The sequence below is a fragment of the Brotaphodocola sp. genome, from assembly GCF_983179755.1.
Genome location: NZ_CFAHBC010000003.1, coordinates 1 through 57,671, shown reverse-complemented (window position 1 = coordinate 57,671; position 57,671 = coordinate 1). Strand labels below are relative to the sequence as shown.

Here is a 57,671-nt window from a genome sequence, read left to right as displayed (position 1 = left end):
GTCGGCTCGATCATGACGGCATCCTGATCGGAAAGAGAATCCGGCAGGAGATAGCAGTCGGATTCCGGGACAGTGATGAATTCCCGATAACCACCGTCAATGTGAACGCCTCTGACTTTCAGATTGTCGCAGACATTTCCACGTTTTCTCATGCAGGGATAGCAGTGACCGCAACTGGTTACCTGATTGATGATTACACGGTCACCGACTTTCAGATGAGTGACCCCTGCACCGATCTCTGCAACGACACCGACCATCTCGTGTCCGATAATTCGAGGATAGGTAGCAGCTGCGTTCGTTCCATGGTAGATACCGACATCCGAACCGCAGATACCGGCAGCGGTCATTCTCACCAGAATGTTGTTTTTGCCGGAGAGAACCGGCTTTTCAACATCGATTACTTCTAATTGGTTTGGTTTTACAATCTGGACAGCTTTCATAATGGGAACACTCCTTTTCTTTTTTTGTTTGACCATGTTTTTGAGTTTTGAATTTTTCTTGTTTGTTTCTTGGTGAGATATCAGATCAAAATCTTGACGATTTCTTGACTTGATATCTGACACACAACTTACATACAAGTATGGTAGTCAAATAAAAGATAAAAGTCAATATCCAGCGAGAAGAAAAATAAAAATTAGATAAAATGCACAAAAATAAGTAAAGTAAACTGTAAAAAAATACATATTGAAAAAACATCAAGAATGAACTACCATACTAGCATACAGCCAAACACAGCAAGACAAGAAGACAAGAACCTGTTATGAAACATGGAACGATGAAACAGGAGAATAATGAGAACGATGTTTCGGAGGTTGTGAAATCATTTAGGAGGGTGAAAAGAATGAAATTTGCGAAGACGGCAAAGAGGGGAACAACACTGTTTCTTATGTTGCTGGCAACAGGAATGGCGACGGGATGCGCCTCATCGGGACAGGAAAGCGGAAAGAGCAAGTTGGTAAAGATTGCGGTCTGTGTGTCAGATCAGACACCTGCGGCAAAAGCAATGACGGATGTTTTCAAGCCGATGGTAGAGGAAGCGACCAACGGAAAGTATGACATTCAGATTTATAATTCCGGAGTTCTTGGAAGCGAAAAAGTAACCTACGATTACACGAAGAGCGGAATTGTGGAGATGTGCGTGGTTGGAACTTCGATGTGGTCGGAAACTCCGAAGATGGCAATTCCTGATTTTCCATTTCTGTTCCGGGATGTAGAGCACGCAAGGAAGAGCTATCAGGGCGAGCTTGGAACCTACATCGCACAGGATCTCGAGAGTACCCAGCCGTTGAAATTGCTCTCGTGGTTTCCGAACGGAGCGCGAGCCTTTTCTTCTAATAAGAAGTTGGAGAGCCTTGATGATTTCGCAGGACAGAAGTTGAGAATGCCGAACAATCCGATCCATGTAAAGCTGGCAGAGAGTCTTGGCGCGAATGTTGTCATCATGGACATGGGCGAGGTCTTCACCGCACTGGAACAGGGTGTGGCAGATGGTCAGGATAACCCGCTCTCAACCGTAAAAAATGAGGGCTGGTACGAAGTCCAGAAGTACATATACAATACGAATCATATGGTTGCTTCCCTGGAGCTGTTTTCCGGAGATGAATTCTGGAATGAGCTCACACCTGAGGAACAGAATGCTTTTTCAGAAGCAGCCGAGGCGGCTTCCGATTATGCCTGGGATCTGTATGAGAAGCAGTTGGATGCAGATGTGGACTTCATGAAGGAACAGGGGTTGACGGTCACAGAGCTTTCTGAGGAGGATCGAGGAAAGATGCTTGAAAAGATACAGCCGGTTTATGATTATCTCAATTCTCAGTATGAGTGGGTGGACAGTGTTCGGGAGATGGTCTCCAATATCAAATAGGGAGTGTAAGTATGGATAAGATAGCAGATAAGTTATTTAAGGGAATTGATTACTTTACTGGAATTTTGACGGGACTGATGGTTCTGTTCGTATTCTTGAATGTTGTGCTTCGTACATTTTTTAATTCCGGTCTGACCTGGTCGGAGGAACTGGCGAGATACCTGTTTGTGTTTGTAACCTACATCGGAGCGATCAGTGCGATGCGCGCAAATGCACATCTGGGCGTGGATACGCTGATCAGCAGGATGAAGCCTCAGGTTCAGATGGTCATGTATGTGGTTTCTCAGCTGATCATCATGGCATTGATGGTGATTCTCGTTCAGGGTTCGCTGAAAATGGTGGCTCAGAACACGCAGTCCCGCACCGCAGCGCTCGGAATTCCATATGCCTTTCTGTATGCAGTTGGAATCCTGACCGGAGTGGCAATCGCGATTATGGCAATTCTGAATATTGTACATGCACTGAAAAACCCGTCCAAGATCTCGGAGATCGTGACGATGAGCACTTCAGATGACGATGAGATTGCATCGGATGCAAAAGAAGGCTCGGAGAAGCTTTCGGATGAGGAGTATGCAAGACGGCTGAGAGAAGAAGGAGGAAAGTAAGATGACATTGCTGGTATTTCTGTGTGCGCTGATTGGCGGAATGCTGATCGGACTTCCGATTTGTTTTGCACTGCTGTTCAGCGGTGTGTGCATGATGCTGTTTCTAAATGGTTTTAACGCTCAGATCCTGTCGCAGAATCTTTTCTCGGGAGCAGACTCCTTCTCGATGATGGCAGTTCCGTTCTTTATCATGGCAGGTGAGTTTATGAACCGCGGTGGTATCACGAAGCGAATTGTAAATGCGGCAAATGCGATGGTTGGCCATGTGCGTGGCGGTCTTGGATATGTGACGATTATGGCGATTCTTCTGTTTGCAAGTATGATTGGTTCTGCGGTTGCATCGACCGCTTTCCTCGGAGCCATTCTGATTCCGATGATGGTGCGTGCCGGCTATAAGCGCGACACCTGTACCGGACTGATTGCAGCGGGAAATATCCTCTCCCCGATTATGCCACCGTCTGTTCCGATGATTATTTTCGGTGTTCAGGCTGGTGTATCTGTGACAAAGCTGTTCATGGGTGGTATTGCTCCGGCATTTTATCTCTCTGCATCTCTGTGTGTGCTGTGGTTCTTTATCGCAAAGAAAGACAATCTGGCGAAAGCACCGCGCCAGAGCGCAAAAGAGGTTGTAAAAGCTCTTGTTGATGGTCTGTGGGCGATTATTCTTCCGGTATTTATCCTGTTTGGACTGAGAAGTGGAAAGTTTACTCCGACAGAGGCTGGCGTAATCGCTGCTGTGTATGCACTGGTGATCGGACTCTTTGTTTACAAGGAGCTGAAAATTAACATGCTGATGGAATGTCTGGTCTCCGCAGCGAAATCCTCCTCGGTTATCATGTTTCTGGCAGCGGCTGCAATGGTATCTTCCTGGATGATGACCGTCGCAAATGTTCCGGCGATTGTGACAGGAATCCTTGCACCGTTTATCAGTCATCCGACGCTCCTGATGCTGATTATCTGCCTGATTGTTCTCCTCGTGGGAACCTCGATGGACGTAACTCCGACGATTATGATTCTGACTCCGGTTCTGCTTCCGGCAGTCAAGCAGGCAGGAATCGATGTTCCGTACTTCGGAGTGATATTTATTCTGATGACGGTTCTCGGACTCTTAACGCCTCCGGTTGGAACCGTGTTGAACGTAGCGTGCAGTGCAGGAAAAATTAATATGGAAAGAATTGTGAAATCAGTCTGGCCGTTTCTGCTTGCAGAGGTGTTGATTTTGCTTGCAATGGTTCTCTTCCCGGCACTTGTGACGGTTCCGATGAATTTCTTCCTGGGCTAATTAGGTTAATCAAACGTCAGCACAATCTTGCGGATCGACGGATCGTGGCTGTCAATAAAGTCAAAGGCTTCCTGAGCCTTGGTCAGAGGGAACGTGTGAGAGATCGAGTTTGTGAGATCAAGCGTTCCCTCATTCTTTTAAGCGCAAGACATCTGTGCCGACCTTGTCGACGACACCGACCATCTCATGACCGATGATTCGAGGATAGGTGACGATCGCATTTGTTCCCTGATAGATGCTGACGTCGGAACCGCAGATGCCGGCAGAGGTCATCCGCACGAGAACATTGTTTTTGCCGGACAGAACCGGTTTTTCTACATCGATGATTTCTAGGTGTCTTGGTCCTGCAATTCGGACAGCTTTCATAAGTAACCCCCTCCAATTAAGTTATCAAATTTATTTCGATAATAAAATCGTATCGTTGTCAGATACAAAAGTCAAGAAGTTGTTATAGTTTACACGCCGTGCAAACAGCAATGGATTTTGTCGAAACGTTACTGTGCGGTAACATCGAGAATTTACAAAGATTTTCTTGACAAGAAATTTAATAGCGCATACAATAAGTAGATAACAGCGAAATTGCTTTTTATTAATCAAACCGAATAGAATAAAGATGACAGAGTATAATAGCGCAGGCGCCCATCTGTCGAGGATGGGAAGCCATATGCGCTATTATTATGTTTGCTCAAAAGCACGAAAGGCAATTTCGGTTGAGCAACCTGGAGTGGATTTGAAGCGGAGTTTCAGATCTGCCCGAAAACCACGAATTATTTTTTATGGAAGGAGACAAAGGAATGATTCGAGTATTAATGAAATCAATCCGAGAGTACAAAAAGCCGTCCATTCTTGCACCGCTTCTGGTATCGATGGAGGTTATCATGGAATGCATCATTCCGTTTGTGGTAGCCCGTCTGATCAACCAGATCAAGGGAGGATGCGATCTTGGAATGATCATCCGCTACGGCATGATTCTTATCGTGATGGCGGGGCTCTCTCTGTCCTTCGGAGCGGGAGCGGGATTCAACTGCGCAACGGCTTCCTGTGGATTCGCAAGAAATCTGCGAAAGGACATGTTTTACCGGATTCAGACTTACTCATTCGAGAACATTGATAAGTTTTCCACTTCATCACTGGTGACTCGAATGACGACAGATGTGACGAACGTGCAGATGGCATACATGATGCTGGTGCGTCTTGCGTTCAGAAGCCCGCTGATGCTGATCTTCTCAGCGACGATGGCAATCATCATGGGAGGAAAGATGGCACTGATCTTCGTGATCGTCATCCCGATTCTGGCAGTCAGCCTGTTTCTTGTTATGAAGAGTGTTACTCCGATCTTCAAGAACGTGTTTAAGAAGTACGATGCACTCAACAACTCGATTCAGGAGAACATCAAGGGCATGCGCGTTGTGAAGTCCTATGTTCGTCAGGAATATGAGAAGGCGAAGTTTGAGCGCTCCGCAGAGGATGTGTGCGCAGACTTCACGAGAGCGGAGAAGATTCTGGCACTGAACAATCCTATGATGCAGTTCTGCCTCTATGTCGCAATGATCTTTGTGTTGTCCTTCGGTTCCTACACGATCATCACAAGTGGTGGTATGGATCTCGATGTCGGTCAGTTTTCTGCGCTTCTTGTATACAACTTCCAGATTCTGATGAGTCTGATGATGTTCTCGATGGTCTTCGTTATGGTGACGATGGCAGAGGAGTCAGCAAAGCGTATTGCGGAGGTTCTGATGGAGGAGACCACACTTCACAATCCGGAGCATCCGGTGATGGAGGTTGCGGATGGTTCCATCGATTTCGACAATGTGAGCTTCCGTTATTCCGAGCATGCGGAGAAGATGGCGCTTGCGAACATTGACCTTCATATCAAGTCCGGTGAGACGATCGGAATCATCGGCGGAACAGGTACTTCAAAATCGACGCTGATCCAGCTGATCCCGCGTCTGTATGATGTGACGACAGGTTCTGTAAAGGTCGGCGGAGTTGATGTGCGCGATTACGACATCGAGACGCTGAGAAATCAGGTTGCCGTTGTGCTTCAGAAGAATATTCTGTTTTCCGGAAGCATCAAGGACAACCTGCGCTGGGGTGATCAGAATGCGACGGATGCTCAGATGAAGGAAGCGTGTGAGCTTGCTCAGGCAGACGAGTTCGTCATGCAGTTCCCGCACCAGTACACGACCCACATCGAGCAGGGTGGTGCAAACGTCTCCGGCGGTCAGAAACAGCGTCTGTGTATCGCACGCGCGCTTCTGAAAAAGCCGAAGATCCTGATCCTTGATGACTCGACGAGTGCAGTGGATACGAAGACCGATGCGCTGATCCGCAAGGCTTTCTCCGAGTACATTCCGACGACGACAAAGATCATTATCGCACAGCGTGTTTCCTCTGTTCAGGACGCAGATCGCATCCTTGTCATGGATGGCGGTACGATCAAGAACATCGGAACACACGAGGAACTTTTAAAGACAAGCAGTATTTACCGGGAAGTATATGAGTCCCAGAACCGTGCAGGAGGTGAGGAGAATGAATAAGCGCGCTTCGTTCAGCAAAAAGACAGCGATCCGTCTGATCAAGACGCTGTTTGAATTCTATCCGGTGATGCTTCCGATCACTCTCCTATGTATCGTGTTCAACGCACTGATCAGTTCGGTTCCGGCAGTATTCCAGCAGAATATCATTGCGATTGTCGAGAAGAGCTGGCAGAGCCGTGACTGGAACGGAGTGTCCGGACAGATCACAAAATATGTGCTGATTCTGGCAACGTTCTATGCGCTGTCTCTGATTGCAGGTTTTACCTACACGCGCCTGATGGCGACGATCACGCAGGGCTCCTTGAAGAAATTCCGTCTGAAGATGTTCAACGGAATGGAAGATCTGCCGATCAAATATTTTGATACAAACAACCACGGCGATATTATGAGTTACTACACCAACGATATCGACACTCTGCGCCAGATGATCTCCCAGAGTATCCCGCAACTGATGATCTCGCTGGTGTCGAGCCTGACGATTCTGTGCATCATGCTGTATTACAGTGCATGGCTTCTCTTTGTTGTCCTGATCGGAATTTTTCTGATGACGAAGGTGACAAAGAGGATCGGAAGCAATTCTGCGAAGTATTTCATCCAGCAGCAGATTGAGCTTGGTAAGGTTGAGGGCTTCGTTGAGGAGATCATGAACGGTCAGAAGGTTGTCAAGGTGTTCTGCCATGAGGAGCGCACCGAGGAGGATTTCGATCGCTTAAATGATGAACTTTTCTCCGTTGCAGAGCGTGCAAATAAGTATGCGAACACGCTGATGCCGATCCTGATGAATATCGGAAACGTGCTTTACGTTGTCGTTGCGATTGTCGGAGGTATCCTGCTTCTCTCTGGCATTCCGAACCTGAGTGTGTCCGGAATGGCACTGAGCATCAGCATCACCGTTCCGTTTTTGAACATGACGAGACAGTTTTGCGGTAACATCGGTCAGGTATCAAACCAGATTAATGCGGTTGTCATGGGTATGGCAGGTGCAGAGCGTATCTTCAACCTGATTGATGAGACAGCGGAGAAGGATGAGGGATATGTGACCCTCGTCAACGCGAAGGAAGAGAATGGCAAGCTCGTTGAGTGCAAGGAGCGCACCGAGGTCTGGGCATGGAAGGATGAGAAAGCACCGGAGGAGAATCGTTATACCCGTCTGACCGGAGATGTCCGATTCAAGGATGTTGACTTCGGCTATAACGAGGAGAAAACGGTTCTTCATGACATCACGCTCTACGCAAAGCCGGGTCAGAAAGTCGCTTTTGTAGGTGCGACCGGAGCCGGAAAGACGACGATCACGAACCTGATCAACCGTTTCTATGACATTCAGCGCGGTACAATCACTTACGACGGTATCGATATCAGCAAGATCAGAAAGTCGGATCTGCGCCGTTCCCTTGGCATCATCCTTCAGGATACGGTGCTGTTCACCGGAAGCGTTATCGAGAATATCCGTTACGGAAAACTCGATGCGACCGATGAGGAGTGTATGGAGGCTGCAAAGCTCGCGGGCGCTCATGATTTCATCACCCGTCTGCCGGAGGGCTATCAGACAATGATTGCCTCAAACGGAGCGAACCTCTCTCAGGGTCAGCGTCAGCTGATTGCGATCGCGCGTGCTGCAGTTGCAGATCCGCCGGTTATGATCATGGATGAGGCGACTTCCTCGATCGATACGAGAACCGAGGAGATCGTGCAGAAGGGTATGGACGCACTGATGCACGGCCGCACGGTATTCGTTATCGCACATCGCCTGTCTACGGTACAAAACTCGGATGTCATTATGGTTCTCGAGCAGGGTCATATCATCGAGCGCGGAAGCCATGAGGATCTGATTGCCCAGAAGGGCAAGTACTATCAGCTCTACACAGGTGCATTTGAGCTTGAGTGAGACGAGCAGAAGTATGAGAGAGAACGTGTGAAAATAAAAGCACTTTACAAAGAGAGTTCTTCAAGCAAATAAGAGGTTTGAATAAAGAAAAGTTTTAAACAAATAAAAAACGCCAGAGAATCTGTTTCGGGAAAACCGGAAGCAGGTGCTCTGGCGCTTTTATATGGAATGAGCTTAAATGTTTAAAGGTGTGGTTTATCTAAAGGATAAACACAGTAAATAACGTGTTACCGTTTACAGTTGCAAGCCGTCTTTGAACACAGTTTTAAGTGAAAGATCCGGGTTTAAACTTTTGGCGGGGTTGATGGTCGCACAGGCAGTCGAAACTGGTTTCACGATTGCCGTTAGATGTTGAAAAATCTTTTCAATCAGGTATACTAAGAAGGGAAGAGGGAACTTGCTGAGACGAAAGACAGAAAAGTTCCGTCAGAAAAATATTGTAAAAATAAGGGGTATCTTATGGTTATTTATAAGGCAAAAAACGATCAGGATCTGAGCAGAAAGTCGGCAAACATCATTTCGGCGCAGATCATCATGAAACCGGACTGCGTATTGGGGCTGGCAACCGGTTCGTCACCAGTTGGAACTTATCGACAGCTGATTGAGTGGTACAAGAAGGGGGATCTTGACTTCTCGAGAGTCACGACGATCAATCTCGATGAGTACAAGGGTCTTAGTCCGGATAATGAGCAGAGCTATCGCTATTTCATGAACAAGAATCTCTTTGACCATGTGAACATCGACAAGGCACACACCTTTGTGCCGGACGGTCTTGAGTCGGATTCGGACAAGGCATGTGCGCGCTACAATGAGATCATTCGCGCACACGGCGGAATCGATTTACAGCTTCTCGGACTTGGCAGAAATGGTCATATCGGATTCAATGAGCCGGGTTCCGCATTTGAGAAGGAGACGCACTGCGTAGATCTTGCTGAGAGTACGGTCGAGGCAAATAAGAGATTTTTTGCTTCCGAGGAAGAAGTACCGAGACAGGCGTACACGATGGGAATCAAGAACATTATGCAGGCAAAGAAGATTCTTCTGATTGCGAGCGGGGAGGAGAAGGCAGAGGCCTTGAAAAGGGCGCTCTACGGTCCGATCACACCGGCTGTCCCGGCTTCGATCTTACAGTTACATGGCGATGTGACTGTGATTGCGGATGAGTCAGCGCTGAGCCTGATTGATTAGATTGGTAAGAGGGTGGATAAGAAACGGATAAAAAATAACAAATGAGAGCAGGTCCCTTTGGGCGAGGCGGGACTTTACTGCGGTGCATCCAATCCGCATCAGTATCGGACGGAGTTTGGCTGGGCGGTTGATCTGATCGGATTCCGCAATACGTTAGATATAGTTGCAAGCCGTTATGGACTCTCGGTCATCATCACGGAAAATGGACTCGGTGCAAGAGATAAGGTGGAGGAGGATGGTTCGATCCATGATCCATACCGAATCGATTATCTGCGCAGACATTTGGAGCACAGGAGATTTCTGACATAGGAGAAGAGAAAAAATGGAACTGGCATTGATTACGGTTGAGAAAATTCTTGAGATGTTTGTGATTCTGTTCATGGGCATTGCGATTCGCAAGTGCGGAATGATTGACGAGGCGTCGAACAAGCGCTTCTCAGGAATTCTGCTAAATCTGGTATCACCCTGCGTCATTCTGATGTCGTATCAGATTGATTTTGATGTACAACTTCTCGCGAGACTGCTTCAGACGGCGATTCTCACCGGAATCAGCTTTGCTTTGTCGATTGTTCTCGCAAATATCTGCGTGAAGAAAAATGGAAATTCGGATTTTGGCGTTGAGCGGATGGCAGTTATTTACTCAAACTGTGGATTTATGGGACTTCCGCTGATTGAGGGACTGCTTGGAAGTGAGGGCGTGTTCTTCATGACTGCTTATATCACGGTGTTTAACCTCTTTGTCTGGTCTCACGGTGTGATGCTGATGAGTGGTCGTGCGAGCAGTTTTGCAAAGACGATGAAGAGTCTGATTCAGCCGTCAATGATTGCAATTTTCGTCAGCCTGATTTTGTTTATAACGGGAGTTCGTTTTCCATCGGTTATCGCCAATCCGCTGTCGATGATTGGAAAGATGAACACTCCGCTTGCGATGCTGATTGCGGGAGCAAATCTTGCGGACAGTGATCTTCTTGCGAGCCTGAAGCGTCCGAGAGTCTACTGGCTGAGTGCGCTGAAACTTCTCGTTGTTCCGCTGATCACACTTGTGGAGCTGATGCTCCTGCATCCGGATCGAACCGTAGCGTTGACGGTTCTGACCGCTGCGGCATGTCCGGCAGGAACGATGGGAACGCTGTTTGCGCTCCAGTATCACAAAAACGGACATTATGCATCGGAACTTTTTGCGGTGACGACGGTTCTGTCTCTGATCACTGTCTCAGTGATGGTGGTTCTGGCGGGAGTTTTCTTATAACTCAGAGTGGATGTCCCCTCCTCTTTAGGTGGGGTATCACAAGTCTTCTCAGGAGGGGAGATTCGGAGGAAATTCGGATCTTCCTTTTTTGGTGTTTTGTGGATGGGGGAGGAAAAGCGGATTTGTGCGGAAAATTGACAACAAAATGGAAGCAGGGTATAATAAAAATATTTTGGATATTTTTCTTATTTCGTGGGATTGAATGATTGAATGTGGGATGATCGGATCGATGAGTAAGTAGGATCATGCTAAGATAATATAGTTTCGTATGGTTATAGAAAAAACATGGAACGGAAAGGGATGAAGCGAACTATGGCAAAGAAACTGGTGATGGGGATTCTTGCCCATGTAGATGCGGGAAAGACGACGCTGTCGGAGGGGATTCTTTTTGAAACTGGCACAATACGAAAAATGGGGCGGGTGGATAACCGGGATGCCTATCTGGATACCTATGCGTTGGAGCGGGAGAGAGGAATCACAATCTTCTCGAAACAGGCTGTCTTTGAACTTGGTGATCTTTCCGTGACGCTTCTTGATACACCGGGGCATGTGGACTTTTCGGCAGAGATGGAGAGGACGCTTCAGGTGCTTGACTGCGCAGTGCTTGTAGTCAGCGGAGCGGACGGTGTTCAGGGACACACGGAGACGTTGTGGAAATTATTAAAACGCTACGAGATTCCGACATTTGTGTTTGTCAACAAGATGGATCAGGCGGGGACGGATCGGGAAGCTCTGATGAGCCAGCTCCATACGCATCTTGATGAGAACTGTGTGGCGTTTGATCATGTCGCTGATGCATCTGGGAAAGGTGCTGGCGTGGAAGGAAATTCTGGTTCAGTGAATCACTGTGGCGATGGACAGCCGATGATGATTGAGAAGATCCTTGAGACGGCCGATGAGGAGTGGCTCGAGGCGCTTGCAATGTGCGAGGAGTCTGCGATGGAGGAGTATCTTGAGAGCGGAACGCTGAAGGTGGAGCGTGTGCATGAGATGATCCGAACAAGAAAGGTATTTCCGTGCTATTTCGGATCAGCGCTCAGGTTGGATGGTGTGGACGGACTTCTCGAGGGAATCCGGGAACTTTCCCCGTGCCATGTATATGGAAAGGAGTTTGGTGCAAAGGTCTTTAAGATCTCAAGAGACGCTCAGGGAAACCGTCTGACGCATATGAAGATCACCGGTGGTGTGCTTTGTGTAAAAGATATGATTGATGGGTGCGAGACGGGAGAAGCAGAGAAGGTCAACCAGATCCGCGTCTATTCTGGCTCAAAATTTGAGACAGTCAATGAAGCGGAGGCAGGAATGATCTGTGCTGTCATGGGACCGGCGCAGACTCATCCGGGACAGGGAATCGGTGTGGAATCAGAGTCGGAGCTTCCGCTTCTTGAGCCGGTTTTGACATACCGCCTGATGTTTCCGGAGGGTGGGGATCTTCACAAGATGCTTGGAGATTTGAGACAGCTCGAGGAGGAGGAACCGGAACTTCATGTCGTCTGGGACGAGGAACTCGGGGAGATTCAGGCACAGGTCATGGGCGAGGTGCAGATCGAGGTGTTAAAGAGTTTGATTCTCGAGCGCTTTGGGACCGTTGTCGAGTTTGGAGAGGGAAATATCGTATATAAGGAGAGACTCACGGCACCGGTTGAGGGAGTCGGACATTTTGAGCCTCTGCGCCATTATGCGGAGGTGCATCTTCTGATGGAACCGGCGGAGCGGGGAAGCGGACTTCAGTTTGAGGCGGATTGCAGTGAGGATGCGCTCGATCGCAACTGGCAACGCCTGATTTTGACGCACCTTGAGGAAAAGCATCACCGGGGAGTGCTGACCGGAGCGGAGATCACGGATATGAAGATCACGCTGATTGCGGGAAGAGCGCACCAGAAACACACCGAGGGCGGAGATTTCCGTCAGGCGACGTACCGCGCTGTGCGTCAGGGACTGTGCGAGGCATGTGCAGTGGGCGATTACGAACTTCTTGAGCCGTTTTATGAATTTCGTCTCGAGATTCCGGCGGAGAGTGTCGGACGAGCGATGTCGGATCTTGATCGGATGCAGGCGAAGTTTTCTGGTCCGGAGCCGGAGGGCGAGCGAATGGTGATCGAGGGAAGTGCGCCGGTCTCTCTGATGCGCGATTACCAGAGGGAGGTTGTCTCCTACACGAGGGGAAGAGGACGGCTTGCGTGCACGCTTAAAGGGTATTTCCCGTGCCACAATGCAGTCGAGGTCGTTGAGTCTGCTCACTATGACGCAGAGGCGGATCTCTACAATCCGACGGGATCGGTCTTTTGCGCGCATGGAGCGGGATTTGTTGTGCCGTGGGATCAGGTTAAGTCCTATATGCAGGTTGAGAGTCCGATTGCAAAGGTACTTGAGCAGGCAAGGGCATCGGATCAGGCAGGAGTGACCGGGCGAGAAAATTTGTCCGGCGGATATTCCGGTGGAGCGGGGAGGTATTCCGGATATACTTCTTCAACGCCTTCGTATGGGGTGACCGAGGATGAACTTGAGGAGATCTTTACGCGCACCTATGGGGAGTCGAAGCGGAGACTGCCAAATGAGAGTGGTCCGAGAGTTGTGGAGTACGATCCGCAGAGAGCGGAGCAGATTCGCAGAAATCAGAGGACGAGGACCGCAAATGGAGCATTGAGAGGCGGAAAGCGAGCAGATGGAAATGGAAGCAATGATTCGGTGATTCACTCGGTTCCGGGAACGGGGCGTCCGGGCTATTTAAAGCAGAACTCTGCGAAGCTCGATGAGTATCTGCTTGTCGATGGATATAACATTCTCTATGCGTGGGACGAGCTGAGGGAACTGATGCAGGTGACGCTTGACGGTGCGAGACACCGCCTGATGGATATGCTCTGCAATTATCAGGGTTACAGAGGTTGTCATCTGATTGTCGTCTTTGATGCGTATAAGGTTCCGGGGGGAACGGGAAGCGTTTCGGATTACCATAATATTCATGTGGTTTATACGAAGGAGGCGGAGACTGCCGATCAGTATATCGAGAAGTTCGCGCATGAGATGGGACGAAAGTACCGCGTGACGGTTGCGACTTCGGATGGTCTTGAGCAGTTGATTATCCGTGGACAGGGATGTCTGTTGATGTCGGCAAAGGATTTAGAGGAAGACATGGAGCGGGTCAGCCGGCAGATCGAGGAAGAACGTGGAAATCTGCCGAAGCCCGGGAAGAGATACCTCTTTGCAGAGGTGGAGAAAGACCTTGCGGAGTATTTAGAGAAGATCAAGAAGGGTGAGATCACGCTGGAGAATGAGTAAAAAAGGTCAGTGAATTGGAAGATCTCGGGGTGAGGATGCATTTGTATGTGTCCAGAACGAGACGTTGTATTCCTTGCAGATCTTTCGGATCTCAAAGACTCCTATAATCATGGCGAGGACTCCGATCGAGACATTGCTGACGGCCATGACGATTCCAACACTGATGCTTCCAAGGTCGGTGAAGTTCTGTAAGAACCACAGAACCGGAATTCGGAAGAGGAAGACACGACTGAAATTGATGAAGAGAGTGATTCGTGTCTTTCCAAAGCCGTAAAGCAGGGACATCACGGCGGAGCACATGCCGAGCGGGACTGCGCCGAGGGCTTCATAGCGGTAGACTGCGCCGATCAGTGTTCCGAATGCCTCGTCCTCTCCGGCGAACATCCAGCAGACCTGTTTTAAAAAGATCATGGTGATGCTCATGAGGACGATGCCGATCAGACAGCAGAAGACAAAAACCCACTTGAAGGCTTCAAGTGCGCGCTTCGCGTTTCCGGCACCGAGATTCTGACTGATGATCGCGGAGCCACCCTCCTGAAATCCGTTTTGCGGGGAGGTTGTGAAGCCACCGATGTTGTTGGAGATTCCGAGTGCACCGACGACAAGCGCATCGTAGACCGTGCTCATCGAATTGATTACCACTTTTCCAAATGCAAATGCGGTTTTCTCAATGATGACCGGGATCGACAGACCGATCATCGGGGCGACGACATTTCGCTTCATCGTGATTGAGGAGAGCGAGAATCCGAACGCATTTCCCTTCTGATTGAGATTGTAGACTGCCGAGAGAAGCAGGGCGGACTGGGAAACGATCGTCGCAACGGCGATCATATTGATTCCGCTGTGAAGGACATAGACGAAGAGGGCAGTCAGTGACAGCTTGATTGCGATCACGATGAGATTTAGATGAAGGATACGCTTGGAATTTCCACGCGCACGCTCGATCGCAATGTAGACGTTATTGAAAAAGCTGATAACCATGCCAAACAGTTCGAGGATAAAATAGCGGGAGCCTTCCTGAATGAAAGATTCCGGAGTTTTTGCGAGGCGAAGAAACTGAGAGGAAAACGGAACGAGAACGAGCAGAATCCCTCCTCCGAGAATCCCGCAGAGTGCAAACAGAGTGCTCACACGTTTCTTGACGAGCATGTAATCACCAGCTCCGTATGCTTCACTGACCTTGATGCTTGCGCCGACTGCAAGTCCACCGCCGAGAGCGGAGAGCATCAGATTGATCTGGGAGAGGTAGGCGACGGCAGAGACCGAGTTTGCGCTGATATGGGCTGCCATCATCGAATCGAAGATTTTAAAGATCTGGGTCAGACTTTGATAGAGGGCAAGCGGGGCGCAGACATAGAGGACAACGCGCCACATATCGGCGTGCAGGGCGAACTCACGAAATTCGGTATCTTTTTTTGAGAGGGATGCTTGATTTGCCATGAAAATTTCCTTTCTGTGTTTCATACTGCCTTTTATTTTACAACAAAAAAACATAGGATTTTACAGAAAAACGGGGAGAAAAATGGAAGAATTACAGAAAAATTGTGCAGTTGTAAAAAAGACGGCGGGAAAACTCGCGGTCACATCCTCGAATTGTGGTTGTATGGAACAGGAACTTTCGGTGAGCATAGACCCGTGCAGGATTGTGTGTGACCGAAAAGTGCGTCAGGCACATTTTTTCATGCATCAGGATCATGCACATGAGTTCTATGAACTCTATTACCTTGTCTCGGGGGGATGTCGGGTCTTTTTAAACCATACGATCTATCATCTGACGGCGGGCGGAATTGTGCTGATTGAGCCCGGGGCACTTCACCACACAACTTATGAGATGACACAGGAGAGCGAGAGGATTGCGCTCTGTTTTGGCCGGGATTATATGGAACAGTTTGAGAATGCGTGTGGGAGCGGATGGAGAGAGAAATTTGCACAGAACCCATATCTGCATGTCGAGGGAAGGCTGAAAGACTTGATTGAGGAGATGTTTCAGGCGTTGATTTTGGAGCGGAAAGACGGGGATGCGTTTTCGGATCTGTTGAGGAGACAGAAAATTTTGGAGATTCTGGTCTTTCTTGCGCGGGAGGTGCAGGAAAACAGACAGATTCGGATTGAGGAAGTGCCGGAGAAGGCAGTTCAGATCGGAGCGCGGTATATCTGCGAGCATTTTCGGGAATCACTTACACTTGAGGATGTCGCCGGTCAGGTGTTTTTAAGTCCGTCTTATTTTTCGAGGCAGTTTAAGAAATTGACTGGATTTGGATATAAGGAATATTTGAATCATGTGAGGTTGAAGGAAGCGGGATGGCTTTTGAGAGAGACAGGGGATTCGATCTCCGAAGTCGCGCGCCTGTGCGGATTTTCCGACGGAAACTATTTCGGTGATCTCTTTCACAAGACAATCGGCATCTCCCCGCGGGAATACCGCAGACAGCACAGGACGCAACAGAAAAACAGTAAATAAGAAAATTAATAAAGAAAAATAATGGCGAAGTGTTTTTATAAGATAAACATCCGCGCTTTCAACAGATCATCCATCGAGCTTGTCGTAAAGGAAACAGTGTATGGATCAAGCTGGACAACACCCGGATAGCAGGCAGCGCGGTGAGCACGGTGGTGTTCTTTGTAGCAGATCTCCATGGTGATCGTTTCCGGTACTTCGATGTGGCAGTTGGCGCGATTTTCAAGGGCTTTTTTTGCACCTTCACGAATCTTTTCCTGTGCGAGAGCTGGACTTAAGTTGATCGTTGCACAGCCGATTCCCTCTTTGACGGCAACCGTCGTGATCTGTGGATCATACTCGTGAACGTGATCGCAGAGCATCTTGTCTCCGCTCAAAAAGACAGATGGAACTCCGATGGATGCAGAGGCATATGCATGAATCAGAAATTCGGAGGCGAGGCGACCGTTGTATTTGACGTAGTTGTTTCCACGGTTCATTGTGTGGCTTAACGGGCTTCCATCCATTCCGGCAGGAGAGTGATAGCCGACGTACATCACTGCATCAAACGAGGAGTCAATGCCACCGATCATCGAGAGCGGGTCACAGGTCCAGTCGCGGATCAGGCGGACTTCCTTCGGAAACAGCGTCGGGTCCATATTTCGACCGCTGTCGTGAGCGTCCTTCACATAAATCTCTGTTGCACCGGCTTCGAGAGCACCCTCACAGGCAGCGACAGCCTCTAATGTCATTTCTCTTGCGAGCGGAGCATGCTCAAGGTCTCCGAGAACGGTCGAAGACCAGGAGGTAGAACCTGCAATTCCCTCAAAATCAACACTGATGTAAACTTTCATAAATAAAATCCCTGCAACAAGTCTGTCAATCAAACTTATTTTCCTTTTTTAGATTTCCGTATGGATGTATTTTCGCGGATAAAAAAATTGTACCACCGTGGAAGCAGTGGTACAAGAACTTTATTGGAAGGGATAAGCGGGAATCCTCAATATTGCAGTACGAATTCTGGTTTATACAATGACCGGATTTTTATTTGCGAAATATGGCGTAAGGATTGTTTATACATAGGTGTTATTGCTTTGATGAAGCGTTACCGTAAAACACGATCCTTTTCCGACTTCGCTTGAAACCTCGACACTTCCGCCGACTAAGAGCAGGATGCGCTGAACGAGGGCGAGACCGAGACCATTTCCGTTTCCGGAATGACTGCGATCTCCCTGATAAAACTTGTCAAAGATGTGTTTCTGTACTTCTGGGCTCATTCCACAACCGCTATCCCTGATGATGACGGAGACAGGAGTCTCTTTTGGAGCGGGTTCCAGATTTGAGCTTGACGGTTGATCCGTGAGAAGGGAAACGCTGATCGTGCCATTTTCCGGTGTGAACTTGATCGCATTTGAGAGGATGTTTGTCCAGACCTGCGCAAGAAGTTCCTCGCTTCCGCAAAATGGACATTCTGGCAGATCAATCTCAAGATTCAGATTCTTTTTGCTCCAGAGTGGCTCCATCGTCAGAATGATCTGCCGGATCTGTTCATCGAGCAGAAAATCTCGATACGATGGGGAAATCTGCTGATTTTCGAGTTTGGAGAGCTGAAGAATATTTCCGGTCATCGTTGCAAGCTGATCGGAGCCGGTGAGAATCCGGTTGACGTATTCTTGTTGTTCCTCATTTAAATCAGTCGAGTTCAGCAGGGAGGCATATCCGCGGACGGAGGCAAGCGGAGTTTTGATTTCATGGGAGACGTTCTGGATGAAATCGGACTGGAGAAGCTCGAGGGAGTTGAGTTCCTTCATCATTTTATTAAAGCTCGAGTTTGTCTCGCGGATCTCCGACCACCAGTTGTCCTCCGGCAGACGGACGGAGAGATCTCCGCTTGCGACTGTCTTTAAAGCGAGAACGAGCCGTTGGAGCGGGCGAAGGAGTCGGCCGAGAACAAGCTGAATCAACAGCAGAGATAAGATGCAGGCAGTCAGCATCAGCGAAATCAGGGGCATCCAGACAAAAGGTTCATCGGGATTTAGAATTCCGAGATTGACAAGTTTCCAGGAAATGATGGTCGGAATGCAGAAACCAAGGAACTGGGCGAGTGTCGCCGCACCCGCGAATGTCAGCCAGAGGTGTAAATGTTTCATCGTTTCACAACCCCCTTGTATCCGAGACCGCGCACGGTGATGATTTCAAAATCGGGATTGTCCGGAAAACGACGGCGCAGGCGGTTGACATGGACATCGATGGTCTGTGCATCGGAGTTGCTGTCGCGTCCCCAGATTTCATCCATCAGCTGAAGTCGGGTAAAGATCTTGTCCGGGTAGGAGAGAAACTTATAGAGGAGAAAGAACTCCTTCTGGGGCAAGGTGATCGTCTCGCCGGCGGTCTCCACTGTCAGGGAATCGTAGGAGAGCGTCGTGTTTCCGATATGGATACTCCGCTCGGCAAAGATGTGGGAGCGGCGGAGCAGGGCGCGCACGCGCAGAACCATCTCATCGAGATCGACAGGCTTTGTCATATAGTCGTCGGTTCCGACCGAGAAGCCGAGACTTTTTGACGGGAAATCATTTTTTGCGGTGATCATCAGGATCGGAATAACCGGATTTGTCCGGCGCAGAAGGCGCACGAACTCATAGCCGTCCATGACAGGCATCATAATATCGGTGATTACGAGATCAATATGTTCCCGGTCGAGCGTATCCCACGCTTCCTGACCGTCATTTGCACAGAAGGTATGGTATCCGGCTTTCTCTAAGACAATGCTGTAAAGTCGGCAGAGTGAGGTATCGTCCTCAGCAATTAAGATATTAATCATTTGCATCTCATTTTTCCTCTCTAAGATTTTCGCATTTGTGGATTTGCGGTTGTAGGGTATTTATTATAATGGTATTTATAATGCTGTCTTTCATTATACCTTGTGTTTGTGAATTTCGGATGAACAGGGAAAAAATCTGTTGCTGTTTTGTTTGCATAAGATTTCGTTTTGTTTTTATTGACAAATCGGGAAGCATTTGATAATATTTATCAAGTAATTAAATAGCCCATGAGGGAGTAGTTAGCGCGAAAGTGTGATTTGTCAACATTCTGATTATAGCAGAGCGTATAATCTGGCAAATCTTAAATAATGAGACTCATGTATATCGATGAACAGTTTATGTATGAATCCGATACATTGCTGGAAGTTGATATACATGGGTCTTTTTTTCTGCGGGAGATGCTTGCGATAACAATTCTTTTGGTTGGTTATTGTTGCTATTAATATGGAGAGAAGGGGAACTGCGGAAATGTTATTATTTTTAAAGGTATTTTTTACGGAATTCATAGCAGAGATGGGGGATAAAACTCAGCTGATGTTGATTGCTCTTACGTCCAAATATAAGTTAAGGGACATTATATTGGGAACGGCAGTCGCAATTCTTATACTCAATGGACTGGCAGTTCTTGCGGGAGGACTTGTCAGCGCATTCATTCCGGACTGGTTGATTAAGGTGGTTGCAGCACTTGCATTTCTGTACTTTGCGGTGTCAACGATTGCCAGTGAGGAGGATGAGGAGGAAGAAGAGGGCGGTAAATCAAAGATCAGGTTCGCTCCGCTGGCAGTTTTCTGTACTTTTTTTGTGGCAGAACTTGGAGATAAGACACAGCTTACAGCCATTACCTTTGGTGCAAATGAAGGTTTGGGATCAGCGCTTGTTGTCTGGATTGGATGTTCGCTGGGACTTTTTATGGCGGATATTCTTGGAATGCTGGTGGGATATCTGTTAAAGAGTAAGACACCGGAGGGATTGCTCAATATGCTCGCATTTTTTATCTTCTCTGTATTTGGTGTATACACACTGCATCAGGGACTTACACTGATCAGTATGGATGTGTATCCAATTCCGGTATCGTCGTTGATGATCGTCACAATGGTTGTATTTTGCGTTTTATGCGTTTTCCTTTTTGTCAGGAAGAAAGAAGCGAATAAAGTTACTGTACATAAGTAGGAATTTTCTGAACGGAAAATCCTTTATTTTTATCCAATTTCTTTCCTGAGCCTGTTTTTTTATTTCATATTTTGTGTTATTTTACAGTGCCGTAAGGTAACGTGCTGGTAGCAGGAGATCAAAATCTTTGAAAATGTGAAGTTTTTGTGATTTCATCTTAAGTTCATCTTTGGTTCAGTAATGGTTCATGTAGAGATGATAGGATGACAGTCATGGAAGAAGCCTACTTTGCACTGGCGAAAGCAAGAAAAGTAAAAGAAACCAAAGAACCAGAGAACCAAGAGAACTAGGATGAGGTGAAGAGATGAAAAAAGGATGGATAATCGGTGGAGTCGCTGTCGTGGCACTCTGTCTGGTGGTGGGAAAGAAACTTATGACGCCAAAGCAGTTTGCTCAGGGAGTTTCGGACCCTGTCGTTGTAGCAGAAAATCCGGAGATCCGTGACATTGAGCTGACAAGCGGACTCGTCGGAAGCGTTGAGCCGGAGGATGTCGTCTATGTGTACCCGAAGGCAGGCGGAGATGTGACCGCGGTCAATGTGCAGGCGGGTGATACGGTCAAGGCAGGTCAGCTTCTCTGCGTGATCGATACGAAGCAGGTTGAGAGTGCAAAGAGCTCTCTCGATTCGGCACAGCTTGCGCTCCGTCAGGCGCAGGAGGAGCTGTCGAGACAGCAGGTACTCTATGCGGGCGGTGGAATCTCCGAGCAGGCATATCAGCAGTATCAGGATCAGGTGCAGTCGGCCCAGATTCAGTACAACAACGCGAAGACGAACTACGACAACCAGATTTCTTACAGTCAGGTGACAGCTCCGATTTCAGGAACCGTGGAGCTCTGTGATGTGAAAGTCTATGACACCGTGAACTCCGGAAATCTGCTCTGCGTCATTTCCGGTGAGGGGGCAAAGGTCGTTTCGTTTTCCGTCACCGAGAGAATCCGCGGAAACTTGAATCCGGGAGATCAGATCCACGTGGAGAAGGATGGAAACGAGTACACCGGCATCATCTATGAGGTCAGCACGATGACGGACAGCACAACCGGACTCTTCCCGGTCAAGGCGAGAATTGACGAGAGCCTTGAGGATGGAAGTCTTCCGACAGGCTCTTCGGTAAAGCTCTATGTGGTTGCTCAGAGGTCTGATCAGGTATTATCCGTTCCGCTTGATTCAGTTTACTATGAGGGTGGAAATTCCTATGTATACACTTACGATTCCTCAAGCAGTACCCTGCACAAGATTCAGGTTGAGACAGGACTTAACAACTCGGATTACATCGAGATCGACTCCGGGCTGACGACGGATGATCTGGTTCTGACGACCTGGAGTTCTGAGCTTAGTGAGGGTACGAAGGTGCGCTTAAAGGGAAGCGCAGAGACGCAGACGGCACAGGACGGTGATCAGGCAAATCAGGATGCACCAGATGCAAATGGACAGAATGCAGATGGTGCTCCGAGCGAGCAGAATGAACAGGATGCCTCAGGCGAGAAGAACGGACAGTAAGGAGGAACAGAGACTATGGGAATTACAAAATTTGTCCTCAAACGTCCGGTAACGGCGATTCTTGCGATCCTCTGCCTGATTGTGTTTGGCTATCAGTCGATCACGGGCATGGATCTTGAGCTTTCCCCGGACATGGACATGTCCATGATGATTGTCGTCACACAGTACAGCGGTGCAAGCCCGGAGGATGTCAGTGAGCTGATCACGAAACCGATTGAGGATTCGGTCAGTACACTTTCCGGTTTGAAATCGATCACCTCGAATTCAAGCGAGGGAAGTTCAATGATCATGTTGGAGTATGATTATGGAACTGACATGGATGAAGCCTATGACGATCTGAAAAAAAAGGTCGACATGGTTGCCAATCGTGATCTACCGAGTGACGTGGATACACCGACGATCATGGAGATGAACTCAAACTCCGGTTCCGATATCATGATGGTTATCGAGAACACGAAAAAAGATAATCTGTACGACTATGTAAACGATGATATTGTTCTGGAGTTTGAGAAGCTCTCGAATGCAGCGGATGTCTCTTTGATGGGTGGTTCGAGCGAGTATATCAAGATCGAGCTGATTGAGGAGAAGATGAAGCAGTATGGCGTGACGATGAACTCAATCTCTCAGGATATTGCAAATGCAAACGTCTCCTCCCCGGCGGGAACGATCGATGTCGGAAGTCAGGAGCTTTCTCTGACGACAAAAATGAAGTACGACACGGAGGAACTTCTCGGTGAGATTCCGCTCAGCACCTCAGGCAAGAACATTGTGACGCTTCAGGATGTCGCAAATATTTACACAACTTCTGATGCAGGAGACAGTATTGCTCGTTACAATGGCAATGACACAATCTCGATTGCGATCACGAAACAGCAGAGCTCGACCGCGATGGCACTCTCAAGTCAGGTTAAGAGCACAATCGAATCCTTACAGCGCCAGGACTCGGATTTAAAGATCACGATCGTAAACGACAGCGCGGACAGCATCAGGGAGTCCCTGCTTTCCGTAGCCGAGACGCTCGTCATGGCAATCGTGATCTCAATGATCATCATCTGGCTGTTCTTCGGAGATCTGAAGGCATCGTTGATTGTCGGAAGCTCGATTCCGGTTTCGGTTCTGTCTTCTCTGATTGTCATGGGACGTATGGGAATGACGCTCAACATCGTTACATTGAGTGCGTTGACACTCGGTGTCGGCATGATGGTTGATAACTCGATCGTTGTGCTTGAGAGCTGTTTCCGCGTGTCGGCAAAGCGCGAAGGCGGACTGGTTGAATATATGAAGGACGCACTTGAGGGAACGAACATCGTCGGCGCGTCTGTTGCAGCGTCGACAGCGACGACCTGCGTTGTATTTATCCCTCTGGCAATGTTAAATGGAATGACTGGACAGTTGCTTGGACCTCTCGGATGGACGATCGTTTTCTGTATGGTTGCCTCTCTGATCTCCTCGATTGCAGTTGTTCCGCTCTGTTATATGTTATACCGCCCGACTGAGAAGACGAAAGCACCGCTTTCAAGACCGGTTGCAGATCTTCAGGATGCTTACCGCAGTGTCATGCGTGTGATTCTGCCGAAGAGAAAGACCGTTATGCTTGTGAGTGTCGCTCTGCTGATTTTCTCGATTTTCCTTGGAAAACAGCTGAAGACGGAGCTTATGGCATCGGATGACCAGGGGCAGGTTTCAATCAGCATTGAGACGAGACCGGGACTGAAAACGGCGCGCACCGATGAGATTGCAAAACAGGTTGAGGCGATCATTTCCCAGCATGAGGATGTCGAGTCCTACATGACGCGAGGTGGCGGAACTGGTGCGATGAGTGGTGGCGATGTCAGCATTACCGCTTATCTGAAGGATGACCGAAAGATGAGCACGAAGGAAGTCGCAAACGAGTGGAAGCAGGAGCTTCAGGACATCCCGGACTGCAATATCAGCGTCGATGTCAGCGGATCGATGAGTATGATGTCCTCGTTTGGCAACAGCTATGAGGCAATCCTCAAGGGCGCGGACTATGACGAGGTAAAGGAAGTTACAAACAAGATCGTCACAGAGCTTTCCGAGCGACCGGAGGTTGCTCAGGTTCACTCAAATATTGAGAACTCTTCCCCGGTTGTAGCTGTCACTGTGGATGCCGTGAAGGCAAAGGCATACGGAGTCAGTGCATCGTCGGTCGGAAGCACGCTGAGAAACCTTGTCAGCGGAATTGAGGCGACAGACCTTGATATCGACGGAGAGAGCGTGACCGTAAAGGTCGCTTATCCGGAAAATACTTACGATACCCTCGATCAGATCAAGGGAGTCCTGCTCTCAACCTCAAATGGTGGCTCTGTGCTTCTGACGGATGTCGCAGATGTCGCTTTTGAGGACAGCCCGGCGACGATTCGCCGTGAGGATAAGGAATATAAGGTAACGATCACCGCTCAGTACACGGCTTTGGCAAATGAGTCGACCGAGGCAACATTGAATGCGGAGGTGCTGACGCCGAACCTGACTGAGACTGTGAGCCGTGGTATCAACTCGATGAATCAGTCGATGAACGAGGAGTTCTCGGCACTGTTTGGAGCGATTGCAACTGCAATCTTCCTGATCTTCGTCGTGATGGCAGCCCAGTTCGAGTCCCCGAAGTTCTCGCTGATGGTTATGATCACAATCCCGTTCAGCCTGATCGGTTCGTTCGGTCTTCTGTGGCTGACGGACTGTGCAATTAGCATGATGTCCCTCGTCGGTTTCCTGATGCTTGTCGGAACCGTAGTAAATGCAGGTATCCTCTATGTCGACACGGTTAACCAGTACCGCGCGACGATGGACCGCGATACGGCTCTGATTGAAGCCGGAGCTACCCGTCTTCGCCCGATCCTGATGACAACGCTGACGACCGTTGTCTCGATGATCCCGATGGCGATGGCACTCGGAAATTCCGGTGAGATGACGCGTGGTCTTGCCATCGTAAACATCGGTGGTCTGACGGCATCCACGCTTTTGAGCCTTCTGATGCTGCCGGTATTTTACAGCATCATGAGCAGGAACCCGGAGCAGGAAGCAAAGCGCGAGGAGGCAAAACTTGAGAAGGCGCGCAAGAAGATGATGAAGCGCACCGCAAGAGAAGAAGCGAAAAAGCAGGCAAAGGAAAAGACCGAGAACGAAGAGAATAAGGACAAATAAAAAAGCAAGAAGAAATAATTAAGAAGAAAAAATAAGAAGAAATAACTAGGCGAAAAGAAAAAATAAGAACGATGAGAAAGGAGAGCGCAATGGCAAAAGTCAACTGGAACCTTCGCATGATGGCATGGATTCTCGCTGTCGGGACGATTGGGATTTCGGCTCCGGCGCGAGTGCTCGCGTCGAGCCCGGAATTTTCCCGGACGGCTGAGGAGTGGAGTGCGCTTCAGGACGACAATCTCGAGTATTCCGAGATCGCGGATCTGATTCACGAGTACAACCCGACGGTTCAGAACAATCAGTATGAGTACCAGAAATTTATCAGGGACTACGGAACGACGAGAGAAGATGTTTCCAATTCCTATCTGGATCTCGCGGAGGATCTCGAGGCGAGCAAGAGCGGGGACGACAGCGGTTCCGGTCGCGTCAGCGACCTCTCGCTCGAGGTACAGGCAAAGTCCCTGAGAGAGCAGGCGGACAACAACCTCGAGGACAGCCGGATTTACTATCTGAACTATGCGCAGGCGGAGGATAACCTTGTGTTGTCAGCGCAGTCGAAGTTCCTCTCTTATTATAAGAATCAGCTTCAGCTCGAGGAGGCACAGGCAACGCTGACCCGTCTGAAACAGGATTATGAGCTGGCGCAGACGAAACGCAGTGCCGGGACGATCACCGATGCCGATGTGCTGACGGCGCTTGAGGCGGTTCAGGATCAGGAAAATACGATTCAGAAGATGGAACAGCAGGTTGAGAGTGCGAGACAGTCGCTGATCGTGATGCTCGGTTGGGACAGCAGTGCCACTCCGACGATCGGGGAACTGCCGAAGGTGGATTTGAGCGTGGTGGATCAGATTGACCTTTCTGCCGACCAGCAGACTGCACTCGAGAAGAACTATACGCTTCTCGTGAACCAGAGAAAGTCGGAAAATGCAGTTTCAGACGACACAAAGCGCAATTTGAACACGACGATTGCGGGAAACGAGCGAAAGATCCGCGCTTCGGTCGCAAGTGCTTACCAGAATTTGAAGAATGCGAAGCTCGCCTACGAGCAGGCGCAGGCAAGCCTGACGACTCAGGAGAGACAGGCATCGCTGTCGGAGCAGAAATTGTCGGTGGGCATGATTACCGCTTATGAGAATCAGACCCAGCAGATCGCACTCACAAACAGCCGTCTCGCGTTGAAAGAAACATCGATCTCGTATCAGGACGCACTTGAGACCTACCGCTGGAATGTGAACGGTCTCGCGAGTGCACGGTAAGGATGGTGATTGGTGATGAGAAAATCAAGATCCCGCCTGCTTGCTCTGGCATTTGCCCTCAGTGCAATGACTGTGGGAACAACGATCAGTGGAGTCGGCCGGATCCAGGCGTTTGCGGACAGCGATGTCGCGGAAGAATCCTCCTCTGGTGCATCAGCGGGTTCTGCAAATTCGGGGGAGCAGGCGACAAGTCCGGTCGTAAGCCCCGAAGTGACCTGGGAGGAGGATACCGCCCGGACTGAGATGGCAGATGGAAATGTGATTTCCGAGGAGAGGTTAAATGACAACACGGTGGAGTATGACGAGCTTGGAAGTCTGATCCACCGCGGAAATACCTCGGCAAAGCAGGCTTCCGATGCGACTGACTCGACACGTCAGCAGTACACGCAGATGAAGGAAGAGCTGACAGAGCTGATTGCGGAGGATAAGCGAAAGAAGGATGACGCGAAGGATTCCGGCGATATGGATGACTATGCGGAGTACTCGGCAAATCTTGCGATTTACCGCGCATCGATCTCCCAGTACAACAAGATGCTTCAGCGGATGAACCGGAAGAACTCGTCATCTTCTCAGCTCTCGCTTGAGCGCACACTGACGAATGGAGCGCAGAGCCTGATGATTTCGTATCAGTCGGTAAAACAGCAGGAGAAGCTTGCGAGTCAGATGCAGGCACTCTACCAGACGCAGTATGAGAACACCTGCACGATGCTTGGCGCAGGACTTGCGTCCCAGACAGATGTCGACACCGCTTATGCGAACCTTCTCTCGGCACAGCAGTCGGCAGAGTCGGCAAAGAACAGCGAGGATGAGATCTATGAAAATCTCTGTCTGATGCTCGGTCTTGCGACAGATGGAAGCATAGAGATTGCAAAGATCCCGTCCGCCGATGCTTCGCGCGTAGATAGCCTTGATTTAAGCGCGGACACGCAGACCGCAATCGGAAATAACACCGAACTGATCAGCATCCGCAGTAATTCCTCAAATTCTGATACCGCGGGTATGAATGCGAAGTCGAGCAAGGAGCAGGCGCAGATCGAGCAGGTGAAGACCGGAATGCAGGATCTCTACAATCAGGTTTTGCAGAGCCGACAGGCGCTTGTGAGCGCGCAGACCGGAGCACAGAGCGCGGAGATCACATGGAAGAATGCACAGAGCAAGTACAGCCTTGGCATGCTGAGCAAGGCAGAGTACCTTCAGGCACAGATCACTTACACGCAGAAAAAGAATGCGCTTGAGAGTGCAAACTTGAGTCTGTTTCAGGCATTGAACACCTACGATTGGGCGGTAAAGGGAATTATGCAGTAAAACATGTCGAAGAATTCTTGCTGTACATGAGTAGGAATTTGCCATGTATCTTATACTTGAAAAATTGTTCATGATGAAGTACAATGATTCTGAATCGTCAAAGTTTAAACGATATTCGATCGATTTTGATCAATAAGATGGGTTTGGCGAATTGTGTTTGGCAGTGGACCGGACAGGCGGTCGTTAAAAGAAGGAGAGTATATCATGGATAAGAGACCAGTTGTATTGATGATTCTGGACGGATATGGCCTGAATCCAAACTGTGAGGCAAATGCCGTATGTGAGGCAAAGACTCCGGTGATGGATCAGCTGATGAGCCAGTGCCCGTTTGTAAAGGGTGAGGCGAGTGGACTGGCAGTAGGACTTCCGGATGGCCAGATGGGTAACTCTGAGGTTGGTCATATGAATATGGGCGCAGGACGCATCGTATATCAGGAGCTGACCCGCATCACCAAGTCCATTCAGGACGGAGATTTCTTTGAGAACAAGGCATTCCTGGAGGCAGTTGAGAACTGCAAGAAGAATGATTCCGCTCTTCATATGTTCGGTCTGGTATCGACCGGCGGTGTGCACAGCCACATCACCCACATTTACGGACTGCTTGAGCTTGCAAAGAGAAATGGCTTAAAGAAAGTTTATGTACACTGCTTCCTCGATGGACGTGACACCCCTCCGTCTTCCGGTAAGGAGTTCGTTGCAGAGCTTGAGCAGAAAATGGCAGAGATCGGTGTCGGCGAGGTTGCTTCTGTATCCGGTCGTTACTATGCAATGGATCGTGATAAGAACTGGGATCGCGTTGAGAAGGCATACAACGCAATGACGAAGGGCGAGGGCAATTACGCAGAGAGCGCAACCGGTGCAATCCAGGCGTCCTACGATGACGGAAAGACCGATGAGTTCGTGATTCCGACCGTAGTTACGAAGAACGGCGCTCCAGTCGCAGCGATCAAGGACGGAGATTCCGTGATCTTCTTCAACTTCCGTCCGGATCGTGCAAGAGAGATGACCCGAGTCTTCTGTGATGACGCATTTGACGGATTTGACCGCGGAGACCGCGTAAAGACCACGTTCGTATGCTTCACCGATTACGATGAGACGATCGAGAACAAGCTCGTAGCATTTGTAAAAGAGTCGATCACGAACACCTACGGCGAGTTCCTTGCAAAGAACGGCTTAAAGCAGGCTCGTATCGCTGAGACCGAGAAGTACGCTCACGTTACCTTCTTCTTCAACGGCGGTGTCGAGGAGCCGAACGAGGGTGAGGATCGCTATCTGATCCCGTCTCCGAAGGAGGTTCCGACCTACGATCTGAAACCGCAGATGAGTGCTCCGGCGGTTTGCGATAAACTCGTGGAGTGCATCAAGTCCGGCGAGTATGACGCAATCGTCATCAACTTTGCAAACCCGGATATGGTTGGTCATACCGGCGTAGAGTCCGCTGCAATCAAGGCAATCGAGACCGTTGATGAGTGTGTAGGCCGTGCAGTTGACGCAATCAAGGAAGTAAACGGCGTGATGTTCATCTGTGCAGACCACGGAAATGCAGAACAGCTGATCGATTACAAGACCGGCGAGCCATGGACCGCTCATACCACGAACCCGGTTCCGTTTATCCTTGTAAATGCAGATCCGTCCTACAAACTGCGTGAGGGCGGATGCCTTGCAGACATCGCTCCGACTCTGATCGAGCTGATGGGCAAGGAACAGCCGAAGGAGATGACCGGAAAGAGCCTGCTCGTAAAATAAGCAGAGCGAGATAGCAACGATTCAATGATCATCTGGCAGAAAAGTCGGATGAGAGAAGCTCGGTAAAAAAGTAAAGAAAAGTAAAAAAGATCCCAAGAGTTTGAGAATTCGCCAAAAATCAGAAATCTCAGATTCTGTGGGATCTTTTATTATTTCATAGGAAATTGCGTCCTATGAAATAATAAATGCTCCGCAAGGATGCGCACTCGGCGCGAGAGGAGGATTACCGCCGGACAGCCCGATCCATACGATTGATGATCTGGAAAGAAATCATGATGCCGGGATGAATGAGTATGTAGCAAAAACACTTGAGTCGGAGAAAATTATTGCGCTGATCACGAAATATGTTGTGTTAAAATGACTTTCCTTTTTGGGTGAAATACGATAAAATATGAATTACCACGTCTGAAGTCTCCGTTTCCTACGCCATCAGGCGTGGTTTCCGAAAGACTACGATAAGTGGCTTATGGCTATTCACAAAGCCCTATCCCAGTGGGATTACTTTTAAGCGACAGTTTGACAAAGAACGCATTCTTTTCGTCGCTGTCGTTTTTCTTTTGATTTGCTAAATGAATTTTTTGCTTGTAATTGTTTTTGACGGTTCTTTTTTTGATTCTCATAATCAGGATGAAGAAGAATAAAAACATTCTCAAAACAAGGCAGACTTTCCCCATCAAAGGCTTGCTCAGGAAAACTTGCCTTTGAGGTATAGCTTTCTTCCTGTTTGATGCAACGAATCCCGTTCCATTCGCAAAGATACTGAAGGATTTCGCGAAGTTTGGTAATTGGTAACTGTACAAACTCCTGATTATTTTGATGACCGATCCCAGAATTCTGCTTCCAGTATTTATTCACACCCATAACAACGGTGTCGATACGGTTTTCTACGCACCATGTCACAAAGTGTTTTGCACATTTATGCAGATAATCAGAGACCTGATCGTTTCGTCGGTTTGTAATTGCATAATAGGTTTCATCTGGTATAAATTTTTTTCCTGTTTGAAGGGTCTGTTCACTTACAAGTTTCGCAATGGTTTTGTTGTACCATTGATTTGATGCTTTAGCTGGTCCACCTTTATATAAAAGAGATGCTATGCCACAATTATTCGTAACTGCCATGAGATTATCGACACCAAAGTCAATTGCACAGATTCGATGAGATTCTTTTGAATGTTCAGGAAGATCTTTTTCGACTTCAAATTGGAAAGTCAAACGATAACGTCCATTTTCCGGTATAATGCATGCTTGCTTAAGTCTTGCATCCGGAATCGGAAATCCGATACATACAGGCATCTCTTTTATGAATGGGAATTCTGCATACCATTTGCCGTTTCGTAATTTAATGATACAGTCTTGATTAGAAACAGTTGCTGTGGTATGTCCGCCTTTTTTCTTATAACCAGGAAGTTTTGGCTTCCCGGTAAAGGCGGAGGGATCTTTTGCGTAGGCATGACAGGAGGCATAAAAGGTCTTCATATCTCGAACTGCCTGTTTTAAAACATATTGTGCGGTCTGACGCGGAAGTCCCTTTGCATAATAATCTGGATTTTTTGTATATTTCATGACAGAATCCAAAAAGGAATAGCCAAGAAAATGGTTTTCCTTTGTCGGAACAGGGACAGGACGTTTCATTTGTGAGATGGTATCAAGAATTTCCTTCATGACTTCCTGTTCGTTAGCTGACCAATTTGTAGCAGGTTTGGAGACCGCCGTTAATACCTGACGCTGACGAAAACGAATTGCATTGCTTAAATGATTTGCAAGACGTGTTACCGTTTCCGCATAGTTAAATAAGGGATGATTTTGAGTGATACAAACAGTTATTGTTCTCATATATCCCATATCGGTTGCCTCCTTTCCTTTTGAATAAAAATACATTGTAACTAGTTAATATAATATGATATAATTATATCATATTATGCGATCAGTTGCAATAAGAAAGGAGAACATATGTTTTTAAAACAAGGTGGTTATTATGTGAACAGGCATAGTTGCTTTTTATTGCAGTACCATTTAGTCTTAGTCACAAAATATCGACATCCCGTGATTCGCGGACAATTAGAAACTGCCCTCAGAAATTATACGGAAACCTATTTTAAGGATCGTGATCTTACGATTCAGGCATTTGAATGCATGCCAGATCATATTCATATTTTGTTTGATGCAAAACCAAATTTAAATCTTGCAGAATTTGTAAATGCATTTAAATCTGCATCTTCTCGAAACATTAGAAAACAGTTTTCTGAGGAACTGAAACCTTATTACTGGAAACCCTATTTTTGGAGTTTGAGTTATTTTATCGGGACTGTCAGTGACCGAACAAGTACTGCGGTAAAGGAATATATTAAGAATCAAAAAAATGAATGATCTAAAATTTTAAAATCATTACGCATTCACCCACGTCTGATCCAGTTGGTCAGGCGTGGTACTCTACGATTTTGATAGACAATCGAATTCAAAGCACAGCAGGAGAGGGAAGAGTATGGGCATAACGATTTCATTTTCGATGAAGCCACAGCATAGCTGGCTTCCCCAGAATACCTGGAATCTCGAGCGAATGCAGAGATTTTCGCGAGAGCTTGCGGGGCAGATGGGGTATCACTGCGACGTGGTCGGTGACTATGTGATCTATCAGTTCTGTCCGGAGGGCTTTCTGTGGATGGCATGGAAGAAGGGCGAGATTGTCGGGGAGTGCCAGACGAATATCGCAGGACCGGGATTTCATGCGGCAGTGATTCATTTTCTGGATCTCTACGCGTCGCGAGGAAAGCTCGGGCTTCTCGTCAAGGATGATACCGGATATGATCGGGACCGCAATTTTGTCCGGATGAGGAGAGAGTATTTTTATACCTGGTTTGGTGATCTGATGAAGCAGATTTTTGAGCAGAAGGACCGCGCGGATCGTCAGCTCGTCTGTTGGCCGGCGAATTATTATCTGCCCGAGGAGCATAAGGGGATGGTGATGACGCATATCCGCCAGTTCTCGATGGAGGAGATTCGAAACATCGTCCATTCCGGAGTCAGTATGGGATTTGCAAAGGATTTTTTCATCTGGAATGAGGAGGAGAAAGACGCTTACTACTATCGAAACTGTGCGCTTGTGCTGATGAATCAGGAGTGCTATTTTATGCCATCCGGCCGGAGTGAACAGGATGAGGTGATCAACCGAAAGATTCTTGATCTGCTTGAGCGCGCGCTTGCATTAAAAGCGGATATTCAGTTCCCTAAAAATGAGTATTTGGAGCTGTGTGCGCTCGACGGGCGTGAGCCGAAAGCGCTCGATCATACGCCGGAACTGCCAAAGAATGCGCAGGTCGGATGCCGAAAGGAACTTTTGTTTCGGACAATCGGTTCCCTGCGTTTTGCCGTACCCGGAAGTTATCTCTACGACGGGACGAGACAGGGAAACTCGGAGCGTTACTACGATGGATGGGCAGAGAACAGTCATGATTACTACATCTGTGCGATGAATTTGGAGCACGAGGCGAGGTTTGAAAATCGACCGTTTGAGAAGGAAGAAGTCGAGAGAGTCATTGACTATGAGAGGGATAGTCTGCGCGGACGCATAGCGGTCTATCATCCGAGGCAGAGGGATGGGAAACTGCGGTATGAGGTCTCTGCGCAGATTCTCTATAAGAATCAGATGACGATTGTCACAGTTCGCTATCAGAATCCGGAGGAGGAGCCGTGGGCGATTGATCTGATCCGCAAAATCGAGGTTATTGAGGAGGAGAAAAAACCGAATCTCAAGTGCGGGTGAGCATTAAGAATTTTCAATCAAAACCAGAAGATTAATCGGAATCAGAAGGCAGAGACAGAAAAAAGAAAATCAGAAGATAAGAAAATATAGAAGAAAAGAAAAAACAGAAATAAAAAATGGAAGAAAAACATAAAAAGAAAGAAATGAAAAAGGAGATTTTAGAATAAAATGAAGATCGCGATCGTTACAGACAGCAACAGCGGAGTTACACAGGCACAGGCGAAGGAGCTTGGAATCACTGTGATTCCCATGCCGTTTATGATCAACGGTGAGACCTATGAGGAGGATATCAACCTGACGCAGGAGCAGTTTTATACTCATCTGACTGATGGAGCTGAGATCTCCACTTCTCAGCCGTCTCCGCAGACCGTGATGAACCAGTGGAATGAACTTCTTAAAGAGTATGATCAGATTGTGCACATTCCGATGTCAAGCGGGTTGAGTGGTTCCTGCCAGACTGCCATGATGCTTGCGGATGAGGATGAGTATGAGGGCAAGGTCTTTGTTGTCAACAACCAGAGAATCTCTGTTACTCAGCGCCAGTCTGCTATCGATGCAAAGGTGATGGCAGATAAGGGAATGGATGGAGAAGAGATCAAGCGCGTGCTTGAGGAGACAAAGCTCGAGTCAAGCATTTACATCACAGTGGACACTCTGAAGTACTTAAAGAAGGGCGGACGCATTACCCCGGCGGCAGCAGCACTCGGAACTCTGCTTCGGATCAAGCCGGTGCTTCAGATTCAGGGAGAGAAGCTCGATTCGTTCTCGAAGGCGCGCACGATCAAACAGGCAAAGAGTACGATGATCACGGCGATCGAGCATGATATTAAGAATCGTTTCCATGATCCGGAGGCAGAGCACACCTGGCTTCAGCTCGCTTACACGTACGATCGTGAGATGGCAGAAGAATTTCTTGAGGAAGTCAAAGCACACTTCCCGAAGAGTGTTGGAATTCATATGGACCCTCTGTCTCTGAGTGTTGCCTGTCACATCGGACCGGGAGCAATCGCCCTTGCCTGCACGAAAAAGCTGGATTAAAAGCAGGAGAAAGGGTCAGAGAAAACATTAAAGAAAACGTCAAATATAAAAATTGGCGAAAAGCGAAAAACATCAGACGCAAAGACAGACACAAATAACGTCAATAACGTCAGAAAATCGGGGAAAGGAGGAGCGTGAGAGAACAATGGATCAGGTAAAGAAGAAATGGCAGTTCCCTTTTGCAGTCAAACGAAGGGTGACGGTGAGCCTGAAAGTACCGGTTGTGATTCTTCTTGTGCTGTTTGGTCTGATTCCGATGATTCTGTGCACCCATGCGACGATCGCTTCGGTGCGTCAGAATCAGATTGAGGCGAGGATGGCGGAGGTTCAGAATCAGTGCCAGATTTTGAGCGACAAGCTGACGCGGGCGGGGTATTTGAACGGGACGGATCGCTCCATGATGAACAGTGAGATCGAGACGGTCGCGGATATTTTTGATGGAAGAATCGTGGTTGTTGATCAGAATTTCCGGATTGTGGAGGATACATTCCATATTGCGGAAAATCGTCTTCATATTGCGGAGTCAGTGATTCGCTGTTATCAGGGAGAGACGATGAACCGGTATATCAAGAACCGTCACTATTTCCTTCAGACAACACCGATCTATGACAATACGGCGGAGAAGACTGTGCAGGGAGTCATGATTATCACCTCGTCGACGGAGCCGTTGATGTCGCTTGCGGATATGGTTCACGACAAGGCAGTCCTGCTTCAGAGTATTGTGTTCTTTGTGGTTTTGCTTGCCGGAATCGCGGTGGCTTCCTGTCTGATCTTCCCGTTTAAGGAATTTCAGAATCGGCTCAATCATGTGGCTCAGGGCGCTCTCGACACCGATATCAGCACCGACAGTTACAAGGAGACTCAGGACATCTCAAGGGCGGTTGAGATGACGATCACAAAACTTCGTGAGGTTGACCAGTCGCGCCAGGAGTTTGTATCGAATGTCTCCCATGAGCTCAAAACGCCGATCACCTCGATTCGCGTGCTTGCGGATTCGCTGATGGGAATGGGTGAAGTGCCGGTGGAGCTTTACCGGGAGTTCATGGAGGACATCTCGGATGAGATCGACCGCGAGAGCAAGATCATCGATGACCTTCTCTCTCTCGTGAAAATGGACAAGTCGGAGGCGGAACTCAACATTTCCCAGTCGAATATTTACACGCTCGTCGAGCAAATTTTAAAGCGTCTGCGTCCGATCGCAAACAAACAGAAAGTCGAGCTGATTTTTGAGAGCATCCGCGAGGTGACTGCGGATGTAGATGAGATGAAGCTCTCGCTTGCGATCACGAACCTTGTGGAAAATGCGATCAAGTACAACAAGGAGGATGGCTGGGTGCGGGTGACGCTCGATGCCGACCACAAATTCTTTTATATTAAGGTATCGGACTCTGGAATCGGAATTCCGGAGGAGGCGCAGGACCGCATTTTTGAGCGTTTTTACCGCGTCGACAAGGCGCGCTCGAGAGAGACAGGCGGAAGCGGACTCGGACTTGCGATCACGAGAAATGTTGTGTTGATGCATAAGGGTGCGATCAAGTTGACGAGCCGGGAGGGTGAGGGAAGTACGTTCACAATCCGGATTCCGCTCAACTATATTGCATGATGAGAGGGGGGCAAGGACGAGACCGATGAATACGAAGAAAAAGAAACGAGACTGTCTGCTCCTTCTGGCTGTATTGGTGCTTCTCGTCGCAGGGATTGTCGGATGTCAGAAGACGAGGACGGGGACGGAACATGTAGACGGGGAAAATATCTACCAGATCTATTACATGAATCCGTCGGCGACCCGCCTTGTCGCGCACGATTATCAGACGGAGACGACCGATCAGGATTTTCTGATTCAGGAGCTGATGGAACAGCTTTTGCATGTGCCGGCGGATCTCGATGCGCAGATGGCACTCTCGGATAAGGTGATTTATCAGGGATACAAAAAAGAGGATGTCGTGCTTTATCTCTACTTTGATAACAACTATACGAGCATGAAATCCTACCGTGAAATCTTGTGCCGGGCAGCACTCACGAAGACGATGACGCAGATTGATGGGATTGATTATATTAATATTTACACGGGCGATCAGCCCCTTCTCGATGCCAACAATATGCCGGTTGGTATGCTCAGTGACTCGGATTTTGTGGACAGCATCACGGATATCAATGCCTACGAGAAGACAGAACTGACGCTGTATTTTACGGATGCAGACGGAGAAAAACTGTATCCGGAGCGCAGGAGTGTGATGCACAACATCAATACTTCGGTCGAGAAGGTTGTCGTTGAGGCGCTTCTTGAGGGACCGGAGTCGGAAAATCTGTGCCCGACGCTCGATCCGCAGACAAAACTTTTGAATATTTCTGTAAATGAGAATGTGTGCTATCTGAATTTTGACAGCAGTTTTCTCAACAATGCACTGAATGTGCAGGATTACATTCCGATTTACTCGATTGTGGACTCTCTGCTTGAGCAGTCCTCGGTCAGCCGGGTGCAGATCACGGTCGATGGAAACCAGAATGTTGTATTCCGGGATAAGGTACCACTCAATACGCTCTTTGAGCGCAACCTCGATTTGATAGGAGGATCAGATCATTAGAAGACCGCTTGTGTTCCTGGCAGGAGGATTCGTACTTGGAGAGGCATGGATTCTGTGTGGGAGAGCGGTGAGCGAAAATATGGGGGCAGTCGAAAAAACTGGAAGGTTTGTGATTGCCGGGGTGGCTGTCGCTGTGGTTGTGGCGATCGTGGCAGTCCTGGTTTTGATGTCAGGAAATGAGTTGTCAAATTGGTTCTCGGATCAATTTGGCAGTCCGTTATCCGCTGAAAAATACAGAAAACGACAGAGAGAAAGAATTGAAGAGAGAAAAGGCAAAAATCGTCAGGGGCGGTTTTGGTCTTTTTTCTTATCGAGGATTTGTGGGATAACAATGATGATTTGTGGGCTCACGTTAATTGGTGGGATTATCGGAGCAGGGCGGGCGACTTTTGAGCGAAATGTCTGCGAGAGGGAGGTTGCGCTTGGGCTTGACGGAGAAATAACGACGATCACCGGGCGAGTGCGATCCGTCACTGAGAAAGAAAACGGGTGGGAGCTGATTTTGGATGCATGTGAGCTGGAAAATGGTGAATTGGATTATACCGGCAAATTGGATCATGCAAAACTGGAAAATATAGAATTTGCGAGCATGGAATTTGCAGATATGGAATTTGTGAAGGCGCAGGTAGGGAATCATGGAGATTACGGAGATCATGAAAATTATGAAAATCACGTAAAAAAACGACGATTACTTCGGCGGATTCTCGTGAAAATCAATCAGGAGACAGAACCTGGTTTTGGGTCAGGTCAGAAAACTGATTCAGAAATTGAGAGCGGAGAGGTTTTTTCCTGCGGAAATCAGGTTTGTGTAACTGGGATCTGCTATGCGTTTGACAAGCCACGTGCGCCCGGAGAATTTGACTACTGTACTTATTATCGATCGAAAAAACTGACCTATCGGATGATTGCCTCCTCAGTTGAGGTTCGAGATCGGCGGTGCGACTGGATTCTTGAGGCTCTTCGGAAGATTTCTTTGCGCGCTTCGGCAAATTTGGAGCGGATTGCAGGGGCGCAGGATGCAGGAATTTTGCGGGCAGTTCTTCTCGGGGACAGGACAGATCTTCCCGAGGAGGTGCGCACTCTCTATCAGGAAAATGGAATTGCGCATATTCTGGCACTCAGTGGGCTTCATCTCTCTCTTGTAAGTCTTGCAGTCTACGGACTTTTGCGAAAACTGGGAGTTGGATTTGGGTTTTCTGCAATGATTGCGGGCGTGGTGTTGACCGGATATGCGTGGATGAGTGGAAGTTCGGCATCGGTGATTCGGGCACTTGTGATGACGCTTTGCGGATTTGGAGCTTCATATCTCGGGCGGACGTATGACAGACGGAGTGCGCTCGGGCTTGCCGGAATGATTCTGATGTGGGACAGCCCCTATTTATTGACACAGGCGGGAGTTCAGCTCTCGTTTGGGGCGATTCTTGGAATTGGATTGTTTGAAGAGAAAAATGGTAATGCAGGTGGTGAGGAAAGTCATGATACAAGCGCAAATGCATTTTATGCGGGAATCGGGATGCATGCGGTGACGTTTCCGATTGTGCTCTGGCATTTTTTTCAGTTTCCGTTGTATGGGATTTTTCTGAATCTTCTCATTGTTCCGTTTGCAGGAATTCTTGTGGGATCGGCAGTCACAGGGCTTGTGCTTGCGGAAGTCTCCGTGGGAGCAGGGCGGTTTGCAGTTGGTGGGGCGAGAATGCTTCTTCGATGGTATGAGTGGTGCTGTCGGATTGGGGCGAGATTTCCGGGGAGTCATCTGATTTTTGGGCGTCCGAGATTCTGGCAGATCGGAGTCTATTATGGGGCTTTGGCGGGAATTCTGCTTTTTAGGAAATGGGAAACGAAGCCGGAGAAGCGTGAAAAGCCGGAAAAGCAGGTGAGGCATGAAAAGCATGAAATGCCGGGAGTATGGTTGGTAGTTGCGCTTAGTGTTCTTTTACTTCCACTTCCGCACCGGGGGCTTGATGTGACGTTTCTTGATGTAGGGCAGGGGGATGGAATCTGCATTCGGGCAGATTCGTCGGTGATTCTGGTCGATGGTGGAAGCAGTGACGAGAAAAATCTTGGGAAAAATCGTCTGGTTCCGTTTATAAAGAGCAGTGGAATCCGAAGAATTGACAGTGTCATCGTCAGTCATGGTGATTCAGATCACATCAGTGGACTGGTGTGGCTTTTTCAGGAGGAAGAGGATATCGGCATCAGGCAGTTGATTCTTCCAAAGGCGGGACAGGCAGATGAGGCGTATCAGACCTTGATTGAGCAGGCAGATCGGCGAGGGTGCCGTGTGATCTGGATGGAGAGGGGAGATCGAATCGAGAGTGGAAAGCTGAGGATTCAGTGCTTGTATCCGCCGGGGGAGGATGAGGGAGCAGAGAACAGGAGAAACCTTGAAGAAATGGCAGAAAAGGCTCTGGCTGATCGCAATGAGCAGTCCCTTGTGCTTCGTGTGGAGTATGGAAAATTTGCGATGCTTCTGACTGGGGACATGAGTGAGGCGGGGGAAGCTGCACTGTTGGAGTGTGAGAATACGGGGAGTGCAGAAAATCGTGCTGGGAGCGCAGAAAATGCGTCAGAGGTTTCTGGTGAGAACGGGCTTGAGGGGATTTTTCTACTGAAATCTGCTCATCATGGTTCAAGATTTTCAAACAGCGAGGAGTGGCTTGATGCAGTGAACCCGCAGATAACGGTGATTTCCTATGGAAAGGACAATCGTTATGGTCATCCGCATGAGGAGACGATAGAAAGACTGAGAGAGCGAAAGATAAAGGTGATTGGAACGGGACAGGACGGGAGTGTCTTCTTCCATACCGATGGGGAGAAGGTTTCGTGGAGATGCTGGTCCTATGGATACGGGCACTGATCGGCAATCATTTTGCTTCGGAGTTGATTTTTTTATACAGATCTGGTATAAACAACAAAAGATATATGTGCGTTATAATATAGCGATGGGAAAAAGTATTGCTGCATATGAGAGAAAATTAAGAAAAAATAGGGGACAGAATAAGAATGCAGACACTGAATCAGGATATCAAGAATCATACTTTTCAGCGAGCGTATCTGATTTGCGGGGAAGAGGCTTTTTTAAAGAATAGTTATAAAAAGAAGATGATGGAGGCGATTCTCGACGGAGATACCATGAATTTTGCTGCGTTTGAGGGCAAGGGAATTGATGTTGAGGAGGTTATTCGTCTGGCAGACACAATGCCTTTTTTTGCGGAACATCGCCTGATCCTCATTGAAAACAGTGGATTTTTTAAGAGTGGGTGTGAGGCACTTCTGACGTATCTTCCACAGATGCCGGATACGACTTGCATGATTTTTGTGGAGTCGGAGGTGGATAAGCGAAGTAAACTTTATAAGAAGATCAAGGAACTTGGTTACATTGCGGAGATGAACCGACAGGATAGTGTTCAGCTTGCGCGATGGGCGGGAGCAATTCTCGCAAAGGCGGGCAAGAAGATCACCGGAAGAACGATGGAGTTGTTTTTAAGCATGAGCGGAGATGATATGGAGAATATTCGCATGGAACTCGAAAAGCTCATCAGCTATACGGGAGAAAAAGAGGTCATCACCGATGAGGATGTGAGAGCAATCTGTACTCCGCAGGTGACAAACCGAATTTTTGAGATGGTGTCTGCGATTGCAGGAAGACAACCGCACAAGGCGATGGATCTCTATGAGGATCTGTTGACACTCAAAGAACCGCCGATGAGAATTCTATTTTTGATTGCGAGACAGTTTAATCAGATTTTGCAGGTAAAAGAGCTGATGGAAAAGAGGATGGATCGAAGTGCGATCGCGTCTGCGCTGAAACTTCAGCCGTTTGTTGTCGGAAAGACAATGCCACAGGCGAGACAGTTTACGCGGGACCAGATTCTCTCGTATGTAAATCTGTGTGTGGATGCCGAGGAGGCGGTTAAGAGTGGACGACTTCAGGATCGTCTTGCGGTAGAATTGCTGATTGCAAAAGAGTATTAAAAGAAACTCGATGACCGGAAATCTAAATAATGTAAGAATGGTATAAAAAAGAACTCCGATTCCCCACACCCAGGGATCGAAGTTCTTTTTGTGGTTATATTAAATTCCAGTCTTATGCTTACGCCATTGCGCTAACAGCCTTGGAAAGGCGGGAAACCTTTCTGGAAGCAGTGTTGCTGTGGTAAACACCCTTGGTTGCAGCCTTCTCGATCTCAGAGATAGCAGCATTCAGGCTTGCCTGAGCAAGAGCCTTATCTCCTGCAAGGACAGCAGCCTCTACCTTCTTGCAAGCAGTTTTAACCTTAGATCTGATAGCTTTGTTTCTAGCAGCCTTGGTCTCGGTAACTAAAATTCTTTTCTTAGCAGACTTAATATTTGCCAATCTGGGCACCTCCAATTATAAAAAAATAATTCAATAGCATCTGGTTTGCATCAAAGCCTGGACACGGACAGTTCAATGTAAACATACTTTTGTATTCTACTCAATTTCTCATAAAATGTCAATACATAATTCTAAGGATTTTTTGAAAAAATAAGAGAGACGGTCATAGTGTGCAGGCAGAATTTTTTGATCGAATAGAAAATTTCGTGTAATACAAAAAAGAAATGGATGGAAAGGGGAATATGGAAAATGGCAAGAAAGGAAAACAATTTTGAGGTTCGGACGGATCTGGCGGTTGAGCAGAGAGAAAGTTTTCCGGGAGATGGAGGAGAGATTGCGGGTGTTGCTCTGCGCGAATGGAGGGAGAGCGGATCGGCAGTAAAGATGAGCGAGGTGCAGATCCTTGATGAGCATGGGGCAAGAGCAATGGGAAAGCCCAAAGGAGTCTATCTGACGCTTGAGGCGGATGGAATGGCTGGAAATGATGAGGAAGAGATGGAGGAGATCGCCAGAGAGTTTGCCCTGCAACTTCGCAGACTACTGCTGAGAGAACAGAACGAAGCACAGATAACCCCAAAAGAACTGGATGACCTCAAAGAATTCCAGGGATCAAAATCAGAAAAGGTGAAAAATAAAGAGAATAGAATCGGATTTGAGGGAAAGCGGATTCTCGTTGTAGGATTGGGAAATGCGTTTGTGACGCCGGATGCGCTTGGACCACGCACAGCGGGGAAGCTGAAGGTGACGCGCCATCTCGATGGACAGTTTGGAAAGGGCTTTTGTCAGGAGAGAAATCTGCCCCTGTTAAGTGCAATCGTTCCGGGTGTGATGGCTCAGACCGGAATGGAGAGTGCAGAAATTTTGCGGGGAATTGTAAGGGAGACAAAACCGGAGCTGGTCATCGTGATTGATGCGCTTGCAGCCCGCAGTGTCCGTCGCCTTGGAACGACGATTCAGTTGACGGACACAGGAATTCATCCGGGATCGGGAGTGGGAAATCATCGTCATGGATTGACAAGAGAAAGTCTTGGAGTTCCGGTGTTTGCGGTTGGAGTCCCGACCGTCGTCGGTGCGACTTCGATTGTGCATGATACAATCAGCTCTCTAGAAGCGTGGGAGATCGAGGAAAAGCCGGGATGGGAGGAAAAACTGGAACCGGAACTGCGCAATTTGTATGTAACTCCGCCCGATATTGATGAGAGAATCCAGCGGATCAGCAGGATTTTGTGTGATGGGATTCATCAGGCACTTTTTGAGCCGGAAACTTGCTTGTAAAGCAGAAAAAAGTGTGTTATGATATTTTGAGCTTTGTGTATTTATATAGGAAGTACAGTAAGTTACAAAAGAGCGGGAGGATAGAGGGGCATGAAGACGTATCTAATTGTATGGCCACTGGTGTTTCTGGCTGGTTTTGTTGATTCGATTGCAGGCGGAGGTGGACTGATCTCCCTTCCGGCATACATCATTGCTGGTGTTCCGGCGCATATCGCGATCGGAACAAATAAGATGTCCTCTTCGATGGGAACAGTGATCTCAACAGCCCGATATTTGAAAAACGGGTATATTAAAGGAAGAAAGCTGATTATACTTTCGATTTGCGCCTGTGTTTCGGCACTCATTGGATCGATGATTGGATCGAGACTTTCTCTTCTGGCAAGTGATCAGATCCTGAAGAATCTGATGATTCCGGTTCTTCCGATTGTCGCCTTCTATGTTCTGAAAAATAAAAATTTCGGGGCAGGTTCTGAGAAGGGACCGCTTTCCGATACGGCTACATTTGCAGTGGCAATCTGTGCATCCCTTGTCATTGGAATGTACGATGGATTTTACGGTCCGGGAACCGGAACCTTTCTTCTGATCGTATTGACCGGATTGGCGAGACTGGATGTTCAGACTGCCTCCGGAATGACAAAGATGATCAATCTGTCTTCCAACCTTGCAGCACTCACGACATTCCTGATTCATGGGACAGCCAGTTACAGTCTGGGACTGAGTGCAGGTTTATTCTGCATCGCAGGACATTATATTGGTTCCGGTCTCGTCGTACATAATGGACAGAAGATTGTGAGACCGGTGGTTTTGGTTGTGTTAGCAATTCTGTTTATCAAAATTCTTTCTGGAAACTAAGCGGGTATTACCGTTCGTGCATTGCACAAATGATGATGGATTTATTTGCTATGAGTTTAAGTATCGACTTGGCGTATGCTTCCGGTCAGCTCTGCTGACTTCAATTGGAATCGAGAGCTGCAGAGCCACATAAAAGAAAAATAGAAATTAAATAGATATTAAAGAAAAACAAAAACCAACAGACAAACTGTTACTTGAAGAAGGATTAAGAACAAAAAACATATCATAGGGCAGGGACTGCCCGAATTAACGCCTGTGGAGATAGTAGGTCACGAGGTCTATGAAACAGGAAGCCCTTTGGCTTTAGACAATGGGTAGTTCACTAAAGACGATTTTAAGATAAAAGAAAGGATGAAAAATTTATGAAGTGGACAAAATTCACACTGAAGACCACCACAGAGGCGGTTGACTTAATCAGCAATATGCTCGACGAGCTTGGCATTGAGGGCATTGAGATCGAGGATAACGTACCGCTGTCTGAGGCAGACACGAAGGGCATGTTTATCGACATTCTCCCGGAACTTCCGCCGGACGATGGCACTGCAAAGGTGAGCTTCTATCTCGAAGACCTGAGCAATCTCGAGGACCTTCTGCGCAACATTGAGGAAGGGCTCGATGATCTGAGTGAGTTCGTCAATGTCGGCGAGCGCACAATCGCTGTCTCCGAGACAGAGGATAAGGATTGGATCAACAACTGGAAGCAGTATTTCAAGCCGTTCACCGTAGATGATATCCTGATCAAGCCGACCTGGGAAGAGATTCCGGCAGAACATGCAGACAAGCTTTTAATCGAAATTGACCCGGGAACAGCCTTCGGAACCGGAAAACATGAAACGACTCAGCTTTGCATCCGTCAGCTCGACAAATACATCAAGGGCGGAGAGAAGGTTCTCGATGTCGGAACCGGAAGCGGAATCCTTGGAATCGCAGCTCTGAAGCTCGGCGCAAGCGAGGCATTTGGAACCGATCTTGATGAGAATGCAGTCGTTGCAGTCAGGGAGAATCTCGAGGCAAACCACATTCCGGCTGAGAAGTTCGGCGTTGTTCAGGGAAATATCATCGATGACAAGGCAATTCAGGATCAGGCAGGATACGAGTGCTACGACATCGTTGTGGCAAACATTCTTGCTCCGGTCATCATTATGCTTCAGGGCGAGATCGCACCTCACCTCAAGCACGGCGGAATCTTCATCACATCCGGAATCATTAACACGAAGGAAGAAGATGTGCGTCAGGCAATGGAGGCAAATCCGGAACTGGAGATCGTGGAGATCAACCATCAGAACGACTGGGTTTCCATCACCGCACGCAGAAAGTAGGAAGAGAGCATGTATCATTTTTTTGTGACACCGGCGCAGATTGCGGACGGCTATGCAGTGATTACCGGTCAGGATGTCAACCATATCCGAAACGTGCTGAGAATGAAACCGGGCGAGAAAGTCGGAATTCGCGATGGTATTTCGAGAAACTATGTCTGTGAACTTGAGACGATGGAGGCAGATGAGATTCGCGCAAGGATTCTGTCGGAGGAGGCAGATTCGAGTGAGCTCCCGTCAAGACTCTATCTCTTTCAGGGACTTCCAAAGAGCGACAAGATGGATCTGATTATTCAGAAGGCGGTTGAACTTGGCGTCTACGAGGTGATTCCGGTTGCAACGAGACGCGCTGTGGTAAAACTTGATAAGAAGAAAGAGGATGCAAAGCTCAGACGCTGGAATGCGATTGCGGAGAGTGCGGCAAAGCAGTCCGGACGCATGATGATCCCGGAGGTCAGCAAAGTGGTGAGCTTTTCTGAGGCAGTAAAACGCGCAGAGAAGATGAACCTTGCACTGATCCCGTATGAGCTTGCCGAAGGGATGGCAGAGACAAAACGAGTTCTGTCTAAAGTTTGCCCGGGAATGGATGTGGCGATCTTCATCGGACCGGAGGGCGGTTTTGATGTGGAGGAAGTGGAAGAAGCAAAGTCGGCAGGGGTGGCTCCAATCACGCTTGGAAGACGGATTTTGCGGACGGAGACGGCAGGTCTGACAGCCCTGTCCATCTTGATGTTTCAACTGGAGGATTAGAATAAAATGGAAGCATATTTTGATAATTCCGCGACGACACGGGTGCTCGACGAGGTAAAGGATCTTGTCGTCAAGGTGATGACGGAAGATTACGGAAATGCGGCAGCCCTGCACAGAAAAGGTGTTGAGGCGGAGCGGTATATAAAGGAAGCACGCGCACAGATTGCAAAGACGCTGAAAGTGGAGGAGAAGGAAATCCTTTTCACCTCCGGCGGTTCGGAGTCCAACAACATGGCTTTGATCGGCACAGCACTCGCAAATCAGCGCGCAGGCAAGCACATCATCAGCACGGCAGTTGAACATCCGTCTGTATACAATCCGCTCTCTTATCTGGAAGAACTCGGATTTGAGATTACCTTCCTTCCGGTTGACAAGGACGGGCATATCAGTCTGGAGGAGCTCAGAGCGGCAGTGCGTCCGGACACGATTCTCGTCTCCGTGATGTACGTCAATAACGAGGTCGGAGCCGTTGAGCCGATTGCAGAGATCTCCAGGATCGTGAAGGAGAAGAATCCGAAGACGCTGATCCATGCAGATGCGATCCAGGCTTACGGAAAATATGTGATTCGCCCGAAGAAGGAGGGCATTGACCTTCTCTCTGTCAGCGGACACAAGATTCATGCGCCGAAGGGAACAGGTTTCCTGTATATCCGCAATGGCGTAAAGATCAAACCTCTGATCTACGGTGGAGGTCAACAGAACGGACTGCGTTCTGGTACAGAGAATGTTCCGGGAGTTGCAGGTCTCGGACTCGCAGCCAAGATCATGTACACAAATCATGATGAGAAGATCCGCCAGATGATCGAGCTCAAGGATTATCTGATCGACCGCATCGGAGAGCTTGACGGCTGTGTAGTCAACAGCAAAAAAGGCGAGGGAAGCGCTCCGCAGATCGTGAGTGTGAGCTTTGAGGGCGTGCGCGCGGAGGTGCTTCTGCATGCGCTTGAGGACAAGAGTATTTTCGTTTCCTCCGGTTCCGCATGTTCCTCCCATCATCCGGGCATCAGCGGTACGTTAAAGGGAATCGGCGTGAAGCCGGATCTTCTCGATTCGACGATCCGTTTCAGCTTTGGCGTGTTTAACACAAAAGAGCAGATTGATTACTGCATCGACGCACTCAAAGAACTTCTTCCGGTTCTGCGCCGTTACCGCAGAGGCTAAGAATGTTTAAACCAAGATAAGAATAGAGAAAAACGGTCAATTCATGATCATTAACCGGTTATAAATACAAAAAGAAAGGAAGCTCCATGAAATTTCAGTCATTTTTGATTAAGTATGCAGAGATCGGAACAAAGGGAAAGAACCGGTATCTGTTTGAGGATGCCCTGATTCACCAGATCAAGGTAGCACTCAAAAAAGTAGAGGGATCGTTCCAGATTTCCAAGGAATCCGGACGTATCTATGTGCAGGCAGTCAGCGATTACGATTACGATGAGGTGATTGAGGCACTTCAGCGCGTTTTCGGTATCGCGTGGATCTGCCCGATGCTTCAGGTTGAGGAGAAGGACTTCGAGAACCTGAAGAAAATCGTTGTGGATTATGTCGGAGAGGTTTATGAGGACAAACACTTCACATTCAAGGTAGACAGCCGTCGTGCCGACAAGAGTTATCCGATCCGTTCCGAGCAGATGAATGCCGATCTCGGAGAGGCAATCCTGAATGCATATCCGGAGACTTCTGTGGATGTTCATAAGCCACAGGTGCTCCTGAAAGTGGAGGTTCGCAAACTTGTGAACATTTACTCCCTGATGATTCCGGGACCGGGTGGTATGCCGGTTGGAACGAACGGAAAGGCAATGCTTCTGCTCTCCGGTGGAATTGACAGCCCGGTAGCAGGATACATGATTGCAAAGCGCGGTGTGAAGATTGATGCAGTTTACTTCCACGCTCCGCCATACACGAGCGAGCGCGCAAAGCAGAAGGTTGTGGATTTGGCAAAGCAGGTATCCAAGTACTCCGGTCCGATTCCGCTTTACGTTGTAAACTTCACGGATATTCAGCTCTACATCTATGAGCAGTGCCCGCATGAGGAGCTGACGATCATCATGCGCCGTTACATGATGAAGATTGCGGAGGAGCTTGCGCGCAGAAACGATGCACTGGCACTGATCACCGGCGAGAGCATCGGACAGGTTGCCTCCCAGACGGTACATTCCCTCGCAGCGACGAACGAGGTTTGCACGATGCCGGTATTCCGTCCGCTGATCGGTTTTGATAAGCAGGAGATCGTGGATATTTCCGAGAAGATTGGAACGTTCGAGACTTCGATTCAGCCGTATGAGGATTGCTGTACGATTTTCGTGGCAAAGCATCCGGTAATCAAGCCGAACCTCACTTACATTCATCGCTCTGAGTTGAAACTTCAGGAGAAGATTGATGAGATGATGAAGACGGCGATTGACACCGCAGAGATGATCTGGTGTGAGTAAATTCCTTCGATTTTAGAGAAATGTGTTGCTGTTTGCGCGATGCGTGAACAGTAACACATGAGTGCGCAGGGATTCTGATTGGAAGATCTCAACAGGATGGATCAGACTGATCAGGATCATGCGCCAAATAAAACAAAAAATAAAAAAGGATGCATTTCTCAGAGAGAAAGCATCCCGTCTATCACAGATTCCGATTCCACATAAAGGATAGATTCATATTAAGTTGTAGAACAGATAGATCCATAAATTCATCCATGGATTCTATTTATGATTCTATGAATGATGTGAAGAATGATTATGTACGGATTCCGGATGATTATTTGATGATGTACGGAGAAAGGGTCTCCAGGATCTCATCGATTCCTGCCTCAGCGTGGATGTTTAAGTCGATCGGCTTGGACAGATCCAGGCTGAAGATACCCATGATGGACTTTGCGTCGATCACGTAACGACCAGATACCAGGTCGAAATCAACATCAAATTTGGACAGATCGTTTACGAAAGATTTTACTTTATCGATGGAATTTAAAGAAATACGAACGGTTTTCATGTAAATAAGCCTCCTTGTTTTTGTCATTCCCTTTTTGGCTGCGACGGCACATTTCACCCGTCTGCCATATAACAATACTACTCATAACTGGCTGAAAAGTCAATAGGGAGTTTTAAGGATTATTTGCAGAGTCAGGCAACAAATAGTTACTGTACAGGGATGGAAATTTTCTGAACGGAAAATTCCGCATGATACAGTGGTGGAGAAGATTTATTATAGAAAATTTAAGGAGAATAAGCAATGAGAAAAGCAGCTTTACATAACTTAGGCTGCAAGGTAAATGCCTATGAGACGGAGGCGATGCAACAGCTTCTCGAGGAAGCGGGATATGAGATTGTCTCTTTTCAGGATCAGGCGGATGTCTACGTTATCAACACCTGCTCCGTGACGAACGTGGCAGATAAGAAATCCCGTCAGATGTTGCACCGGGCAAAGAAGATGAATCCGGATGCAGTGGTAGTTGCAGCAGGCTGTTATGTGCAGGCTGCCGCGGAGGAACTCAAGAAAGATCTCTCAGTCGATGTGATTATTGGAAATAATAAAAAGAAAGATCTCGTTCCGATTCTCGAATCCTATTTTGCGGAGAGAGAGCAGAAGAGCCAGAACACACAGGTTCCTCAGAATACGCAGGATGCTCTGGATCTTCAGGAAGGCATGGAAAATGGAGAAAATGGGGAGAATACCGGTGATTCCAATGCAAATCCGAAGGAACATCTCGCTGAGGACCATGTGATTGAGATTGGAAAGACGAAGGAATACGAGGAGCTGAAACTTCACCATACGGGAGAACACACGCGTGCATTTTTGAAGGTGCAGGACGGATGCAACCAGTTTTGCAGTTATTGCATCATTCCGTATACGAGAGGTCGTGTCCGTAGCCGTCGCCCGGAAGATGTGGAACGCGAGGTCAGAGAGCTTGCCGAGGCAGGTTATCAGGAGATCGTTCTGACGGGAATTCATCTGAGCTCCTACGGTCTTGATTTCCCTGAAGGAGAGCGCCAGACGCTTCTCGATCTGATCCTTCGTCTTGAGAAGGTGGAGAAGATCAAGAGAATTCGCCTTGGTTCTCTTGAGCCGAGAATTGTGACGGAGGAATTTGCAAAAGCGCTTGCCTCGTCTGAGAAGATCTGTCCGCATTTTCATCTCTCCTTGCAGAGCGGCTGTGATGAGACGCTCAAGAGGATGAACCGCCGTTACGACACGGAGGAGTATCGTGAGAAATGCGAGATTCTGCGCCGTGCTTTCACGAATCCGGCGATCACAACGGATGTGATTGTAGGATTTGCCGGAGAGACGGAGGAGGAATTTGCACAGACGAAATCCTTCTTGGAGGAGATCGGTTTTTATGAGATGCATATTTTCAAGTACTCGCGCCGTGCAGGAACCCGCGCTGCGGTGATGCCGAATCAGGTTTCTGATCAGATCAAGGCGAAGAGAAGCGATGTGCTTCTCGAGCTTGAGAAGAGACAGTCCCTCGATTACCGGAAATCTTTCCTCGGAAAAGAGGAGGAGGTGCTTCTCGAGGAGGAGACGAAGGTCGATGGAGTGACGTATCTGACCGGTTACACGAAAGAGTATGTGAAGGTCGCATACCCGGCAGAAATTGGTGCCCGCAACATGCTTGTGAGAGGACAGCTTGTCGAGATGCTGACAGATGAAATTTTGCTGATGAGATAAAAAGGGGTAAAATCCGTCACCGGTTGTGCAAGGTATGAGGGGTGACAATTGTGGGTTTAAATTCCCCTTGCCGAATCAGGAAAAGTAGTATAGAATAGAGAAGAATAGTTAAAGGACGTGAAAAGCATGGGCGAAATTCATAATACACAGTTTTTTAAAGCAGTACAGGAAAATAAGATGGATGTCAGCCAGGTGCTCGAGCAGGTATATGTGGCGCTCACGGAGAAGGGATACAATCCGGTCAATCAGATTGTCGGATATATCATGTCCGGAGATCCGACCTATATCACCAGCTATAAGAGTGCGAGAAGCCTGATTATGAAGGTGGAGAGAGATGAGATTCTCGAAGAGCTGATGTCAGTATATATTGATGCAAAGCTGAAAAAATAGGCATATTGCCAGAACTCTCTTGAGAAGGAAGTGCCAGAGAAAGTGTGCGCTTAAAATGCCAGAGTGTGTTTGAGAGATCCAAAGCAGGATCGGACGGCAGGGAGAGAGGATGGTTGCAGTCTGCATTTGCCCGTTATCGGAGACTGTCCGTGGTCGGAGCAAAAAGAGGCTGTGGCAGGAGTAGAAGAAGACTGTCAGTCCGATCCGTCTGAGAAAGGCTGACAGTCTTTTCGATACATTCGCATTTGCGAGAGATTTGCATTTGCGAGAAAATTTGCATGGTAGAGAACTTTGCATGAGAGGGAAGACCGGTAAAATCAAGTTGCTGTTTGCGCAAGCTATGAGAAGGGGCGAATGGCAGCGAAGAGAGAAAACGAGACGGATGAAGAACTCGATGCATAAAATCTGGAGAACTGAATATGAGAATTTTAGGATTGGATTATGGCTCAAAGACCGTCGGGGTGGCAGTCTGCGATCCGCTCGGGATTACCGCGCAGGGAGTGGAGACGATCACACGCAAAGACGAGGGAAAACTGCGCCGTACTTTGGCGCGGATTGAGGCTCTCATCGCAGAGTATGAGGTGGAGACCATCGTTTTGGGATATCCGCTGAATATGGATGACTCAGTCGGAGAACGTGCGAGAAAAACGGAAGAATTTCGTGATATGCTGGTCCGCAGAACCGGTTTGCCGGTTATTCTGTGGGATGAGCGTCTGACAACTATACAGGCGAATGAAATCTTGATGGAGAGTGGAGTTCGGCGGGAAGATCGGAAGAAGGTTATAGATAAAATTGCGGCAACCCTGATCTTACAGTCGTACCTCGGTTCTCTTGAGAGTGAACAGAAAAAAGAAACAATTTAACTCGATTCACTCATTTCGCTTATTGAGAACTTAAGGGATTAAAAAATTAAGAACTTAAAGAATTGGGAAATTGAGTGATTGAGCGGAGTCAGTTAAGAGACAATGAAGCAATTAGGCGATGAAGCAATCTGATAATGAAACCGGTGATGAAAGAATGAGGCTGGAAGAATGAGGCGGTTTTGTTATCGAGATTTGTGAGAGAGCCATGAGGGAGTAAAAAGGTGACACAGGAAGAAAAGATTACATTGCAGACGGAAGACGGGGAATTTGTGGACTTTTATGTCCTTGAGGAGACCCGGATCAATGGCATGAACTATCTGATGGTGACGGATTCCGAGGATGACGAGGAAGATGGAGAGTGCTATATTCTGAAAGATGTCTCGAAGGCAGAGGACAGCGATGCTGTCTATGAATTTGTGGAGAATGATGATGAGCTGGATTATCTTTACCGCATTTTCACGGAGCTGATGGAGGACATGGAAGTCGAGATTCGCAAATAAGTCAAGCAGGCTAAGGAAAAGAGCAAAAAAGGAATAAAAAAGCAATAAAATAATGAATAAATGAAACCGTGATGAAATCGAGGCGAAGCGGAATCAGGGTAATTAGGGTTAATTAGGGTATAGAAGAATCAACATGTGAAAAACTGCATGCGAGCAGAAAGTGTGACAACGTGTGCGGTATGTGAGGGAAATCTGCGGAGATACAGCGGCCGGTTTCTCTCACAAAATAGGAGAAGAGAGCGGATGGAACAGAAGCAGTTTCAAGAGATCCTCCGGGATAAGGGACTGAAGGTAACGGCACAGCGTCTGCTTGTGCTTGAGACGATTGCGGATCATTCGGATGAGCATTTAACGGCGGAGGAGATTTATGAGCTTGCGCGCCGTAAATATCCGGAGATTGGTCTGGCAACGATTTACCGGACGCTTCAGGTTCTGGTGGGGCTCCATGTGATAGAAAAGATCAGTCTGGATGACGGATTTGCCCGCTATGAGTTTGGCAAAGAGGGTACGGATGGGCATCATCGTCATCACCATGCAGTTTGTCTGGGGTGCGGGGCTGTCATTTCCATTGAAGATGATCTGCTCGATGGGCTGGAACAGGCAGTTCGGAAGCGAATTGGATTTCAGGTAACGGATCACGAATTGAATTTATATGGATTTTGCAGGGAGTGTCTGAAAAAACAGAACCCTGAAAAATAAGAAAGAAATCGTAAACGACAAGAAAGTCCTTTTTGGGACAAGGCAGTGTGAATAGCCGGAAAATAAAATAACCGGAAGAATGGTCAGAAGCCATTGGACAGAGTTTTTTGAGAAGTGTGAGAAGACTTTGGGGATGGCAATTCATTAGAATGTGGAGGAAATGATTGCATGACAGAAAAACAGAATACAGAAAATCAGAATGCGGAAGTTTATGCGAATCCGGTGACAGAGCGTGAGGAAAGTCCGGCTGTGCAGGCAGAGAGACAATCAGCAGAGAAAACGACACCGGTAGAAAAACAGCCAGAGCAGTCTGCCGAGAAGCAGGTGGAAAAACCAGTAGAGACACCGGTAGAAAAAGCAGCAGAAAAGGGAACGGAAAACGGAACCGAAAAAGCAGAAAAACCGGCACCAGCAGAAAAGTCGGTGGGACAGCAGGTGACAGGGTCGGCGAAAGCGCAGGAGAATGTGAGCGCGGATGCAGATCATGCAGAGGCAGACACACAGGCACAGACAAAACGTCCGGCACAGAAGAAGGGTCGTGGTGGAGCGCACAGAGACGGAAACCGTCCTCAGCGTCAGGATGCAAAGAAGCGGGATGAGAAGAATCCGGATGAGCACAAGCAAAACAACAAAGCTCAGGGAGAAAACCAGAACCAGAATCAAAATCAGAATCGCCCGAAGAAAAACGGAAAGGCAAAACAGCAGCCGCAACACGATGGAGTGAAGCAGGATGCTGGAAAGACGGCAGGCAAACAGGGTGCAAAGCAGGAGAGATCGGAGAAGCAGAATAATGCGCCTAAGACGAAGGGACCGAAGCGCGCAGAGCGTCAGCAGGCAAAACTTCCGGTAGTGACATCTTCGGAGGAAGTTGGCTTTGTTCCGGGAACCGGTGAGGGACAGGCAAAGGTTCGCATCATCCCGCTCGGTGGTCTTGAGCAGATCGGTATGAACATCACGGCATTTGAGTATGAGGATACGATCGTCGTTGTCGATTGTGGTCTTGCGTTCCCGACCGATGACATGCTCGGTATCGACCTCGTCATTCCGGATGTCACCTATCTTGAGAGAAACATTGACAAAGTAAAGGGATTTGTGATTACTCACGGACATGAGGATCATATCGGAGCCCTTCCTTATATCCTTCAGAAGATTAATGTGCCGGTATACGGAACGAAGCTGACGATCGCACTGATCGAGAATAAGCTCAAAGAGCATAATCTGATGAAGAACACGAAGCGCAAGGTTGTGAAGCATGGTCAGTCGATCACGCTCGGTGCTTTCCGCGTGGAGTTCATCAAAACGAACCACAGCATCGCAGATGCGGCAGCTCTCGCAATCTTCACTCCGGCAGGTGTGATCGTTCATACCGGAGACTTCAAGGTAGACTACACTCCGGTATTCGGAGATGCGTTTGACCTTCCGCGTTTTGCGGAGCTCGGAAAGAAGGGAGTTCTTGCCCTGCTTTCTGATAGTACAAATGCGATTCGTCCGGGATTCACCGCATCGGAGAGAACCGTCGGAAAGACATTTGACGCAGTATTTGCAGAGCATAAGAATAACCGTATCATCGTTGCAACCTTCGCATCGAACGTTGACCGTGTTCAGCAGATCGTTTACTCGGCATGTAAGTACGGAAGAAAGGTTGTTGTCGAGGGACGAAGCATGGTCAATGTCATCGGAACGGCAAGTGAACTCGGCTACATCAATATTCCGGAGAACACGCTGATTGACATCGACCAGCTCAAGAATTATCCGGACGAGCAGACCGTTCTGATCACGACCGGAAGTCAGGGAGAGGCGATGGCAGCTCTGTCCCGTATGGCATCGGGCATGCACCGAAAAGTCACGATCAAGCCGAATGATGTTGTAATCATGAGCTCTCATCCGATTCCGGGAAATGAGAAGGCAGTCTCCAAGGTTATCAACGAGCTTGCCATGAAGGGTGTTGAAGTCATCACCGAGGATACCCATGTATCCGGCCATGCATGTCAGGAAGAGATCAAACTAATCTACTCGCTGCTTCATCCGCGCTATGCACTTCCGGTTCATGGTGAGTATCGTCATCTTGTCGCAAACCGCAGTATTGCGATGGCGATGGGAGTGCCGAAGGAGCGCACGCTGATTATGTCTTCCGGAAACGTTGTGGAGATCTGTGAGGATTACTGTAAGGTCGTTGACCAGGTTCAGGCAGGAGGAATTCTCGTCGATGGTCTCGGTGTCGGTGATGTCGGAAATATCGTCCTCAGAGATCGTCAGAACCTCGCTCAGAACGGTATCATCATCGTTGTATTGACACTTGAGAAATACAGCAATCAGCTTCTCGCAGGTCCGGATATCGTCTCTCGCGGATTTGTCTATGTGAGAGAGTCCGAGGATCTGATGGATGACGCAAAGAATATCGTTGACAATGCGGTTGCAGATTGTCTCGACCGCCATGTAACCGACTGGGGCAAGATCAAGAACATCATTCGCGACAGTCTGAGTGATTTCCTGTGGAAGCGCATGAAACGCAGCCCGATGATTCTTCCGATCATCATGGAAGTTGAGTAAATAGAGGATTTGAGTCAGGAAAATTGTTACTCAGGAAAGGATAAGAGCGCATGAGCCAGGTTACGCGAGACATCAATAAAATAACGAGAGCAATCATCGGAATTTCCGGAAAGCTGATCCTCTATGCGCTGATTATCCTTCTGCTCGCGGAGGGAATGACGCGGGGCTATGCATTTGGTCACTCGATTTTCTATGCGACGGCAGTGGAGTCGGCTCCGGGAACGGATAAGACGATCACGATTCCGGAAGGACAGAGTGCAAAGGAGTCTGTTCAACTGCTTCACGATGTGGGATTGATCTCGAATGAGCTGGCTGTGGAGATTCAGCTGAAGTTTTATGACTATAAGATTCAGCCCGGAACGTACACGCTGAACACCTCGATGACGTCAAAGGAGATTCTCCAGGTTCTCAACGAGAAAAAGACGGAAGAGACGAAGGACGGCAGTGCGAGTTAGTCACATAAGTCTGAACATATGAGTTTGGGTAATGTTTGGGCAAATCATAAATTGGGAAGACAACATTGGACGCTTCAGCGAATCTTTTGGATTTGCTGGAGCGTTCTAAAATAACGGAAAGTTTTATCCGAAGTAAACAAAGCAATGGAGTAGTAGAGAGATGGATCAGGAACGGGTTACTGCATATATTCATTCATTGGATCGCGGTCACGGGGAACTCTGTGATCGGATTGCAAAAACAGCAAGGGCGGAGTTTGTGCCGATCATTCGGCGCGAGACGGCATCGTTCCTTCAGGCACAGATCATGGCGGTGCGTCCGATGAGAATTCTGGAAGTTGGCACGGCTGTGGGATATTCGGCGCTCTTGATGCGTCAGGTGATGCCAGAGGGGGCACATATCACGACGATTGAGAGGGATGAGGTGCGGATTCAGAAGGCGAAGGATCATTTTGCACTTGCACAGGCGCAGGAGGATATTACGTTGCTTGAGGGAGATGCACAGAAGATTCTTGAGGAGATTGACGGACCGTTTGATTTTGTGTTCATGGATGCGGCGAAAGGTCAGTACATTCACTGGCTTCCGTCGATTCTGAGACTTCTTGTGCCCGGTGGAGTACTGTTTTCCGATAACGTGCTTCAGGATGGTGATATCATTGAGTCTCGGTTTGCAGTGGAGAGACGAAATCGAACGATTCACGCGCGAATGAGGGAGTATCTCTACACCCTGACCCATCATGAGGAGTTGCTGACAAGTGTGATTCCGATCGGAGATGGAGTCGCGCTGAGTGTAAAAAAATAGGGAAGCCACTTGAATTTTGAGTCGCGTGGAAAATGATCTTCTGTGTGGTTAGAAATATGGATGCGGACGGTGTAAACCATACCGTTCAGTATATGAAAGAAAAATTTTTACAAATAGAAATAGGAAATCGAGTAGAAATGAGGAGAAAATCATGAGAGAGACAGAGTTGCTGATTCCGGCAGGTAGTCTGGACGTGCTGAAGACGGCTGTGATTTACGGCGCGGATGCCGTATATATCGGTGGTGAGGCATTTGGACTGCGTGCAAAGGCAAAGAACTTTTCTGCTGAGGACATGAAGGCAGGAATTGAGTTTGCACATGAGCATGGAGCGAAAGTCTATGTGACGGCAAATATTCTCGCGCACAACGAGGATCTTGAGGGAGTCGAGAAGTACTTTGAGGAGCTGAAAGAGATTGGTCCGGATGCGCTGATCATCTCTGATCCGGGTGTCTTTGAGATTGCAAAGCGCGTGCTTCCGGAGATGGAGATTCATATCAGTACACAGGCGAACAACACGAACTATGGAACGTATCTGTTCTGGCATCGTCTCGGCGCAAAGCGTGTCGTTTCCGCACGTGAGCTTTCTCTTGAGGAGATCCGCCAGATTCGAGAGAGAATCCCGGATGATATGGAGATCGAAAGCTTTATTCACGGAGCAATGTGTATTTCCTATTCCGGCCGTTGCCTGCTGAGCAATTTCCTCACGGGACGCGATGCAAATCAGGGAGCCTGCACCCATCCGTGTCGTTGGAATTATGCGCTGATGGAGGAGTCAAGACCGGGCGAGTACATGCCGGTGTTTGAGAACGAGCGTGGAACCTTTATCTTTAACTCGAAGGATCTGTGCATGATTGAGCATATTCCGGAGATGCTTGAGGCTGGAATCGACAGCTTCAAGATTGAGGGACGCATGAAGACTGCCCTTTATGTGGCAACCGTGGCGCGAGCATATCGCCGTGCGATTGACGATTATAAGAAAGATCCGGAGCTTTACAGAAAGAATCTTGGCTGGTATCGTGAGGAGATCGGAAAGTGCACGAACCGCGACTTCACGACGGGATTCTATTTTGGAAAGCCGGGTCCGGAGAGTCAGATTTATGAGAGCAGTACCTATCTGAAGAATTACACCTATCTTGGAACGGTTGAGGCTGTCCGCGAGGATGGTTACTGCCGGATTGAGCAGAAGAACAAGTTCTCTGTCGGTGAGAAGATTGAGGTCATGAAGCCGGACGGCACGAATGTCGAGGTGACGGTTCGCGCAATCACGGCTGAGGATGGAACGCCTCAGGAGAGCGCACCGCATGCCCGTCAGATCATCTGGGTGGATCTCGGAACCGAGTTAAGTCCGTATGATCTTTTGAGACGCAGTGAGGTCGATGGACAGTAAAAGACAGGAAAACGGTTTAACTTGTTTTTGTCTGAAACGATAAGACAGAAAGAGCGTTTTACACGGATTTTGGCAAAAGCCAGTCCGGTAAGACGCTCTTTTATATGAGTGCGCCCGGCGGCGCACGTTTCTAACCGGTGCAAGTCCGGAA

Annotated in this window: 48 protein-coding genes (1 of these 48 running past the window's edge); 39 read left to right on the top strand and 9 right to left on the bottom strand. The window is 48.2% G+C overall.

The genetic code is table 11. The features are described 5' to 3' along the window. Positions 1-440 carry the 5' end (the start) of an alcohol dehydrogenase catalytic domain-containing protein gene (locus tag AC4EVX_RS02270; protein WP_177978141.1) on the bottom strand. It extends 583 nt beyond the left edge of the window, so 440 of the gene's 1,023 nt are visible here — the first part of the coding sequence; the start codon lies at positions 438-440; its stop codon lies off the left edge, out of view. Between the two features lie 401 nt (positions 441-841). Between AC4EVX_RS02270 and AC4EVX_RS02265 the strand changes: the two genes are divergently transcribed. From AC4EVX_RS02265 to AC4EVX_RS02255, 3 genes are read left to right on the top strand one after another with little or no spacing between them, the layout of a single operon-like run. Next, positions 842-1,864, top strand: a complete 1,023-nt coding sequence (locus AC4EVX_RS02265; RefSeq protein WP_490159474.1) for a TRAP transporter substrate-binding protein — start codon at positions 842-844, stop codon at positions 1,862-1,864. 11 nt (positions 1,865-1,875) lie between these two features. Beyond that, on the top strand, positions 1,876-2,469 hold the full coding sequence (locus AC4EVX_RS02260) for a TRAP transporter small permease (RefSeq protein ID WP_490159473.1): 594 nt from the start codon (positions 1,876-1,878) through the stop codon (positions 2,467-2,469). Between the two features lies 1 nt (position 2,470). Continuing rightward, positions 2,471-3,751: a TRAP transporter large permease gene (locus tag AC4EVX_RS02255; protein WP_490159472.1), complete on the top strand. Its 1,281-nt coding sequence runs from the start codon at positions 2,471-2,473 to the stop codon at positions 3,749-3,751. A 129-nt stretch (positions 3,752-3,880) separates the two neighbouring features. Here AC4EVX_RS02255 and AC4EVX_RS02250 read toward each other — a convergent pair whose 3' ends face one another. Further along, positions 3,881-4,117, bottom strand: coding sequence for an alcohol dehydrogenase catalytic domain-containing protein (locus AC4EVX_RS02250; protein ID WP_308450680.1), 237 nt, complete (start codon positions 4,115-4,117; stop codon positions 3,881-3,883). A 428-nt stretch (positions 4,118-4,545) separates the two neighbouring features. Here AC4EVX_RS02250 and AC4EVX_RS02245 point away from each other — a divergent pair, with 428 nt between their 5' ends. From AC4EVX_RS02245 to AC4EVX_RS02220, 6 genes are all read left to right on the top strand, one after another. After that, positions 4,546-6,291, top strand: coding sequence for an ABC transporter ATP-binding protein (locus AC4EVX_RS02245; RefSeq protein WP_177978138.1), 1,746 nt, complete (start codon positions 4,546-4,548; stop codon positions 6,289-6,291). Further along, positions 6,284-8,176: an ABC transporter ATP-binding protein gene (locus AC4EVX_RS02240; protein ID WP_308450679.1), complete on the top strand. Its 1,893-nt coding sequence runs from the start codon at positions 6,284-6,286 to the stop codon at positions 8,174-8,176. The genes AC4EVX_RS02245 and AC4EVX_RS02240 overlap by 8 nt, the downstream gene beginning before the upstream one ends. A 459-nt stretch (positions 8,177-8,635) precedes the next feature. Then, positions 8,636-9,364: a glucosamine-6-phosphate deaminase gene (gene nagB, locus AC4EVX_RS02235; RefSeq protein WP_177978136.1), complete on the top strand. Its 729-nt coding sequence runs from the start codon at positions 8,636-8,638 to the stop codon at positions 9,362-9,364. A gap of 57 nt (positions 9,365-9,421) precedes the next feature. Beyond that, complete coding sequence (locus AC4EVX_RS02230; RefSeq protein WP_177978135.1) at positions 9,422-9,673, top strand: family 1 glycosylhydrolase; 252 nt, start codon at positions 9,422-9,424, stop codon at positions 9,671-9,673. Positions 9,674-9,686: 13 nt separating this feature from the next. After that, positions 9,687-10,613, top strand: coding sequence for an AEC family transporter (locus AC4EVX_RS02225; protein ID WP_177978134.1), 927 nt, complete (start codon positions 9,687-9,689; stop codon positions 10,611-10,613). Between the two features lie 312 nt (positions 10,614-10,925). After that, entirely contained in the window at positions 10,926-13,892 is a 2,967-nt protein-coding gene (locus AC4EVX_RS02220) for an NYN domain-containing protein (RefSeq protein ID WP_490159471.1), read from the top strand. 6 nt (positions 13,893-13,898) lie between these two features. Here AC4EVX_RS02220 and AC4EVX_RS02215 read toward each other — a convergent pair whose 3' ends face one another. Further along, positions 13,899-15,332 carry an MATE family efflux transporter gene (locus tag AC4EVX_RS02215; RefSeq protein ID WP_177978132.1) on the bottom strand — a complete coding sequence of 478 codons (1,434 nt, stop codon included), beginning with the start codon at positions 15,330-15,332 and terminating at the stop codon, positions 13,899-13,901. An 82-nt stretch (positions 15,333-15,414) separates the two neighbouring features. Between AC4EVX_RS02215 and AC4EVX_RS02210 the strand changes: the two genes are divergently transcribed. Beyond that, positions 15,415-16,353 (top strand): helix-turn-helix transcriptional regulator, encoded by a 939-nt coding sequence (locus tag AC4EVX_RS02210; protein ID WP_490159470.1) that lies wholly within the window; start codon positions 15,415-15,417, stop codon positions 16,351-16,353. 35 nt (positions 16,354-16,388) lie between these two features. On the opposite strand, the gene AC4EVX_RS02205 is transcribed toward AC4EVX_RS02210, so the two are convergent. From AC4EVX_RS02205 to AC4EVX_RS02195, 3 genes are all read right to left on the bottom strand, one after another. Next, positions 16,389-17,216, bottom strand: a complete 828-nt coding sequence (locus AC4EVX_RS02205) for a M55 family metallopeptidase (RefSeq protein ID WP_490159469.1) — start codon at positions 17,214-17,216, stop codon at positions 16,389-16,391. Positions 17,217-17,402: 186 nt separating this feature from the next. Then, positions 17,403-18,479, bottom strand: coding sequence for an ATP-binding protein (locus tag AC4EVX_RS02200; protein ID WP_177976678.1), 1,077 nt, complete (start codon positions 18,477-18,479; stop codon positions 17,403-17,405). Next, positions 18,476-19,150 (bottom strand): response regulator, encoded by a 675-nt coding sequence (locus AC4EVX_RS02195; protein ID WP_177976677.1) that lies wholly within the window; start codon positions 19,148-19,150, stop codon positions 18,476-18,478. The genes AC4EVX_RS02200 and AC4EVX_RS02195 overlap by 4 nt, the downstream gene beginning before the upstream one ends. A gap of 469 nt (positions 19,151-19,619) precedes the next feature. On the opposite strand from AC4EVX_RS02195, the gene AC4EVX_RS02190 reads away from it, so the two are divergent. The 6 genes from AC4EVX_RS02190 to gpmI all read left to right on the top strand — a co-directional run bounded on the left by AC4EVX_RS02190 (position 19,620) and on the right by gpmI (position 29,288). Then, positions 19,620-20,321 carry a TMEM165/GDT1 family protein gene (locus tag AC4EVX_RS02190; protein WP_490159468.1) on the top strand — a complete coding sequence of 234 codons (702 nt, stop codon included), beginning with the start codon at positions 19,620-19,622 and terminating at the stop codon, positions 20,319-20,321. Positions 20,322-20,625: 304 nt separating this feature from the next. After that, positions 20,626-21,819, top strand: coding sequence for an efflux RND transporter periplasmic adaptor subunit (locus AC4EVX_RS02185; RefSeq protein ID WP_490159467.1), 1,194 nt, complete (start codon positions 20,626-20,628; stop codon positions 21,817-21,819). Between the two features lie 15 nt (positions 21,820-21,834). Continuing rightward, positions 21,835-24,981, top strand: a complete 3,147-nt coding sequence (locus AC4EVX_RS02180) for an efflux RND transporter permease subunit (RefSeq protein WP_490159466.1) — start codon at positions 21,835-21,837, stop codon at positions 24,979-24,981. A gap of 89 nt (positions 24,982-25,070) precedes the next feature. Beyond that, the gene (locus AC4EVX_RS02175) at positions 25,071-26,237 is read left to right on the top strand and encodes a TolC family protein (RefSeq protein WP_490159465.1); all 1,167 of its coding nucleotides are present in this window, start codon (positions 25,071-25,073) and stop codon (positions 26,235-26,237) included. A gap of 15 nt (positions 26,238-26,252) precedes the next feature. Beyond that, positions 26,253-27,542 carry a TolC family protein gene (locus AC4EVX_RS02170; RefSeq protein ID WP_490159464.1) on the top strand — a complete coding sequence of 430 codons (1,290 nt, stop codon included), beginning with the start codon at positions 26,253-26,255 and terminating at the stop codon, positions 27,540-27,542. Between the two features lie 204 nt (positions 27,543-27,746). Further along, the gene (gene gpmI / locus AC4EVX_RS02165) at positions 27,747-29,288 is read left to right on the top strand and encodes a 2,3-bisphosphoglycerate-independent phosphoglycerate mutase (RefSeq protein ID WP_177977894.1); all 1,542 of its coding nucleotides are present in this window, start codon (positions 27,747-27,749) and stop codon (positions 29,286-29,288) included. A gap of 504 nt (positions 29,289-29,792) precedes the next feature. On the opposite strand, the gene AC4EVX_RS02160 is transcribed toward gpmI, so the two are convergent. After that, entirely contained in the window at positions 29,793-31,130 is a 1,338-nt protein-coding gene (locus AC4EVX_RS02160) for an RNA-guided endonuclease InsQ/TnpB family protein (RefSeq protein ID WP_490159463.1), read from the bottom strand. A 108-nt stretch (positions 31,131-31,238) separates the two neighbouring features. Here AC4EVX_RS02160 and tnpA point away from each other — a divergent pair, with 108 nt between their 5' ends. The 7 genes from tnpA to holA all read left to right on the top strand — a co-directional run bounded on the left by tnpA (position 31,239) and on the right by holA (position 40,646). After that, on the top strand, positions 31,239-31,655 hold the full coding sequence (gene tnpA / locus AC4EVX_RS02155; protein WP_490159462.1) for an IS200/IS605 family transposase: 417 nt from the start codon (positions 31,239-31,241) through the stop codon (positions 31,653-31,655). Between the two features lie 115 nt (positions 31,656-31,770). Then, entirely contained in the window at positions 31,771-33,048 is a 1,278-nt protein-coding gene (locus AC4EVX_RS02150; protein ID WP_177976742.1) for a hypothetical protein, read from the top strand. A gap of 168 nt (positions 33,049-33,216) precedes the next feature. Further along, positions 33,217-34,086 (top strand): DegV family protein, encoded by an 870-nt coding sequence (locus AC4EVX_RS02145; protein WP_490159461.1) that lies wholly within the window; start codon positions 33,217-33,219, stop codon positions 34,084-34,086. 145 nt (positions 34,087-34,231) lie between these two features. Continuing rightward, positions 34,232-35,689, top strand: a complete 1,458-nt coding sequence (locus AC4EVX_RS02140) for a sensor histidine kinase (RefSeq protein WP_177976744.1) — start codon at positions 34,232-34,234, stop codon at positions 35,687-35,689. 25 nt (positions 35,690-35,714) lie between these two features. Beyond that, positions 35,715-36,671, top strand: coding sequence for a GerMN domain-containing protein (locus AC4EVX_RS02135; protein WP_308451923.1), 957 nt, complete (start codon positions 35,715-35,717; stop codon positions 36,669-36,671). Between the two features lie 10 nt (positions 36,672-36,681). Beyond that, complete coding sequence (locus AC4EVX_RS02130) at positions 36,682-39,528, top strand: DNA internalization-related competence protein ComEC/Rec2 (protein ID WP_490159460.1); 2,847 nt, start codon at positions 36,682-36,684, stop codon at positions 39,526-39,528. 146 nt (positions 39,529-39,674) lie between these two features. Continuing rightward, positions 39,675-40,646 (top strand): DNA polymerase III subunit delta, encoded by a 972-nt coding sequence (gene holA / locus AC4EVX_RS02125; RefSeq protein ID WP_490159459.1) that lies wholly within the window; start codon positions 39,675-39,677, stop codon positions 40,644-40,646. Between the two features lie 118 nt (positions 40,647-40,764). Here holA and rpsT read toward each other — a convergent pair whose 3' ends face one another. Next, on the bottom strand, positions 40,765-41,028 hold the full coding sequence (gene rpsT, locus AC4EVX_RS02120; RefSeq protein ID WP_177976748.1) for a 30S ribosomal protein S20: 264 nt from the start codon (positions 41,026-41,028) through the stop codon (positions 40,765-40,767). A gap of 249 nt (positions 41,029-41,277) precedes the next feature. Between rpsT and gpr the strand changes: the two genes are divergently transcribed. The 6 genes from gpr (at position 41,278) to thiI (ending at position 47,650) form a co-directional block, all read left to right on the top strand. Continuing rightward, a complete protein-coding gene (gene gpr / locus AC4EVX_RS02115) occupies positions 41,278-42,303 on the top strand; it encodes a GPR endopeptidase (RefSeq protein WP_490159458.1) in 1,026 nt (341 codons plus the stop codon). Positions 42,304-42,393: 90 nt separating this feature from the next. Further along, positions 42,394-43,155 carry a TSUP family transporter gene (locus AC4EVX_RS02110; protein ID WP_177976750.1) on the top strand — a complete coding sequence of 254 codons (762 nt, stop codon included), beginning with the start codon at positions 42,394-42,396 and terminating at the stop codon, positions 43,153-43,155. A gap of 362 nt (positions 43,156-43,517) precedes the next feature. Continuing rightward, positions 43,518-44,474, top strand: coding sequence for a 50S ribosomal protein L11 methyltransferase (gene prmA, locus AC4EVX_RS02105; RefSeq protein ID WP_177976751.1), 957 nt, complete (start codon positions 43,518-43,520; stop codon positions 44,472-44,474). A gap of 9 nt (positions 44,475-44,483) precedes the next feature. Continuing rightward, complete coding sequence (locus tag AC4EVX_RS02100) at positions 44,484-45,221, top strand: 16S rRNA (uracil(1498)-N(3))-methyltransferase (RefSeq protein ID WP_177976752.1); 738 nt, start codon at positions 44,484-44,486, stop codon at positions 45,219-45,221. A gap of 6 nt (positions 45,222-45,227) precedes the next feature. Continuing rightward, entirely contained in the window at positions 45,228-46,382 is a 1,155-nt protein-coding gene (locus AC4EVX_RS02095) for a cysteine desulfurase family protein (protein WP_177976753.1), read from the top strand. Between the two features lie 86 nt (positions 46,383-46,468). After that, positions 46,469-47,650: a tRNA uracil 4-sulfurtransferase ThiI gene (gene thiI, locus AC4EVX_RS02090; RefSeq protein WP_177976754.1), complete on the top strand. Its 1,182-nt coding sequence runs from the start codon at positions 46,469-46,471 to the stop codon at positions 47,648-47,650. 316 nt (positions 47,651-47,966) lie between these two features. Here thiI and AC4EVX_RS02085 read toward each other — a convergent pair whose 3' ends face one another. Beyond that, the gene (locus AC4EVX_RS02085; RefSeq protein ID WP_177976755.1) at positions 47,967-48,200 is read right to left on the bottom strand and encodes an HPr family phosphocarrier protein; all 234 of its coding nucleotides are present in this window, start codon (positions 48,198-48,200) and stop codon (positions 47,967-47,969) included. Positions 48,201-48,440: 240 nt separating this feature from the next. Here AC4EVX_RS02085 and mtaB point away from each other — a divergent pair, with 240 nt between their 5' ends. The 10 genes from mtaB (at position 48,441) to AC4EVX_RS02035 (ending at position 57,520) form a co-directional block, all read left to right on the top strand. After that, on the top strand, positions 48,441-49,877 hold the full coding sequence (gene mtaB / locus AC4EVX_RS02080) for a tRNA (N(6)-L-threonylcarbamoyladenosine(37)-C(2))-methylthiotransferase MtaB (RefSeq protein WP_490159457.1): 1,437 nt from the start codon (positions 48,441-48,443) through the stop codon (positions 49,875-49,877). Between the two features lie 126 nt (positions 49,878-50,003). After that, the gene (locus tag AC4EVX_RS02075) at positions 50,004-50,267 is read left to right on the top strand and encodes an IreB family regulatory phosphoprotein (RefSeq protein ID WP_177976948.1); all 264 of its coding nucleotides are present in this window, start codon (positions 50,004-50,006) and stop codon (positions 50,265-50,267) included. 69 nt (positions 50,268-50,336) lie between these two features. Next, a complete protein-coding gene (locus AC4EVX_RS02070) occupies positions 50,337-50,489 on the top strand; it encodes a hypothetical protein (RefSeq protein ID WP_177976947.1) in 153 nt (50 codons plus the stop codon). 197 nt (positions 50,490-50,686) lie between these two features. Next, a complete protein-coding gene (gene ruvX, locus AC4EVX_RS02065; RefSeq protein ID WP_177976946.1) occupies positions 50,687-51,130 on the top strand; it encodes a Holliday junction resolvase RuvX in 444 nt (147 codons plus the stop codon). 221 nt (positions 51,131-51,351) lie between these two features. After that, on the top strand, positions 51,352-51,630 hold the full coding sequence (locus AC4EVX_RS02060) for a DUF1292 domain-containing protein (RefSeq protein ID WP_177976945.1): 279 nt from the start codon (positions 51,352-51,354) through the stop codon (positions 51,628-51,630). A gap of 243 nt (positions 51,631-51,873) precedes the next feature. Next, entirely contained in the window at positions 51,874-52,329 is a 456-nt protein-coding gene (locus tag AC4EVX_RS02055; RefSeq protein WP_177976944.1) for a transcriptional repressor, read from the top strand. A gap of 168 nt (positions 52,330-52,497) precedes the next feature. Next, a complete protein-coding gene (locus AC4EVX_RS02050; protein ID WP_490159456.1) occupies positions 52,498-54,879 on the top strand; it encodes a ribonuclease J in 2,382 nt (793 codons plus the stop codon). A 50-nt stretch (positions 54,880-54,929) separates the two neighbouring features. Next, positions 54,930-55,334, top strand: coding sequence for an endolytic transglycosylase MltG (locus AC4EVX_RS02045; RefSeq protein ID WP_177976943.1), 405 nt, complete (start codon positions 54,930-54,932; stop codon positions 55,332-55,334). A gap of 160 nt (positions 55,335-55,494) precedes the next feature. Then, the gene (locus AC4EVX_RS02040) at positions 55,495-56,133 is read left to right on the top strand and encodes an O-methyltransferase (RefSeq protein ID WP_490159455.1); all 639 of its coding nucleotides are present in this window, start codon (positions 55,495-55,497) and stop codon (positions 56,131-56,133) included. Between the two features lie 151 nt (positions 56,134-56,284). Beyond that, a complete protein-coding gene (locus AC4EVX_RS02035) occupies positions 56,285-57,520 on the top strand; it encodes a U32 family peptidase C-terminal domain-containing protein (protein ID WP_177976941.1) in 1,236 nt (411 codons plus the stop codon). Positions 57,521-57,671: the final 151 nt, after the last annotated feature.

Excerpts from the sequence above, each read along its gene's own strand:
- AC4EVX_RS02265 (WP_490159474.1), top strand. The coding sequence starts at position 842 with ATGAAATTTGCGAAGACGGCAAAGAGGGGAACAACACTGTTTCTTATG.
- AC4EVX_RS02260 (WP_490159473.1), top strand. The coding sequence starts at position 1,876 with ATGGATAAGATAGCAGATAAGTTATTTAAGGGAATTGATTACTTTACT.
- AC4EVX_RS02255 (WP_490159472.1), top strand. The coding sequence starts at position 2,471 with ATGACATTGCTGGTATTTCTGTGTGCGCTGATTGGCGGAATGCTGATC.
- AC4EVX_RS02250 (WP_308450680.1), bottom strand. The coding sequence starts at position 4,117 with ATGAAAGCTGTCCGAATTGCAGGACCAAGACACCTAGAAATCATCGAT.
- AC4EVX_RS02245 (WP_177978138.1), top strand. The coding sequence starts at position 4,546 with ATGATTCGAGTATTAATGAAATCAATCCGAGAGTACAAAAAGCCGTCC.
- AC4EVX_RS02240 (WP_308450679.1), top strand. The coding sequence starts at position 6,284 with ATGAATAAGCGCGCTTCGTTCAGCAAAAAGACAGCGATCCGTCTGATC.
- nagB (WP_177978136.1), top strand. The coding sequence starts at position 8,636 with ATGGTTATTTATAAGGCAAAAAACGATCAGGATCTGAGCAGAAAGTCG.
- AC4EVX_RS02225 (WP_177978134.1), top strand. The coding sequence starts at position 9,687 with ATGGAACTGGCATTGATTACGGTTGAGAAAATTCTTGAGATGTTTGTG.
- AC4EVX_RS02220 (WP_490159471.1), top strand. The coding sequence starts at position 10,926 with ATGGCAAAGAAACTGGTGATGGGGATTCTTGCCCATGTAGATGCGGGA.
- AC4EVX_RS02215 (WP_177978132.1), bottom strand. The coding sequence starts at position 15,332 with ATGGCAAATCAAGCATCCCTCTCAAAAAAAGATACCGAATTTCGTGAG.
- AC4EVX_RS02210 (WP_490159470.1), top strand. The coding sequence starts at position 15,415 with ATGGAAGAATTACAGAAAAATTGTGCAGTTGTAAAAAAGACGGCGGGA.
- AC4EVX_RS02200 (WP_177976678.1), bottom strand. The coding sequence starts at position 18,479 with ATGAAACATTTACACCTCTGGCTGACATTCGCGGGTGCGGCGACACTC.
- AC4EVX_RS02195 (WP_177976677.1), bottom strand. The coding sequence starts at position 19,150 with ATGATTAATATCTTAATTGCTGAGGACGATACCTCACTCTGCCGACTT.
- AC4EVX_RS02190 (WP_490159468.1), top strand. The coding sequence starts at position 19,620 with ATGTTATTATTTTTAAAGGTATTTTTTACGGAATTCATAGCAGAGATG.
- AC4EVX_RS02185 (WP_490159467.1), top strand. The coding sequence starts at position 20,626 with ATGAAAAAAGGATGGATAATCGGTGGAGTCGCTGTCGTGGCACTCTGT.
- AC4EVX_RS02180 (WP_490159466.1), top strand. The coding sequence starts at position 21,835 with ATGGGAATTACAAAATTTGTCCTCAAACGTCCGGTAACGGCGATTCTT.
- AC4EVX_RS02175 (WP_490159465.1), top strand. The coding sequence starts at position 25,071 with ATGGCAAAAGTCAACTGGAACCTTCGCATGATGGCATGGATTCTCGCT.
- AC4EVX_RS02170 (WP_490159464.1), top strand. The coding sequence starts at position 26,253 with ATGAGAAAATCAAGATCCCGCCTGCTTGCTCTGGCATTTGCCCTCAGT.
- gpmI (WP_177977894.1), top strand. The coding sequence starts at position 27,747 with ATGGATAAGAGACCAGTTGTATTGATGATTCTGGACGGATATGGCCTG.
- AC4EVX_RS02160 (WP_490159463.1), bottom strand. The coding sequence starts at position 31,130 with ATGGGATATATGAGAACAATAACTGTTTGTATCACTCAAAATCATCCC.
- tnpA (WP_490159462.1), top strand. The coding sequence starts at position 31,239 with ATGTTTTTAAAACAAGGTGGTTATTATGTGAACAGGCATAGTTGCTTT.
- AC4EVX_RS02150 (WP_177976742.1), top strand. The coding sequence starts at position 31,771 with ATGGGCATAACGATTTCATTTTCGATGAAGCCACAGCATAGCTGGCTT.
- AC4EVX_RS02145 (WP_490159461.1), top strand. The coding sequence starts at position 33,217 with ATGAAGATCGCGATCGTTACAGACAGCAACAGCGGAGTTACACAGGCA.
- AC4EVX_RS02140 (WP_177976744.1), top strand. The coding sequence starts at position 34,232 with ATGGATCAGGTAAAGAAGAAATGGCAGTTCCCTTTTGCAGTCAAACGA.
- AC4EVX_RS02135 (WP_308451923.1), top strand. The coding sequence starts at position 35,715 with ATGAATACGAAGAAAAAGAAACGAGACTGTCTGCTCCTTCTGGCTGTA.
- holA (WP_490159459.1), top strand. The coding sequence starts at position 39,675 with ATGCAGACACTGAATCAGGATATCAAGAATCATACTTTTCAGCGAGCG.
- gpr (WP_490159458.1), top strand. The coding sequence starts at position 41,278 with ATGGCAAGAAAGGAAAACAATTTTGAGGTTCGGACGGATCTGGCGGTT.
- AC4EVX_RS02110 (WP_177976750.1), top strand. The coding sequence starts at position 42,394 with ATGAAGACGTATCTAATTGTATGGCCACTGGTGTTTCTGGCTGGTTTT.
- prmA (WP_177976751.1), top strand. The coding sequence starts at position 43,518 with ATGAAGTGGACAAAATTCACACTGAAGACCACCACAGAGGCGGTTGAC.
- AC4EVX_RS02100 (WP_177976752.1), top strand. The coding sequence starts at position 44,484 with ATGTATCATTTTTTTGTGACACCGGCGCAGATTGCGGACGGCTATGCA.
- AC4EVX_RS02095 (WP_177976753.1), top strand. The coding sequence starts at position 45,228 with ATGGAAGCATATTTTGATAATTCCGCGACGACACGGGTGCTCGACGAG.
- thiI (WP_177976754.1), top strand. The coding sequence starts at position 46,469 with ATGAAATTTCAGTCATTTTTGATTAAGTATGCAGAGATCGGAACAAAG.
- AC4EVX_RS02085 (WP_177976755.1), bottom strand. The coding sequence starts at position 48,200 with ATGAAAACCGTTCGTATTTCTTTAAATTCCATCGATAAAGTAAAATCT.
- mtaB (WP_490159457.1), top strand. The coding sequence starts at position 48,441 with ATGAGAAAAGCAGCTTTACATAACTTAGGCTGCAAGGTAAATGCCTAT.
- AC4EVX_RS02075 (WP_177976948.1), top strand. The coding sequence starts at position 50,004 with ATGGGCGAAATTCATAATACACAGTTTTTTAAAGCAGTACAGGAAAAT.
- ruvX (WP_177976946.1), top strand. The coding sequence starts at position 50,687 with ATGAGAATTTTAGGATTGGATTATGGCTCAAAGACCGTCGGGGTGGCA.
- AC4EVX_RS02055 (WP_177976944.1), top strand. The coding sequence starts at position 51,874 with ATGGAACAGAAGCAGTTTCAAGAGATCCTCCGGGATAAGGGACTGAAG.
- AC4EVX_RS02050 (WP_490159456.1), top strand. The coding sequence starts at position 52,498 with ATGACAGAAAAACAGAATACAGAAAATCAGAATGCGGAAGTTTATGCG.
- AC4EVX_RS02045 (WP_177976943.1), top strand. The coding sequence starts at position 54,930 with ATGAGCCAGGTTACGCGAGACATCAATAAAATAACGAGAGCAATCATC.
- AC4EVX_RS02040 (WP_490159455.1), top strand. The coding sequence starts at position 55,495 with ATGGATCAGGAACGGGTTACTGCATATATTCATTCATTGGATCGCGGT.
- AC4EVX_RS02035 (WP_177976941.1), top strand. The coding sequence starts at position 56,285 with ATGAGAGAGACAGAGTTGCTGATTCCGGCAGGTAGTCTGGACGTGCTG.